Below are 56,610 nucleotides of genomic sequence, written 5' to 3'. Positions count from 1 at the left end.
AGAACAAGCGCCAGCACCGGCCCGAGCATCAGTCCCACCCCGAGCGGGTCGGCAAACATTCTGCGTCGCAATGGATCAGCAGGGATCAGCTGATGTGCGCGAGTCTGTGCTAGCGGTCGCGCCCACAACAGGACGGACAGACCGACGGCAGCCAGCACGGCGGTCATCGACCCAGCCTCGCGTCCAGTAGCGAGGCCAGAGCTGCTGCGGCGGGGGTGAAGCCGCCCGCTCGAGTCCAGACAGCTTCTACGCACACCAGTCCGTCGATGCCGCGGCGGAGCATCCCGATCTCCGAGACACCCCTGCTGCCGGACGAATCCCGAAACACCCCGATCACCACCGAGATGGCTGCTGCGAGCTGGCTGTGCAGCGCAGGCCGGTCCATGCCGCCGAGGGCAGCGAGGGCCTCCATGCGCGCAGGCACCTCCGCCGTCGAATTGGCGTGCAGGGTGCCGGCGCCGCCGTCGTGTCCGGTGTTCATCGCGGTCAGCAGGTCGACGACCTCGCCGCCTCGGACCTCCCCGACGACGATCCGGTCCGGTCGCATCCGGAGCGCCTGCCGGACCAGGGCCCGTACCGGGACCTCCCCCGCGCCTTCGACATTCGGCGTCCGGGCGACCAGCCGCACCACGTGGGGGTGCTGCGGCGCCAACTCCACGGCATCTTCGACGCAGAGTATTCTCTCCGCCGGATCGACCCGCCCGAGGAGCGCCGACAACAAGGTCGTCTTGCCGGCCCCGGTGCCGCCCACCACCAGGAAGGCCAGCCGCGCGTCGACGACGGCCTCCAGTAGCGCGAGGGCCTCCGGGTCGATCGCGCCCGACCGCGCCAGGGCGTCGAGGTTCTGCGTCGCAGGACGCAACACCCGCAATGACAGGCACGTCCCGTCCACGGCGATCGGCGGGATGACGGCATGCAGACGCACGTTGTAACCGCGTCGACCGAGCCCGGTCAGCTGGCCATCGACCCAGGGTTGCGCGTCGTCGAGCCGCTTGCCTGCGGCCAGGGCCAGCCGCATCGCCAACCGGCGCACCGCGTCGTCGTCCTCGAACTCCACGTCCGACCGTTCGAGGCCGCGTCCCTGATCGGTCCAGACCTGTTTCGGTCCCACCACCAGGATGTCGTTGACCGCCGGGCCGGCCAGCAGGACCTCCAACCGTCCGGCACCCACCAGTTCGGTCTGCAGAAAGCGAAGGGCGTCAAGCAGATCGGTGTCGCCCAGCACGCCACCTGCCTCCGCGCGGACGACGGCCGCCATCACCTCGGGGGTGGGATCCTGCGCGGTGGCCGCGAGCTTCTCACGGACCCGGGTCAGCAATTGCGCGCGGCCGGGATGCGCGCCTTCGCCGCCGGCACTCACCGCAGTACCCGACGTACCGAGACCGCGCGGTCGAGCACCGTGGTCGCGGCCCTGCGCAGCGGCGAACGCCGGGTGAGAGCAATCCCCCCGGATTCGAGTTGGTGCGCGAGCCGCACATCGGGCCGAGTCGCGGTCAGCAGAGGCACACCGATGACGTCGGCCACCTCGACCGCCCGCAACCCACCCGGAGCCGGGCCGCGTACGACGACCTCGACCCGTCCGGTGCGAGCCCGCACGCGCGCAGCCATCTCGCGTCCGGCGGCGCAGGCCCGGATCGTCGCTGCGGTCACGAGCACCACCAGGTCCGCGGTTTCCACGACGGCATCCAGCAGCTCGCCCTCACACCTGGGCAAGTCGGCCACCACGACGTCGCCGCTGCCCCGTGCGGCGGCGATCGCGGCGAGCGCGGCCTCTGGCCGGACGGGGGTGCCGCTGCCGCGACGCCCGGTGAGGATCGCCAGCCCTCCCCGGGCATGCGGCAGAGCGTTGTGCAGGGAGGCGGCCACGACCTGGCCGCTCTCCAGCGTGAGTTCTTGCCAGCGCAGCCCGGGCTGATCCTCGACCCCGAGGAGGAGATCCTGCCCACCACCGAGGTCATCGAGATCGATGACGAGTCCGCTCAGTCCCCTCTCGCAGGCCACCAACCCCACAGCCGCGGCGAACGTCGAGGCCCCCGCGCCTCCGTGGCCCGGAATCAGGGCGATGGCCACACCGGAGGGCCCGATCGGTTCAGCGATCCGGGAGAGCGCTTGTACCACCGCGTGCTCGTCGTCCGGGAGCACAAAGCCGTCGCCGGCTCCCAGGGTGAGCGCGGTGCGCCACATCTGTGGTCCGTCGCCTGCGAGTCCGACGACGAGCAGCCCGCCCCGCCGGGGCAGTCCGGAAGCCAGTGTCGCCTCTACGGTGCTGGCATCGACGAGCACCGCGGTGCACTCTGCCCACTCCCTGCGACACCGTTCGGGAAGCGCACGAACGATTTGATATCCGGCGGCGGCGGCGACACGCGCGACGTCATCCGCGAGGTCCGGGGAGACCATCACGAGCACGGTCGAGGATTCGGTCATGGAGGCCATCGTGGCGTGTCGTCTCGGCCTCGACAGCGGCTGACAGCCCGTCGGACGCGAACCTGTGGAGACTCTGCCGATCTGTGGACTACTACCGGGAAAAGCAGCACAACGCGTGTCCGCGCGTAGCCTGGGTTCCGGAGAACACGCAGGTGACGAGGGATACCGGCGGGTGCAGTGACCGTATGGATCAGACGACCGAAAAGGTCTGGAAATGGGGACGACCCTGGCCAGGGGGGGAGGAGGCCAGGGTCGTCGCGTTCAGCCCCGGGGGGTCGGGCTGAAAGCCCCGGATCAAGTCCGGGTAACTATGACTATACACAAGTTTCTGGGATTGATTGCAACTTCAACCATTTGATTCCCTTCACCGAAACGAAGTGATCCTAAGTGAAGTTATCCGGTCCGCACCGGTCCGAAGCAGTGCCTCATCCGGTGGCCCGACGTACCCTCGACGGGTGACCGCTTTCAAGCCGGCAGACGGTGGACCGAGGTCCCCCGGTACGACGCGGATCGCCGCGTTCTTCGACCTCGACAAGACGATCATCGCCAAATCGAGCTCCCTCGCCTTCTCCCGCCCGTTCTTCGATCAGGGGCTGATCAATCGACGATCGGTACTCAAATCGTCGTACGCGCAGTTCATGTTCTTGCTGTCGGCGGCCGACCACGACCAGGTCGAGCGCATGCGCAAGCACGTGACCGCGATGTGCACGGGCTGGGACGTCGAGCAGGTGTCGTCGATCGTCCACGAGACCCTCCACGACATCGTCGATCCCCTGGTCTTCGCAGAAGCGGCTGACCTGATCGCCGGTCACAAGGCACGCGGGCACGACGTGGTGATCGTCTCGGCGTCAGGCACGGAGATCGTCGAACCGATCGGCGAGATGCTCGGCGCCGACTACTCGATGGCCAGCCGGATGAAGGTTGTCGACGGCAAGTACGCGGGCGAGGTGGAGTTCTATTGCTACGGCGACGAGAAGGTCGTCGCGATGAACGAGATCGCGACATCGATCGGTTACGACCTCACGAAGTGCTTTGCCTACTCCGACTCGATCACCGACCTGCCCATGCTGCGCGCAGTCGGCCATCCGACCGTCATCAACCCCGATCGCGCCTTGCGCAAGGAGGCCTCCGCACAGGGGTGGCCGATGCTCTCGTTCACGAAGCCGATATCCCTGCGCAGCCGACTGCCGGCGGCCACGCCGGTTACCGTGACCGCCTCTGCCGCTGTGGGTCTGGGCGCAATGATCGCGGGCGCCCTCACTTATACGGCGCTGCACCGCCGCCGGCGCTGACCACCGAGGTTTCGCCACGCGGGCGTGACGCGCGAAAAGCGTTTTAGCCCAACGGAAAAGGTGTGTTGCAAATTTGAGACGACTCACCCCTTGATGTGACCGTGGTCACGGTGTAGAAAGTAGTTACGGAAAGCGCGGGAAGCCAAGTTCGGACCGGAAGAGAAGGTACGGACTCCTGACCACGCACTCCCAGCACGGATATCGAGCACCCACGCGCAGCACGCCGCGGGAGGCACCAGGTTGTGGGCCTGCGAGATTCGGCGTCGTATTCAGATGAGTTCCTTTGGGTGGGAACGCTTCTGAGGCGGCGGCGGACAACTCTGCCTAGGTCACCCCACACAACCACCACAGCACGCTTGGTAACTCGGATCCGTGCTAGCGGGCGGCCGACGGGAATCGCATGAGCGACCCGGAGGCCGCCCGCAGTGCGTTGTCCACCCCCGATTGCACTCTCCCCCAACGAGTATCGACCGAGCGCTACTGAGCGCGCGCGGCGTCGGCGATGGATCTCGCCTCGGCCGCCCCGGTCTCCAAAGCCTCACTACTCAGCACCAGCCATCCGCGGATACCCTCCGGATCGCCGGCTCCGAAAGCCGCCGACAGCGCGCGGTACTCCTGTACCCGTTTGAACCAGGTCACCTCCGGCACCCCGAGGTTGTGCGGATCGAGCCCGGTGCTCGCACACACCAGCCGCGAGGCGGCCCGGGCCACCACGCCGTTCGCGTAGACGAAGGGTTCGAGCGCGAGCAGTTCCGCATGAACCACCGCGGCGAGCACCGGCGCCGGTGCCTTGGTGGCGCCGGTGACCAGTTGCGCGAGCAAGGCCAGCCGCTGGTCCAGCTCACGATCGGCGCGGGGTCGTCCCAGCAGCTCTGGATCATCTGTCAGTTCGTTGGCGGCGAGAACATGCAACCTGGCCAGCGCCTGCAGGGGCGCCCTGGTCCACACGGCCAGCATCTGCGGTAACGAGTCACCGTCGAGCGCCTGCGCCACTCGCATCGCCCCGGACAGCACGGGCTCGTCGAAGTCTCCGTCGCGAACCAGCTCGATGCTGCCACCGTCGATGGCGGCCGACGACCGACCCGCTCGCCAGGATGCTTCTGTCGCAGTCTTGTCCCAGCCCCGGAGATTCGCGGGGTGCCGGTGGGCTGCCGCGAGCGCGTCGCGCGCCCGGTCTGCCGCCTCGAGCACGCCGGGCATCTCGATCAGCGGAGCCAAAGGATCAGTCATGAGAAGTCACAGTACTTCGCGCAGGCCTACCCACCGGAGTCAGAGCAGATCGAGAACGTGTCCCGCGGCACGGGCCTTGACCACGGCCTCATGCCGGTTGTGGGCCCCGAGCCGAACCATTGCGGCACGGAGGTAGGTCTTCACGGTGTCGACGGTCAAACCGAGCCGATCCGCCACCACCCGGTTACCGAAACCCATCGCGACCAGCGACAACACCTCGAGTTGGCGGGGCGTGAGAGGGACCGAGGGTTCACCCGACGAACGCGCGCCACCGATCTGATCGACGAGGTCGAGCAGCCGGCGCCGGGTCTCGTCGTCTCCGGAGACCGCCGCGATGTCGCGGATCTCGTCCAGCCACTCGACGGTCTGGACCTGAGATTGCTGCACCGCAGCGATGGCTCCGAGGCGCCGGTCAACCTCATCTCGGGTCCGCAGTTCGGTGGCGACCCGGCCGGCTTCCACGGACAGCGCCGCGACCGCCTCCTCCCCGAGGTGCCCGCCTCCGCGCCAGCCCGCGTAGATCAGTCCGCGCACCGAGCCATCGACGACGATCGGCGCCGCCGCGAGGTCTGTGATGCCTTCTCCGAGGATCTGGTCGTCGAAGTCGTGGGTGATCTCGCTGGCCGAACCGTAATCCCGGATGAGCGTGGTGCGCTTGTTCAGCCAGATCAAACCACCGAGGCCGCGCTGCGGGGTCACCGTGATCGTGCGCAGGGCCGCTGTCTGGTGCCCCACCGATTCGGTCACCGCGATCGCGCCCTGATCCCGCAGACCTCCGAAGACGACCGGTATGCCGGTGGCACGTCTCAAGCGCGCACTCGTGGCCCGCACCAGCTCGCGATCGCTGGGGCGGAGCACGATGTTGTCGACACTCATCAGCACTATCCACTTTCGGGGCTATTGCAGTAGATGATGCCGCAGACATCATGTGGTGCACAACACAGTGACCCCTGACATGGGCCACAGGCCGGCTCGATCGACACCGATTCCGGGCGGCCGAGAAGCTGAAAGGGAACCGATGAGTGATGGCACCGCACCCGTGACGTACGCCCCGCCGACCGCATTCGTGGAGCAGGCGAACGCCGGACCCGAACTGGAGCAGGCCGCCGAGGCCGACCGGTTGGCGTTCTGGGCCGAGCAGGCCCGCCGCCTACACTGGGACACCGACTTCGGCGACGTCCTCGACTGGTCGAACGCCCCGTTCGCCAAGTGGTTCGTCGGCGGCAAGCTCAACGTCGCCTACAACTGCGTCGACCGCCACGTCGAAGAAGGCAACGGCGACCGCGTCGCGATCCACTGGGTCGGCGAACCCGGCGACAGCCGCGACGTCACCTACAGCGACCTGCTCGCAGAGGTCTCACAGGCGGCGAACTACTTCACCGAGATCGGCCTGGTCTCCGGTGATCGTGTCGCCATCTACATGCCGATGGTCCCCGAGGCGATCGTCACGATGCTCGCCTGCGCGCGCCTAGGCCTCACCCACTCCGTGGTGTTCGCGGGCTTCTCGGCCGCTGCGCTGCGGTCGCGGGTCGACGACGCCGAAGCGAAACTCGTGGTCACCACCGACGGCCAGTACCGGCGCGGCAAGCCCGCACCACTCAAGGCCGGTGTGGACGAGGCCCTCGGCACCGGAGACGACGCCGCCAAGTCGATCGAACACGTCCTGGTCGTCAACCGCACCGACTCCGACATCGACTGGGTCGAGGGTCGCGACCTCTGGTGGCACGAGACGGTCGCCAAGGCCGACACCAAGCACGAGCCGGAGGCCTTCGACGCCGAGCACCCGCTGTTCCTGCTCTACACCTCGGGGACAACGGGCAAGCCCAAGGGCATCGTCCACAGCTCCGGCGGCTACCTGACCCAGGTCAGTTACACCTTCCACAACGTCTTCGACCACAAGCCGGGCAAGGACGTCTTCTGGTGCGGCGCCGACATCGGCTGGGTCACCGGGCACAGCTACCTCGTGTACGGACCCTTGTCGAACGGCGCCACCGAGGTGGTCTACGAGGGAACACCCAACTCCCCCAACGAACATCGCCACTTCGAGGTCATCGAGAAGTACAAGGTCAGCATCTATTACATCGCGCCGACCCTGATCCGGACCTTCATGAAGTGGGGGCGCGAGATCCCCGATGCCCACGACCTGACCTCGCTGCGCCTGCTCGGCAGCGTCGGAGAGCCGATCAACCCGGAGGCCTGGCGCTGGTACCACGAGGTCATCGGCGGCGAGAACTGCCCGATCGTCGACACCTGGTGGCAGACCGAGACCGGCGCGATCATGATCTCGCCGCTGCCCGGCATCACCGCCACCAAGCCGGGTTCCGCGATGGCGACCCTGCCGGGCATCAGCGCCAACATCGTCAACGAGAAGGGCGAGTCCGTCGGCGCCGGCGAGCAGGGGTTCCTCGTGCTGGACAAGCCGTGGCCGTCGATGTTGCGCGGGATCTGGGGCGACGAGGAGCGGTTCAAGGACACGTACTGGTCGCGCTTCGCCGAACAGGGCTGGTATTTCGCCGGTGACGGCGCCCGCTACGACGACGACCACGCGCTGTGGGTCCTCGGTCGCATCGACGACGTCATGAACGTCTCGGGTCACCGGATCTCCACCTCGGAGGTCGAGTCGGCGCTCGTGGGGCATCCCAGCGTTGCCGAGTCGGCGGTGATCGGTGCCACCGACGCCACCACGGGCCAGGGCATCGTGGCCTTCGTGATCCTGCGTCAGGGTCGCGAGGACACCGGCGATCAGCTCATCAAGGAGCTGAAAGATCATGTGTCGAAGGACATCTCCCCGATCGCGAAGCCCCGGGAGATCTACATCGTCCCCGAGCTGCCGAAGACGCGGTCCGGCAAGATCATGCGTCGACTGCTCAAGGACGTCGCCGAAGGTCGCGAACTCGGTGACACCTCGACCCTGGTCGACCCTTCGGTCTTCGACGCGATCCGCCAGCAGCGCAAGGGCTGATCGACCCACCACCGGATCTGCTCCGGTTCCGTGAATCCGCTCCGCTTCCAGCACTCTGGAAGCGGAGCGGATCACTGTAGGTGGAGCAAACTCTGCCGCCTGCGGGCCCAGCGGATTCGGCGCAGCTGGGCATTGTCTTGAGCGTCCCGCCGCGCCATCGACGCCCTGATCTCCCGCGCCCGGTAGTCGAGTCCACTCCCGCTGTTCGAAAGCCACACCATCGCCGCCACCGCGCTCACACCTATCAGCATCCAGAACATCGCCGCTCTCCTTGCTCTCCGGCAGCTCCGTCTGGGGCGCCGATCGGGTGAGAACAACGCTATTGCGATGGAAGACGCTGGTCAGCCACCCCGGGGACGGTTTTGTTGCCCGCCCTGAGGCGGGCCGAGGTTCCTCCCCAGGGCGGAGGTTTTTCCGGCCACCTGCCGATACGATCGACCGATGCGGTGGTTGACTGCACGCTATGCGCGCGCCTTTGCGCTGTTGGGGTACCAGTACCCGTGGTACTACATGGCAATCGCCGACGTGGCGATTGTCGCCACCGTACTGGTCGCGACCACGCAGCGAATCCTCGGCGGTCTCCACGGAGTGCAGTGGCTGTACCTCACACTCGCGGTCGTCGTCGCGATCGCGCCCCATCCGGCGTGCCTGTTTCTGAAGAAGCGCATCGTGCTGACCCCGCTGCTCGTCGTGGCGACGGTCATCTCGGTGGCGTTGTTCTGGCTCATACCCATAGACACGGACTCCGCCACGTTGTTACTAGTCCTGGCCGTCACCACCGGTGCCGCGATCAGCACGTGGAAGCAGACCGTTTTCAACATGACACTGAGTTACGGCACCCTGCTCGTCGGTGGGGCAACCGGGGTTGTCCAGCAGGGCTGGATGATCGCCGCGATGCTGTGTTTCGGTGCGGCACTGGGACATTTGCTGCAGGCGCAATTGGCGTTGCTGCTCAGGGAGCGGCAGGCGCGCGCCGTCCGGTTACGTCTGGATCGCGCCGCGATCGCGAGTGAAGTCCACGATGTGGTTGCCCACTCGTTGAGCATCGTGCTGCTCAACGTCACCGGAGCGCGCCGGGCGCTCGAAGAGGACGGCGACATCGACGACGCCGTCGAGGCCCTCCGCGACGCGGAGACGCAGGGCCGTGCGGCCATGGCGGACATCCGGCAGACCATCGAACTACTACGCACCGACGCCGAACCGACCGGGCCACCGCCGGGTCTGGACGATCTCGACGAGCTGGTGTCGTCGTTTCGGCGGGCCGGACAGACCATCCACCACCGCAACTCCACAGCCGGCGTGCCTCGAACGAGCGCAACCGATCTCGCGGCGTTCCGCATCGTGCAGGAGTCGCTGACCAACGCCTCCAAACATGCACCGGGCGCGCCGGTCGACCTGACCGTCCGGGCCGATGCTGACGGGACGCTGCACATACACGTTCGCAATGAGATCGACCCTGAGGCCCAACTCAGGCCTGGTGGATCCGGTATCGACGGAATGCGTTCTCGGGCAGCAGTACTCGGCGGCAGTTTCCGGTCCGAGCCGGTAGCTGACGCGTGGGAGGTCACTGCGGTCTTGCCCGCCTCCAGCGAGAACCAATTGCCCGCGGAGTTGACGGCAACGGTGGTACCCGATGTCGGATGACGACCCGAAGATCCGCGTGCTGCTGGTCGATTACCAAGAGCTGGTCCGCTCAGGATTGCGCCGGATCCTGCGGCGCAAAGACGGTTTCGAAGTCGTCGCCGAGTGTTCCGACGGCGACGAGGTCGTCGGAGCCGTGGCTGAGGCCAGGCCTGACGTGGTGGTCATGGACCTCCGTATGAAACGGGTCAGCGGCATGGTCGCCACCCGACATCTCGCGGCGACCGACGATCCCCCGCCAGTACTGGTGCTGACCACATTTCGGGACGAGCAACTGCTGTCTGAGGCGCTACGCGCCGGGGCCGCCGGATTCGTCCTGAAAGATTCGCCCGCCGAAGAACTGATTCGCGCGGTCCGCATCGTCGCCGCGGGTGAGGCGGTACTCGACCCGGCGATCACTGCGCGCGTGCTGGACACCTATCGAACGGCTCCGGGGCCGACGAAAGACGGCACCTCACTCGATCGACTGACCTCGCGCGAGCGGGTGGTGCTCGGGCTGGTCGGTCGAGGTCTGTCCAACGACGAGATCGCGGTGGAACTGGTGATCTCGGTGGTGACGGTCAAGAGCCACATCGGGAACATCTTCCACAAACTCGGTGTTCGCGACCGTGCCGCTGCGGTTGTCTACGCCTTCGACCACGGCGTGGTCAGCCCCCGAACGCGCTGAACGGCTGCGGAACGCCCCTGGGATCGTCCATCTGAGTGGTCCCCGAGGGAACTATTCCCTCGGACACCGCTCAGGTGGACGATCCCAGGGCAAAATACCGCCGGACTACTGCAGTTTCAGCGAAGGTTCGCGAAGTACTTCACGGTGTCCGTCTCGAGCGTCCCGAACGCCTTGGCCGAGACGGGCAGCGCAAACTTCGACGTCCGAGCCAACGGCCCACCGAGCTCGATGGCAAAAGACCAGGTGAACCTGCAACCGCGTTCTGCGGGTTCGATCTCGCTCAGCTCGCCGAACCTGCGCAGACCGGGAACGTTGGCCTGCTCGACGTAGAAGGCATTGCGGTACCGCTGGGCCTGGGGATCCTCGTCCCAGCAGAAGAATCGTTCCGACAGCCGCGCATAACCGGGCGCGAGCTGCGCCGAACGGGTGGTCCCGACACCGTAGGGTGCCGGTGAGGTGAAGTTGATCGCCTTGATCAGGCGGCACCAATCCAGGGTGTTCTGCCTGGTCAGTTCCGCCCATGCGCGTTCCGGTGACACCGGGAGGTTCACCGAGAACTTGTGCGTGACGGGTGCCGTGTCGAAAAAGTCCAGATCGAAGGATTCGAGCGCGTACGTGGGCATTGTCGCCTTTCGTGTGACATGTGCTCTCACGCCGGCGACCACCTGCTTTTCAGTCCGCCTACCCGCGTAAAAGGTCCGATGAGCCTGCAATCAATCCTGGCATGGCAACATAAGGCCTACAAACCCCGGCGCTGCGAAAGACGAACGTCCGGGTGGTCTCGGATGTCGTGTCCGAGGATGGAGGAGTAGTAGTGACGCTGGACGACCGCCCATCGGGAGATGTTCCGCCGAACGTCTCGTCGATCCCGTTGTCCGACCCGAACGTGCGCCCCGGCGGCGATCCGAGTGTCGGGGCCCTGGTCAAAGAAGCAACCACCCATCTGTCGACCCTGTTCCGCGCCGAATTGGCGCTTGCCAAGGCGGAGCTGACAGGCGAGGCGAAGAAGGCTGCGATCGGCTCCGGGCTGATCATCGTCGCGCTCACGGTCGCGCTCTACGCCAGCCTGTTCTTCTTCTGGTTCCTGGGCGAGTTGCTGTCCGAGTGGTTGCCTCGCTGGGCGGCCTTCGGCATCGTCTTCCTGATCCTTCTCGTCGCGGCCATCATCACCGGCCTTGTCGGGTACATAGTCTTCAAGAAGATGACCGGACCGAAGAAGACCATCGCCTCCGTGCAACACCTCTCCGAGGTACTGCCGTCCGGGCATGACGATTCGGTTCGTCCTGCGGCCGACCTGAGCAAGTCGAGCGCCGCCAAGGCGTTCAAGGGCTGAGGGATTGGTATCCCCGGACCCGTCGACCGTTCGCTTCGCGGGGCCGTGGCGGCATCATGACGTGCGAGCGAACGGGGTTCGACTGCACGCGGTCGAATGTGCCGATCAGCCTCGTACCGATCGTCCCCTGGTCCTGTTCATGCACGGTTTCGGTGAGTTCTGGTGGAGTTGGCGTCATCAGCTCCCGGCGCTGACCGCCGCCGGGTACCGGGCGGTCGCAGTAGACCTGCGGGGCTACGGAGACAGCGACAAACCGCCGCGCGGTTACGACGGCTGGACGCTCGCCGGCGACACCGACGGACTGATCCGCGCGCTGGGCCACTCCGACGCCATGATCGTCGGTCACGCCGACGGCGGGCTCGTCTGCTGGGCGACTGCAACCCTGCACCCGCGTTCGGTGCGGTCCATGGTCGTCGTCGCCTCGCCCCATCCCCAGGCACTCAAGGACGCCAGCCTGCGCGACCCCGGTCAGCGCAAGGCGTTTCTGGCCGGGTTTCTACGGGCCCAGATCCCGCGGACGGCCGAACGCGACCTGATCCGCGACGACGGCGCCATGATCGAAGAGATGATGCGCAGCAATTCCGGACTGCGCTGGCCGATGACCGACGACTTCGCCGACACGGCACGTCGTAACCGGTCGGCGATCCAGATCGCCGGCGTCGCGCACAGCAGCCTCGAATATCGGCGCTGGGCGTTCCGATCGCAGTTCCGCCCGGACGGCAGCCGCTTCCTGGAACTGATGGACAAACGCCTGCAGATCCCGGTGCTGGCGATCCAGGGCGAACTCGACACCTACATCCGGCGCCCGACCCTCGCGGCGAGCGCCAAATGGGCCGCCCACCTCGACCTCACGGAGATCGCCGGGAGTGGCCACTACGCCCACCAAGAGGCGCCCGAAGAGGTCAACCGCCAGTTGATCGAGTTCGCAGGCCGCTGACCAACCCCGATCTTGGCGCCTTTTGGTGAGGCCGACCTGGGCAAACACTTGCCAGAACCCACCAAGTTCGGTTCAGGAGTGGACGCAGGACTGCGTGTCGACGGCGGTGCTGAGCCGTTCGGACTCGGCCAACCCAGGCTTGACCTGATCTGCAGTGAGCACGAATCCGGTCTCGCTGGCCGGGTCCTCGGCGGCACCGAACACGACACCGAGCACTTCGCCGCGGGAATTGATCAGTGGTCCGCCCGAGTTGCCCTGCCGGATCGATCCGCGCACGGTGTAGACCTCGCGGGTGACGGACGTGTTCGGATAGATGCCCGGCCCCCTGAGCTGGATCACCTCACGAATCCGCTCGGCGCTGGCGTTGAACGGTCCCGCCTCGGGATAGCCGAGAGCGACCGCGTCCTCGCCGGTCTTGGCCAACTTGTCGGCGAATCGCATCGCGGGTGCCTGCAACCCGGGGACGTCGAGCACGGCGATGTCGGTCGCCGGGTCGAAATAGACCACGGTGGCGTCGAGTTGGTCGTCGGAGGCGACCACGTGCAGGGTGGTCGTCCCGGCCACCACGTGGGCGTTGGTCATGACCCGTTCGGGGGAGACGACGAAACCGCTGCCTTCGAGAGCCTGATTGCAACTGGGTGCGATGCCCTCGATCTTGACGACGCTGGGACGCACCTGATCGACGATCGGCTGATCGAGCAGGTCCTGGTTCGGAGGCTCGACGCTGGTGATCGGTGTTCGCCCGAACGGTCCGATGGCCTCTTTGAGCCCGGAGGAGTCGAACATGTCCCAGAACTCGCGCGGAAGCCGCTGCATCCATTGCGGGGCTATCGAGTTGATCTCCTCGATGACCCGCGACTCCCGGACTGCGCTGGCGATCTCGGGCTGTGCCGACGTACTGATCGGGGTGGCGAGTACCCACGCCGCCAGCAACACCGCCACGGCCTGCAGCAGCGAACCGACCACGGAGTCGACGCGGCGCACCGACAGGGTCCGGATTCCGCTGCGAGCTGCCCGGCCGAGGACCATGCCGGAGATCTCTCCGACGATCACCAGTGCGACCAGCAGCAGCACTCCGGCGACCAGCCGCCAGCGCTGGTCCTCGATGTTGCGGATCAGGTGCGGTGCCAGCAACACCCCGGCAGCGGCGCCGAGCAGGACACCGATGAAGGCCATCGCGGACGACACCGCGCCCTGCCGGTATCCGGATGCGGCCGCGAGCAGCGCGATACCGATCACCAGGATGTCGACCCAGGCGGCGCCGCTCACTCCTGGCCCACCTTCTCGAGTTCACCGGCGAGGTCGCGGCTGTCGGATTTGTCCCAGGGGATCTCCCAGCCGGCGGCTTCGATGATCGCCGCGAGCATTCCGCCCGTGAAACCCCAGACCAGCATGTTGTCCACCGCGAACGCGGGCCCCTGATAGACCCGGCCGCCACCGATGGTGCGTTGGACCTGGAACCTGTTGTGAGGGTTGACCAGATCCCGCACCGACACGCGCGTCACCCGCGCGGTCTCCCCGACATCGACGACGCCGACCTCCGACGGCTGCGGCCAGTACGCGAGCACAGGTGACACCTCGAAGCCCGACGGCGGGACGGGGAACATGTCGAGAACGGCCAGTTCGCTGACGCCTGCCGGATCTAGTCCGGTCTCCTCGACCGCCTCCCGTAGCGCGGTGCCCACCGGAAAGTCGTCTTCCGGGTCCCTGGCACCTCCGGGGAACGCGACCTGTCCGCTGTGATTGCGCAGGGTCGCGGCACGCTGGGTCAGCAACACCTCGGCGTCTGCCGGGAGCCCGCCGTGGTGGGTGGCGTCCCCGTTCCAGTCGCCGCTGAACAGCACGAGCACCGCGGCAGGCCGGGGAGTGCGCATCATCGCCCGCATCAGTCGCTCGGTCACGCCTCCGCGGTCCTCGACCGAACGGGTCACCCCGTCGAGATTGGCGATCAGCCCGCGCATCCACGGCGGCACCGACGTGGCCGGCACCAGGACCTGGGTCATGCGGCGACGCCCAGGTACTTGTCGACGACCTCGGCCACCTCGTCGGTGGAGTCGAACACGGTGGGCAATACAGCTGCGACCGTGCCGTCGGCGCGGACGAGCACCGTCGCCGGGTAGACGCGCGGCACCCCGAGCGCTGCCGCGATCTTCGAGTCGGTGTCGACGACGGTGGGCAAACGGACGCCGATCTCGGAGAGCAGGTTCAGCGACAGGAACGGATTCTCCGACCCCTCCTTGCCCTGAACCGTCAGCACCCGCACCCGATCGCCGACCTGCTCGGCGTACTCATCGATCACCGGCAGTTCTGCACGGCATGGCCCACACCAGTGCGCCCAGATGTTCACCAGCATCGGCGTCCCCGCGGTCGCCGCACCGAGATCCACGGGCGAGCCATCGGCCAGACACGGCACCGTGACCCCGGCCAGCTTCGATCCTTCCGGCGCAGGCCCGACCGGCACCGGACACGGCTCCAGGGCTGCCCGCAGTCGGGCATTGGCCATGTCCTCGTCCGAGACGTTCGCCTGCAGGCCCGGCACAGCAGTACTGCCGCTCTGCGAGATGCCGTTCGGCGCCGGTGCGGGGGTGTCCGCCTGCCGCGGCCAGATGGCGACGATCAGGGCGATCACGACGACGAGCACGGCGATGGTCCACCGCGCCGACACCGACAGGTGAAACCGTGAGCGTCCGGGTGGGTCCGCCCGGGGTCTGTTCATCTCTTCCAGATCAGGCACGGCCTACAAACCCGCCAATGCCAGCAGATGGTCGGTCTCGGGGCCCTTCACCAGCTTCGCCGCCTCCGACTTCTCCACCGGACCCAACCCGTACGACGGGCAGTCGGCGGCCAGCACGCAGACGCCGCAGGCGGGCTTTCGCGAATGACACACCCGGCGTCCGTGGAAGATCACCCGGTGCGAGAGGTCGGTCCAGTTCTTGCGTTCGATCAGCTCGCCGACGGCGTGCTCGATCTTCACCGGGTCGGTTTCGTCCGTCCACTTCCATCGCTGCACCAGCCGACCGAAATGGGTGTCGACAGTGATTCCGGGCACACCGAAGGCGTTACCGAGTACGACGTTGGCGGTCTTGCGGCCGAAGCCCGGTAACGAGACGAGGTCGCGCAGGTTGTTCGGGACCTCGCCGTCGAATCGTTCGACCAACGCCTGCCCCAGACCCATGATCGAGTTGGCCTTGTTCCGGTAGAAGCCGGTCGACCGGATCATCTCCTCCAGTTCCGTGCGATCGGCGCCCGCGTAGTCCTCGGCGGTGCGATAGCGACGGAACAGGGCTGGGGTCGTCAGGTTCACCCGCACGTCCGTGCACTGGGCCGACAGGATCGTGGCCACCGACAACTCCAGCGGATTGGTGAAGTCGAGTTCGCAGTAGACATGCGGAAATGCGGTCTGCAACGTGCGGTCCATCCGCCGCGCCCGACGGACAAGGCCGGTGCGGGTCTCGACACCGCGCTGCGCCGCAGTCCTGGCGCGCCTGGCACCTGCCTTCGAACTCACCAATTCAGAGTACGGCGAGCCGCACCCGGAAGCCGTATCGGCTGTCATCCACAGGACTGTCGGCAGGCAGCCGCCTTCGATCGCGGCACGGCGTGACGCAGTCGGCCAGGCGATCGTGTCTCTTCTGAGACCTGGGTTGTGTTTACTACTCCCCATGCACGGACTCGCCGTACTTCTGTTCCCCGCGGTTCTCATGCTCTTCGCTCTGGCGATGGAGCGTGTGGAGAACCAGCTCGAACGTCTCAACGTGCGGGTCGACCACGTCGAAGAGTTCCTCGAGTCCGCCGAGCCGGAGCAGATGGACACCCTGGCCAGGCAGGGCTTCCCCGCCGCGCTCGACGAGTTCCGCGACCGCCGGATGCCGACGAACATCGAACCCGGCGAATCCATCCGCGCGAGCTAGGCCCGCCCCCTGTCGAACTCCGCTCCCGCGCCGATGGGGGTAAACACAATCTTTCGGAATGAATACCCGTAGACTTGGCCGCGGGTGACAAACACAACACTTTGATCGTTCGTACACCCGCGAGTGAACGCGGTCTGGCTGGACCCTTAGAAAGGGGCGTAAGTGGAAGAAGTACTGGCGCGGGCGGGCATATTTCAGGGAGTTGAGCCCACCGCCGTCGCGGCACTGACCAATCAGCTTCAGCCGGTTGATTTTCCACGCGGACACGTCATCTTCAACGAGGGCGAGCCCGGAGATCGGCTCTACATCATCCTGTCGGGCAAGGTGAAAGTCGGCCGCAAGTCAGTTGACGGTCGTGAGAACCTGCTGACCATCATGGGTCCGTCCGACATGTTCGGTGAGCTGTCCATCTTCGATCCCGGTCCCCGCACCTCGTCGGCGACAACGGTCACCGAAGTTCGCGCGGTGTCGATGGACCGTGAAGCTCTCCGGTCCTGGATTGCCGACCGCCCCGAGATCGCCGAGCAGCTGCTGCGCGTGCTGGCCCGTCGCCTGCGCCGCACCAACAACAACCTCGCCGACCTGATCTTCACCGATGTTCCCGGACGTGTGGCCAAGCAGCTCCTGCAGCTGGCGCAGCGGTTCGGAACGCAGGAGGCCGGTGCGCTCCGCGTGACGCACGACCTCACGCAGGAAGAAATCGCCCAGCTCGTCGGTGCTTCACGTGAAACCGTCAACAAAGCCCTGGCCGATTTCGCCCAGCGTGGCTGGTTGCGGCTCGAAGGCAAGAGCGTGCTGATCGCGGACTCCGAGCGTCTGGCTCGCCGAGCTCGCTAGGTTTTTCACACAACCACCCGTTTCGGTCAAACCCAGGGGTTCGCGCCCCGTGGTTATGACCAGAACGGGTGGTTTTGTGTGGAGAGCTATTCGCCCGACAGGTACGCCAGCTGCGTCTTCACCGACATCTTGGCCGCGGGCCACAGCTTCTTGTCGACATCTGCGTAGACCTTCTTGACCACTTTTCGCGGTTTGACCGTCTCCGGTGACTCCCCGAGTTCCTCGAGTGCCGCGCGCACCTGGTCGATGCGATCTTCTCGGTGCTTCTTGTAGAACCTGGCCACCGGGATCAGATCCGGGTGATCGGGACCATGGCCCGGCAGCAACGCCGCACCGTCGCCTTCCACGATGAGCCGGTTGAGCGAGTTCATGTAGTCACGGAGTGTGCCGTCCTGTGGATCGAGCACGGTGGTCCCGCCGCCGAGGATCGTATCTCCGGTCAGCATCACCTTCCGCCCCTCGTGTTCGACGAGAAAGCTCACCGAATCGCCCGTATGGCCAGGCGTGTGCAGCACGGTGATCCGCAGTCCGGCGGCTTCGATGACCTCGCGGTCCTTCAGCGTCGCCGCACCCTTGGTGTACTTCTCGGCCCGCGCCCGGATCGGGGCTCCGGTCTGCTCTCGGAAGTACTTGATCGCGCCCGTGTGGTCGTAGTGGCGATGGGTGATGAGCCCCAAGACCACGTTTCCTTGCGCTGCAGTTGCTTTGACGTGCTTTTTCTTGCCCTTGGGACCGGGGTCGACGACCACGCAATCGTCCTGTCCCGGAGCCCGCAGAATCCAGGTGTTGGTGCCGTCGAGCGTCATCATCCCCGGGTTGTGACAGAGCAACACAGATGCAAAATCGGTGACAGGTCGAACCACGCCATAGGCAGGATGCTGCGGTGCACTCATGCCCCTCAGGCTAGCGTGAGCAGCATGTCAGGCTCCCCGGCGACACCGATGTTCGTCGATCTCACGGACCCCGCGCTCGAAGCGATTCCTCAGGATCTGCTCCCCGGGGTGGTCGTCGCTCTCTGCCCCGGCGCACCACCGGAATCGGCGGCGGCGTGGCTCGACCATGCGACCTTCACGCTGAGCGAAGAGCCCACCGCGGACCGGCGGGTGGTCCAGGTCGATTCGATCGATTCGGCCGTCGCCGCCATCACCGAGAACGTCCGCATCCGTCCGGTCGCAGCGGCGGTCTGCGACGACGTCTTACGTGCCGACTCCGCCCGCGCCGGGACCCTGAGCGGGCTGATCACCGAATCGCTGGCGTACTCGACGTTGCAGGCCGGACCGGAGTTCACCGAATGGCTCGCGGGCCAGGGCCCCCGTGAGATGCACATCCAAGATGATCCGGTGCTGCTCGATCGAGACGGCTCGTCGCTCGCGATCAGCTTCAACCGGCCTGCCAGGCACAATGCGTTCAGCAACGCGTTGCGAGCAGGGTTGATCGACGCGCTGACCGTGGCACTCGCCGACCCCACTCTCGACACGGTGACGCTCAGCGGAGAGGGTAAATCGTTCTGCAGCGGCGGGGATCTCACGGAATTCGGCACGTTCACCGATCCCGCGAACTCTCATCTCGCCCGGACTCGTCACAGCCCGGGCTTACTCCTCGACGCCGTGGCAGCGCGGCTCGGACCGAACTTCCAGGCCCGAGTGCACGGCGCAGTGCTCGGGAGTGGGCTGGAGATGGCGTCCTTCTGCCCCCGCGTGAGTGCGCACCCCGACACCGTGTTCGGACTACCCGAACTCCGGTTGGGTTTGCTCCCCGGTGCGGGCGGCACCGTCAGCATCCCTCGCCGAATCGGGCGCTGGCGCACCGCTTTCCTGGTGCTGAGCGGGCGGCGGGTCGACACCGGCACCGCGCTCGAGTGGGGTCTGATCGATTCGATCGAGGACTGAGCGGTGGTCAGTCGTTCGGGTACAGCACGCCACCGATCACGGTGCCGGCGACCGCTTCTGCGGTCAGTTCGCCGAGAACGACGGCAGGCGGCTCGGACAGCAGGGTGAGGTCCGCGCGCGCACCCGGCGCGAGCACCCGAGGTCGGGCGGGCGCGAGGGGCTCACCGAGGAACAGACCGAGCGCCGCCTGCGCCGAAACACGTTCCGACGAAGACAGTTCGGCCCCGGAGGCGCAGAGACGGTCGCGGGCCGCCCGCATGCAGGCCCAGGGATCGAGGCCACCGAAGGGGGCGTCGGTACCTCCGGCCACCGCGACCCCGGCACGCTGAAGACTCGCCAGCCGCCACAGTTGTGGAAGGTCGGTGGCCGGAATGTCCTGCAGGTATTGCTCACCGCGTTCGGCGACGAAGTTGGGTTGGGTCACCACCGTGACCCCGAGGTCCACCAGATCGTCGATCATCTCCTCGGGAACCATTGCCGCGTGCTCGACCCGGTCGCCGACGACGGATCCCGCCGTGCGCAGTGCTGCCACCGCGACGACCAGTTGGACCACCGTCACGCAGTGCATCGCCACCGCGACGCCATCACCGTGGCAGTGTGCGATCCACGCGGTGAGGGCATCGAGGTCGAGGGTGTCGTCGTCCAGAATGCGTTTGATGGGGCCGAAATCCAACGACCCGTGACCCGCGTCCTGCGACAGCACGAGCACCCGCTGTCGCAACCGGCCGCTGCGCACAGCTACGTCGAACGAATCGAGCTCGGTTGCTGTGAGATCAGGCGTTGCCTCGGTCACCCCGGCCACCCCGTACGCCGTCAGCCGGGCACTGACGGACGCGAAATCGATCGGTTCGGATACCGTCGACGCAGCAATCTCCGCATCTTCCCGATAGAGGCGCCCCGTCGGATGGTCCGGTCGGCCGAGCGCGACCAATCCGGCCGAGTTCACTATCCACATCGCCCCGCTACGGTGCTGAACACGTAGTGGCACAGTCGAGATCACGTCGTCGAGGTACTGCCTGTCGAGGTCACCCGCAACACTGTCGTGGTAGCCGACTGCCCTGATCCAGCCGTCCGGCCGGGGCTCGGCGGCACGCAGCACGCGTCGCAACGCGTCGGCGTCGGCGACTGCGGGCGGCCCGACCGACACCGACGCGGCCGCGGCGGCGGCCGCTCTCAGATGCACATGATGATCATGTAATCCGGGGATCACGGTGCCGCCCGCAAGGTCGACGACGTCTTCGCCGCTGCGGGCTTCCAGATAGGCGCCGACGTCCCGGATGGCATCGCGCTCGGTACGAACAGATACGGTCTCGCCGGTGATCGCCTTCGCCCCGATGATCAGCACAAGCCGGACCGTTCATCGACCAGTTTCCGAACCCAGTGCGCATCAACAGTTTTCACCGGATGCCGAACAATCGACGGAACGGGCGGCGCACTGACCGCGGCGTCCGATCCCACCGGCGCGAGTGGGATCGCTGCATAGCGCGCGGCCACGCCTGCCATCGCGACGTCGAGCACCTCACCGCCGCCCCGACCCAGCGACTCGAGGACGGCGTGAGCGGCCTCGAGTCCGGTCAACGGATCGGCGATGGCATCGCCGCAGAAGATCGGGCCCTGCGTGCCGGTCCCGACCAGACCGCCTGCCGCCGCGGCGTCGTCACCGAAAGCGACGCGGTCGCGCTCGTCCTGCCCGGCGCCATAACCCGTGATCCGCACCCAGACCCGGCCGGGCCGCGGCGCCCGGGTGGCAGCGGCCAGCCCCGCCTGCTCGAGCGCGCGGGGTCGCGATGCCTCGATCACCACGTCCGCAGCATCGAGCAACGCCGCGAGCACCGGGGACTCGCGCGACACCGGCGCCGAGAACTGCAGCTTGCCGCCGTTCATCCATTCGAAGAAGTCTGCGTTGCCGAACCGGGCGCCATCAGCGCGATCGGGGCTCTCCACCTTGATGACGGTGGCGCCGAGCGCGCGCAGCAAATGCCCACACAGAGGCCCCGCCCACATCGCGGACAGGTCGACCACCAGGAGCCCGGGATCAACCGGACGTGGGGCACGGGCGGACCACAGCTGCTGCGAGACAACAGGTTCTCCGCCGTGTGAGTTCAGGACCGCGCACGGCATCCCCAGCAGGCGTCCACGCTCGACGAGTTCGGCTGCTTCGCGGTCCGCGGCCGCGTCGGCGAGCAGTTGCCACGGGTCGTCGATCGCTTCTCCGGTCTCCAGCAACGCGCCGATGACGGCGAGATCGCTCGGCCGCGCGAGCGTGAACACGCACCAGGTGTCGCGGCAGCGCATCAGCCGGGTGCTGCCGCCGACCGATGTCCGGCCCGCGCGCGAGGTGCCGGTCAATCCCGCCCGACCTGCGAGGAGCAATGCCGCGTCGACCCCGAACGGCGCAGCGGCCTGGTCGGCACGCTCCAGGATCCGCGAACGCGAGAAGTCGGGCGGGCCGTCAGGTTCCCCCGTCAGGTGGGCCAATCCGCTCTCAGCCCATCGCCGCGTCGGCGCGGTCATCGCGCAGCCCGCAGGGCCGATGGGCTCACGGCTCCTCCTCGAATGTTCATCCCGGTCCACCCTATGCAACCAGTGCTTACCATCAGGTATGGGCCGATTTCACCGTCACGACGAACCGCACACCCACGCCGACGGGACGACGCACGCTCATTCCCATGATCACGGCGACCACAGCGGTTACGAGACCGGCGCCGAGCGGGTCGATGTGCTCGAAGCCATCTTCACCGAGAACGATGTCCGCGCCAACCTCAACCGCACCGCATTCGCCGATGCGGGGGTGCAGGCGGTGAATCTGATGAGTTCGCCCGGGTCAGGCAAGACGGCAGTTCTCTCGAAGACTCTCGATGCCTTACGGGAGTCGGTGCGCGTCGGAGTCATCGAAGGCGACATCGCCACCGATCTGGACGCAGTCCGGTTGGCGGACAAGGGCGCTCAGGTCTCGCTGATCAACACCGATCAGGGTTTCGGTGGCGAGTGCCATCTCGATGCGCCGATGGTGAATCGGGCCCTGCAGGATCTCGACCTGCCCGAGCTGGACCTGGTGATCATCGAGAACGTCGGGAACCTGGTGTGTCCCGCGGAGTTCGATGTGGGAGAGCACGCCCGGGTGATGGTCTACTCGGTGACCGAGGGCGAGGACAAACCGCTGAAGTACCCGCTGATGTTCGGCCGGGTACATGTGGTGCTGCTCAACAAGATCGATCTGCTCCCCCACCTCGACGTCGAGATGCAGGTTTTTCTCGACAACATTGCGCAGACCAACCCGGCGGCGCGGGTGATCCCGGTCAGCGCCAAGACCGGCGAGGGACTCGACCAGTGGTACCGATGGCTCAGCGGGCTTCTCAGCCGCTGACCCCCCACCCGTTTTTGCGTCCTCCACCGATAAGTTCCGATGGAGGGCCCGAAAACGGGTGGAGGAAGGGGCGTCGGATCAGACCTCGACGATCAGTTCGACCTCGACCGGCGCACCCAACGGCAATTCGGCGACGCCGACGGCGGCACGGGCGTGGTTGCCCGCTTCGCCGAAGATCTCACCCAGCAGGTTCGACGCGCCATTGATGACCTGCGGCTGACCGGTGAAACCCGGAGCCGACGCCACGTAGCCGACGACCTTGACGATGCGCTTGACCGAGTCGATCCCGACCAGACCGTCGATCGCGGCCAACGCGTTGAGCGCAGCGATCCGGGCAGCCTCGGTGGCCTCGTCAGGACGCACCACACCTTCGGCGCCCTCCGACACCTTGCCGTGCACCGTCAGCTCGCCGCCGAGGATCGGCAGCTGTCCCGAGGTGTAGACCAGATTGCCGGTCTGCACGGCAGGCACATACGACGCCAGCGGTGCCACCACCTTGGGGAGCACGATGTTCAGTTCGGTCAGTCGCTCCGACCACGTCATGGTTCGATCAGCCCTTTGCGCGTTTGAGGTAGGCGACGTGCTGTTCGCCGGTGGGGCCCGGCAGTACGCTCACCAGCTCCCAGCCGTCGGCACCCCACTGATCGAGGATCTGTTTGGTGGCGTGCGTAAGCAGCGGAACGGTGACGTACTCCCAAGCGGTTGTCTCACTCATGTCAGTAGCCTAACCGCTACGTATCCGCACGCCAGAGGTGACCGAAGCAACAATGCCGTCTGAGGTCTACAGGTCGAATCCGGTGGATATGGTGAGCGGTGTGACCCACGACGAGCCTCCGGGCTATACCTGGCCCGACGCAGCCAAAAAAGCACGTTTGCATTTCGTTTCCGGCAAGGGCGGCACCGGGAAAACCACGGTCGCTGCCGCGCTGGCGCTCGCGCTCGCCGCCGACGGAAAAAAGGTCCTCCTCATCGAGTGCGAGGGTCGCCAGGGCATCGCGCAGATCTTCGACGTCCCCCCGCTGGCCCCGACAGAGACCAAGGTGGCCACGGCCGAGGGTGGCGGGCAGGTGTCGGCGCTCGCGATCGACATCGAGCATGCCCTGCTGGAGTACCTCGACATGTTCTACAACCTCGGGTTCGCCGGTCGCGCCATGCGCCGTATCGGCGCGATCGACTTCGTCACGACCGTCGCGCCGGGGCTTCGCGATGTTCTGGTGACGGGAAAGATCAAGGAGACCGTGGTCCGAGTCGACAAGAAGGGCAAGCGTGTCTACGACGCGGTCGTCGTCGACGCACCGCCGACCGGGAGGATCGGCAACTTCCTCGATGTCACCAAGGCGATGGCGGATCTGACGAAGACCGGTCCGCTGCGCAATCAGAGTGATGGCGTCGTCAAACTGCTGCACTCGCCCGACACCGTCGTCCATCTGGTGACCCTGCTCGAGGCGATGCCGATCCAGGAGACCATCGAGGCGGTGACCGAGCTGGAGAGCAAAGACCTCACCATCGGCTCGCTCATCATCAACCGCGTCTCGCCGCAGCACCTGCCTGCCGATTCGATCGCCGACATCGCCGACGGGGTCATCGACGCCGCAGAGCTCCGACGCCACCTGGACACCTCGGGGCTCACGATCACCGAGGCCGACTTCGAGGGACTGCTCACCGAGACCATCGAGCATGCGAGCCGGGTGCAGGCGCAGGTCGAGGCCGGAGCCGATCTGGACTCGATGCACAAGGACAAGCTGGTGCTGCCGAACTTCGACGACGGCGTGGACCTCGGCGGCCTCTATGAACTCTCGGAGACCCTCCAGAAGGCAGGTGCCTGATGCCCATCGATCTGAAAATGGGCAAGATCCTTGCCGACAAGGGCACCAAGGTCGTGATCTGCTGCGGCGCGGGCGGAGTCGGCAAGACCACCACGGCTGCCGCGATGGCCGTCTATGCCGCGGAGCGGGGCCGCAAGGTGGTGGTGCTGACCATCGACCCGGCCAAACGGCTCGCACAGTCACTCGGGATGAGCGAACTGACGAACAGTCCGCAGCCGGTGAAGATCGACGGCGACGGCACCCTCGACGCCATGATGCTCGACATGCGACGCACCTTCGACGAGATGGTCACGCAGTACTCGCCGCCCGATCGGGCCGAGGCCATCATGAACAACTCCTTCTATCAGACGGTCGCCAGCTCGTTCTCCGGGACGCAGGAGTACATGGCGATGGAGAAGCTGGGCCAGCTGCTCGCACAGGACGATTGGGATTTGGTGGTGGTGGACACTCCGCCGTCGCGCAATGCACTCGACTTCCTCGACGCACCCCAGCGACTCGGGTCGTTCCTCGAGGGCCGGCTCATGAAGATGCTGGTCGGCGGCGGCCGCGGCGTGGGCCGGGTCGTCACGGGTGTCGTCGGGCTGGCGATGAAGGGCATCTCGACGATCATCGGCGGCGAGACGCTGCGGGACGTGTCCGTCTTCGTGCAGTCGCTGGATTCGATGTTCGGCAGCTTCCGCGAACGAGCGAACAAGACCTATTTGCTCCTGAAGCAGCCTGGCACCCAGTTCGCCGTCGTCTCGGCGGCCGAACCCGATGCACTGCGCGAGGCGGCGTTCTTCGTCGACCGACTCTCCGAGGAGAAGATGCCGCTCGCGGGTCTGATCTTGAACCGCACCCATCCGAATCTGACGTCCATCAGTGGAAGCGCTGCCGAAGCGGCCGCCAATGCGGTCGACGATCCGCTGACGAAGGCCGTGCTCACGATCCATTCCGAGCGCGCAACCACCGGAAAGCGTGAGCTGCACCTGTTGCAGAGCTTCACCTCGTCGCATCCGACGGTCCCGATCGTCGGCGTCCCGTCCCTGCCGTTCGAGGTGGCCGACATGACAGCTCTGCGCGCCGTGGCCGAGCAGATCACCAGCAAGGGCTGAACAGCCCCGGAACGCAAAGAACCGCCCCCCGAGAAAATCGGGGGGCGGTTCTTCGTGTGCTGTCTCAGCCGACGCTGATGGTCTGCCGCCGACGCTGCGTCTCGAAGAAGTCACTCCATGAGGTGACCTCGGGATGCTGACGCAACAGCGCCCGACGCTGACGTTCGGTCATCCCTCCCCAGACTCCGAACTCGACACGATTGTCGAGGGCATCCGCGCCGCATTCGAGCTGAACGGGGCAATGCCGGCAGATTGTCGCCGCCTTGCGCTGCGCTGCCCCCCGCACGAACAGCTGGTCCGGATCCACTTCCCGGCATCGTGCCCTGGCCACCCATGCCAGTCTTGCTTCGTTTTCTACGGTCGCAGCTGCCGCTTTTGCCATTACGATCCCCTGTCTGAAGCACAATACTGACGTCTGCCGCCACATTTGAGGCCGAATGTTACGTGAGTCACATTCGAGTAGAACCCAATCTATGGACCCCGGTTAGCCATCGTCAAGACCTGAAACGAAAAAAGTGGCACTTACGTGCAAACCCCCACATCAAACTGATCACGCGAGCAACTCGATACGCAGCGGAGTTGCATCAGGCACGTATCCTTGCGGGCGTGCCAAAGTCGAAATCGCTGTCCATGCTCGCCGGCTGCTGCATTCTCGCCGGTGTGCTGGTCGCAGGATTGCTGTTCCCGGTCGCCGGCGGGTTGGGGCTGGTCTCCAACCGCGCCGCCGACACCGTGCAGAACGTCTCCTCCGAGCTGCTCGAGGGCACCGTTCCCGAGGTGACGACCATGACGGACGTCAACGGGAAGCCCATCGCGTTCCTCTACGACCAGAGGCGCACGCAGGTCGGCTACAACGACATCTCTCCCGAGATGATCCGGGCCATCATCTCCATCGAGGACAAACGTTTCCTCGACCACGACGGCGTCGACTGGAAAGGCACGATTCGTGCCTTCCTGAAGAACTCGTCGTCCGGTGAAGTCCAGCAGGGCGCCTCGACCATCGACCAGCAGTATGTGAAGAATTACCAGCTGCTCGTCCTGGCCCGCACCGACGCCGATCGTCGCGCGGCCACCGAGACCACTCCCGCGCGAAAGCTCAAAGAAGTCCGGATGGCGCTCACGCTCGAGGAGACGCTGACCGAACAGGCCAAGCGAGAGAAGAACCTCACCGACGAACAGGCCAAGCAGGAAGCGAAGAAGGAGATCGTCACCCGCTACCTCAACGTGGTGCCGTTCGGAAACGGCGCGTACGGCATCGAGGCGGCGGCGCGGACCTACTTCAACAAGTCCGCCAAAGATCTGACCATCCCGGAATCGGCGATGCTCGCCGGCATGGTGCAGTCGAGCTCGGCGCTCGACCCGTACACCAATCCAGAGGGTGTGACCGAGCGTCGCAACCTGGTGCTCGAGACCATGATCGCGAACTTCCCCAACCGCGCCGCGGAGTATCGGGCCGCGGTGGACACCCCGCTCGGCGTGCTGCCGGCCCCGGGTTCGCTGTCCAACGGCTGCATCTCCGCCAACGACGCCGGGTTCTTCTGTGACTACGCGCTGCAGTTCCTGGCCGAGAACGGGCTCAGCCGCGACACCATCGCCCGCGGCGGGTACACCATCCGCACCACCCTCGACCCCACCGTGCAGCGCTCGACGCTCACCGGCGTCCAGGACATCACCGATCCCAATCTCGAGGGTGTCGCGACGGTGATGAGCGTCATCAAACCGGGCACCGAGTCACACGACATCATGTCGATGGCGTCCAGCCGCATCTACGGGCTCGACCAGAACGCGAACCAGACCGTTCAGCCGCAGCCGTTCTCGATGGTCGGTGACGGCGCGGGGTCGGTCTTCAAGATCTTCACCGTGGCCGCGGCCATGGAGAAAGGCCTGGGTGCCGGATCGTCGCTGCAGGTCCCGGCGACCTTCCAGGCGCAGGGTATGGGTAGCAGCGGCGGCGCCAACGGATGTCCCGCCAACACCTACTGCGTGAAGAACGACGGTAAGTACCCGGCGCAGATGTCGGTCACCGCGGCACTGGCGCAGTCCCCCAACACCGCGTTCGTGAAGTTGCTGCAGGACGTCGGCGTCTCGGCTGCCGTGGACATCGCGGTCCGGCTCGGACTGCGCTCGTACACCAACCCCGGCACCTCGGGTGAGGGCGATCTGAGCCTGGCGGACTACTTCAAGCAGAACAATCTGGGGTCGTTCACACTCGGACCCACCGCGGTCAATGCGCTCGAACTCTCCAACGTCTCGGCCACGCTCGCCTCCCACGGTGTGTGGTGCCCGCCCAACCCGATCGCGTCGATCACCCAGCCCAAGCGCGACAGCTACGGCAACCAGGTGCTCACCCCGGACGGCAAGCCTGCCGTACAGGAGGTCGCCTTCGAGCGGCCCAAGTGCGAGAAGGCCGTGGAGCCAGGGCTCGCCGATACGCTCGCAAACGCCCTGAGCCAGGACGATCGCGGATCGGGCACCGCAGCCAACGCCGCGAGTTCGTCCGGGTGGAGCCTGCCCCTCGCCAGCAAGACGGGCACCACCGAGGCGCACCGTTCGTCGGCGTTCCTGGGGTTCACCAACAACCTGGCCGCGTCGACCTACGTCTACAATGACTCACCGACGCCGTCGGAGCTCTGCTCGAGCCCGCTGACCCAGTGCGGCTACGGAAACCTCTACGGCGGTAACGAACCTGCGCGGACGTGGTTCAACGCGATTCTGCCCATCGCCAACAACTTCGGGCCGACAGCACTACCGCCGAACGATCCGACCTACGTCAGTGGCGTCGGCGGCAAGGCCGTCCCGAGCGTCGCAGGCATGAGCGCCGACGAGGCGACGAAGCGGCTCGAAGCCGAAGGATTCAAGGTCGCAAGGCTTGACACCGACAGCGGGCAGTCCGCGGGCACGGTGGTCTTCACCGCGCCTGAGGAGACCGCGATCCCCGGCAGCACGGTCACCATCTACGTCAGCACCGGTCAGACCCAGCTACCGACCCGGACCAGGGCACCGTCACCCCCGACGACGATCACCGTGCCCGGGGTCGGGCCGATCGTGATCCCCGTCCCCTGATATCCGATCTTGGTGGGTTCTGGCGAGCATTTCCCCAGGTGGGGCTCGCCATAACCCACCACTACCGGGCTACGACTGGAGCTTGGCGCGTACGGCTGACGAGAGTCGCTTGCCGTCGGCACCGCCGGCCGCCAGCGCGGTGGCCTGATTCATGATCTGACCCATCTGTTTCATGGTCGGCGCCTCACCGGTGTGCTCCGCGACCGCCTTGTAGGCCTTGTCGACGAGCGCAACGAGCTCGTCATCGCTCAGCTGGCTGGGCAGATACCGCGAGATGATCTCGCCTTCGGCGCGCTCTTTGACCGCCAGTTCCTCGCGATCGTTCTCGGCGAAGACCGTCGCCGCCTCGGCGCGCTTCTTGCTCTCGCGGGCAAGTACTTTCAGCACGTCGTCGTCGGTCAGCTCCTTCGCTTCTTTGCCGGAGACCTCTTCGGCCTGGATGGCGGCCAGGATCATCCGCAGGGTCCCGGTGACGGCGGTGTCCCGGGCTTTCATGGACGTCGTCAGATCAGCGCGGATCTGCTCCTTGATTGTTGGCATGTAGCTCAAGTTACGCCGGTGCACCGCCTACTCCGCACCGGTTTATTTGCCGCGAGCGTATTCTGTTGCAATGGCTCAGGCACGGAAAAGCGCTCCTCGGGCCGCGACGCAGATCGCGGCGCCGACCCCATCGCAGGCAATCGCCGGTGTCGCGGCAGCTGGTGTGGCCGGCATCGCGTACGCAACGTTGGTGGAACGCAATGCCTTTGCGTTGCGGCATCAGACACTGTCGATTCTCGAACCCGGCGCAACCCCACTGCGTGTCCTGCACATCAGCGATCTGCACATGATGCCCGGTCAGCGGCTCAAGCAGGCCTGGGTGCAGGAGCTTGCCGGCCTGCAACCCGACCTGGTGATCAACACCGGCGACAACCTCGCTCACCCGCAGGCCGTACCCGCGGTGGTCCAGGCGCTCGGCGGGCTGTTGGCAGTGCCCGGACTGTTCGTGTTCGGCTCCAACGACTACTTCGGGCCGAAACCGAAGAACCCGTTCAAGTACTTCAAGAAGAATCACCAGCGCACCCACGGTGAGCCACTGCCCTGGCAGGATCTGCGGGCTGCCTTCACCGAACGTGGGTGGCTCGACGCGACGCACTCGGTGCGTGAACTCGAGGTCGCCGGGGTCCGGGTGGCCGCTGCGGGCGTCGACGATCCGCACATCGGCAGAGATCGCTACGAGACCATCGAGGGTCGTCCCAATCCGCTCGCGCATCTGCGCCTGGGACTGACGCACTCCCCCGAGCCCCGTGTTCTCGACAAGTTCGCCGACGACGGATACGACCTCGTGATGGCCGGTCATACCCATGGGGGCCAGCTGTGCCTGCCGTTCTTCGGGGCCCTGGTGACGAACTGCCAGCTCGACCGCTCGCGGGTCAAGGGGCCCTCCGCGTGGGGTGCGTCCATGAAACTTCACGTGAGCGCCGGACTCGGCACCTCCCCGTACGCGCCTGCTCGCTTCTGCTGCCGACCCGAGGCGACTCTGCTGACCTTGACACCGGTGAAGAACGGCGACGCCGAGTACGACCACGAAGACTCGCTGCCGCCAGTCAATGCCGAGGCCAATTGAGGTCTGTGACCAGGCGATTTAATCCCTTTCGCCGACTGCGGTAAGCTTCTCCAGGCTGATAGATCACGGGGTGTGGCGCAGCTTGGTAGCGTGCTTCGTTCGGGACGAAGAGGTCGTGGGTTCGAATCCCGCCACCCCGACTGGGAAGAGAAGGCCGAAGGCCGGATCTGACCGTCAAGTGTGTTGGTTGAGACACAAGCAGTGAGACCCCGATCCGGGCAACCGGGTCGGGGTCTCCTCGTCTGTGTCGCGAGGGCTGAACCGTTCGTCAAGCACCGATGCCGAGGGCCTCGCGGTCGCGGTGCGCAACCCGTCGCGCCGTGCCGGTGATCGCGACGAATCCCAGCAGGGTCGCGCCGCTGACGAGCACGGCGTACGTCCAGACCGAGATGGTCGGGAAAGGCTCACCCGACACGGCGATCGCGATTCCGGCCAAGGGCGGATAGGCGACCAGGGTGCCGATCGTCGCCGCCAAGGCCACCGCTGCCAACGACTCTCTGCGCATCATCGCGCGCACCTGGCGGGTGCTCGCTCCGACCAGCTGCAACAAGGCAAACTCGCGACGACGGTCGGTGGTCATCAGCACCATGGTGTTGACCACCGCGATACCGAGGAACCCGAGCAACACCGCCAGTACGACGGGGGTGACCGAATCCTGCTCTCGCTGTTCTTGATCGATGGCAGAGGCAAACTCGTTGCTGCTCAAGGCTGTTACGCCACCTGTCGCTTCGATGGCGCGCCGGACGTCATCCATACGTCCCGGTGCCGCCGACACCAGTACGTGGTCCACGAGTCCGCTGGTGGTGTGTTCGCGTACCTGGGTGCCGGGCAGCGTGATGTCGCCGAACCCGAATCCGCGGTTGTAGGTGGCGATCACGGTCGCCGTCACCACCGCACCGTCGCCCAGCCGCACAGTGATGGTGTCGCCAAGGTCGGCGCTCATCGCTGCCGCAGCGTCGCGGCTCAATGCCACCGACCCGGCCGCGAGCTTGCCGAGATCGCCCTCGCGCACATCGAGGTCCAGGGTGGATCCCGCGGCCCCAGGGTCGATGCCCTGTACCGAATAGACCTCTGTGATGGGCGCGTCAGCCGTGTCCTTGGTGTACAGGGCCTGGCTGCGGGTGATCGGGTTCGCTGCGCTCACCGAATCCATCGCCGCGATGGTTGCGGCGAGTTGCGGGTCGACACCGGCAGGACCGGTCACCACGAGATCAGCGAGAGTTCCGCGCTCCGTTTGATCTTCGGCCGCGGCGAGCAGAGTGCTCTGACTGAACAACTGCACCGACCCGAAGGCGATCGCCAACGCCAGCGGCATGATCGCCGACGCGAGGCGGCGCCGGTGGGCGCTGAGGTTGGCTGCCGCGAGCACCGCACTCGCGGAACCACTGCTGGCCATGCGCCCGGAGAACACGCGCATCGCACCGGACACCAGGATCGGTCCGAGCAGCGCTGCCGCGATGATCAACAGGATGGCCGAACTGCCGGCCCCTGCGATGGCGGCCGGTCCGGGCACGAAAGCCGGCAGCAGGGAGGCCATCAACCCACCGATCCCGGTGAGCACGCCCACCACGATGCGTGTTCGGCCCAGTGCCGCCGCCTCGACTGCGGCTTCACGCAATGCGTCGACCGGATCGAGGCGCGCCGGTCGGCGGGCGGAGATGGCAGCGGCAATCCTGGCCGTCACGACTGCCGCGACGACAGCGACGAGGGCGGGCACAGGCCCCATTGCGAGAGAGAAGTCCGGGGGCAATATCCCGGCATCGGCGAATTGGTGACGCAGGACGGCCGCCAGCGTATAGCCGGGCGCGACCCCCAGCAGAGCGGCCACGCCCGAGACCACCCACACTTCGGCGCCGATCAGCCGGTGCACCTGCCTCGGTGTCGCGCCCATGGATCGCAGCAGCGCAAAATCACGGCGTCGCTGCTGGATGGACGACGACAGCGTGCTCGACACCACGAACACAGCGATCATCAGGGCAACGCCTGCGACCGCAGCAGACAGCGCGGCCAGTTCGCCGCGTGCCGACCCGATGTCCACGTACTCGGCGTCGGCGCGCGCGGCGCCCGTGTAGGTGTCGACGTCGAGGCCGCGCAACTGAGTCCCGACCTGCGAGGCCAGCGCCGCAGGGTCCACGCCCTCGCGGGCGATGAGGCCGATGGCTGCCACGGTGTCCGAATGCGGCCAGAGTTCCTGCGCGCGTCCGTCGGTCATGAAGATGGTGGTCGGACGCCCGCTGGGCTCTGCCGTCGAGGTGGAGGCCAGACCGACCACGGTGTACGGCCTCCCTACGCCTCCGTGCCGAAGCATCACCTGCTCACCGAGCATCCGAGGGTCGGTCGTCACCACCTCATCCGCCCGTGTGGGCGCGTTGCCCTCGATGATGCGGTAGGGCGCAAGTGAGGCCGACGACCAGCCGTGAGCATCGAACACGCGTCCGCTGTCGTTGCTGAGCGGGACGTTGATGTCGCCGACGGCCGACTCCACATCCGGGAGTGCAGCCAATTCCCCGACCGTGGACGCGGGCAGACGCACTCGTTCCCCGTACGGCTGGTCCAGATCTTCGGGTACTGCGAGCGACTGCGGCCCACCGACCACGACATCGGCGCCGGCGAGGCGATGGGGTGTGGCACCGCCGCGGATGCCTGATTCGAAGAGCACTCCGAGCGCGCAGACGAGCAGAGCGGCGGAGAACACCGTGATGAACACTGCCGCGAAGCCGTTGCGGTGGCTGCGGAGGTTTGCGACAGCGATGCCGCCCAGTGCAGATTTCATTGTGGTCACCACTGCCCGAGGTCGGTCAGCGACTTCTCGATGGCCCCGGCGGTGGGTGCGTCCAGGTGACCGGCAAAACGTCCGCCCGCGAGGAACAAGACGCGGTCGGCCCGGGCGGCAGCAATCGGATCGTGCGTCACCATCACCACGGTCTGTCCGAGCTCCCTCGAGGCGCCGCCCAGGAGAGTGAGGATCTGCTGGCCGGTCCGGCTGTCGAGCGCACCGGTCGGTTCGTCGGCGAAGATGACACCGGGTCGGGTAACCAGTGCTCGAGCGATGGCAACGCGTTGCTGTTGTCCGCCAGAGAGTTCCGCGGGCCGGCGCCGGTTCATGCGTGAGAGGCCCACCGACTCGAGGATCTGCCCGACATGACCGCGATCGGCTGTGCGCCCGGCCAGCAGCAGGGGCAGCGTCACGTTCTGCTCGACCGTCAGTGACGACATCAGGTTGTAGGCCTGGAAGACGAACCCCACGTGGTCGCGCCGAAACATCGTCCGCGCCTTCGGCTTGAGTGCGCTGATCTCCGTGTCGCCCATCCACACCGAACCGCTCGTGGGTTGGTCGAGCCCGGCAGCACAGTGCAGGAAGGTGCTCTTTCCTGAGCCGGAGGGACCCATGATCGCGGTGAAGCCCTGCGCCGGAAGGGCGAGACTGACGGCGTCGAGCGCGGTGACCCGAGCACTCCCCGACCCATAGGACTTCGTGACGTTGTCGAGACGGAGCGCCGGTCGCGACACCGGGGCTTGTGGAGGATGCACTGGAGCGAAGGAAGTCATGACAGCAACGCTATGAAGTGCCGGACGTGCGGACCATCCCGCTGACCACCGGACCAAAGGTGTAGCCAGCTATACCGTCATTGCGTCGACGTTGCGGCATCCTGGTGTCATGAAACGCAACGCGCGGGTCGCGACATGGTGGCGGGCGTGCCGTTTCTTGATGGTCGAAGGTGCAGCCGCCGTCGTGTCGTTGGCTTTCGTCTTCGCCGGGCTGATCATTGCTGCACTGCTCATCCTGGTAGTCGGGTGGTTGCTGGTCCCGCCCTATGTGCGCATGCTGCGGTTCTGGGCCGGCGAGGCGCGCCGACGCACCGGGACCTATACGGGTGCGGTGATCGCTGACCGCTATCCGCCGATGGCCGACCAGCCGGGATTCGCCGACGTGCGGACGTTGCTGGCGTCTCGGTCTGTCCGCCGCGACTTCGCCTGGGTAACTGTTCACGGTTTCGCGGCCCTCGTTGCGGGATTCGTGGCAGTGGTCCTTCCGCTGGCCGCGGTCAATTCGCTGGTGATCCCGGCATATTGGTGGGCCATGCCGGAGGACGAGCCGGTCGGCAACATCTACCTCGTCACGTCGTGGCCACTGGCCGCGACGATGCCGCTGATCGCTGCGGCGTACGCGGGCATCGCGTGGTGGTTGATCCCCGCGATGGCCCGCGCCATCGCGGCCCTGGCGACCACACTGTTGGCTCCGACACGCGAAACGGAGTTGTCACAGCGGGTTTCGGCGCTGACCGCGAGCCGGGCAGCCGCGCTCGACGCCCACTCGGCGGAGTTACGGCGAATCGAGCGGGACCTGCATGACGGTGCCCAGAACCGATTGGTGGCCGTGGTGATGATGTTGGGACTGGCTGAGAGATCATTGCGCGTGGATCCGGATCAGGCACTGCCCCAGCTTGTTCGGGCCCAGGATGCCGCATCCGATGCCTTGTCGGAGCTGCGCACCCTGGTGCACGACATCTACCCGCCGATCCTCGATGAACTCGGTCTCGAAGGCGCGGTCGCTGCCCTGGCCGGACGCTCCACCGTGACGTGCATCCTCGACGTGCGCAACCTGCATCGTGCGCCCGCCGCAGTCGAGGCCGCCGCGTATTTCGTGGTGGCCGAGGCGTTGACGAATGTGGTCAAACACAGTGGTGCAGACACCGTGCACCTGACCATAAGCACGCGCAGCGGGCAGACGGGCAGCACGATGATCATCGACGTCGTCGACGATGGACGCGGAGGAGCCGACGAATTGGCGGGCAGCGGCCTGAGGGGTATCCGCCGGCGGGTGGCAGCATTCGAGGGAACGATGACCCTGGACAGCCCACGTGGCGGACCGACGACACTCGAAGTGGAGCTACCATGCGGATTCTGATCGCCGAGGACGACGCCCTGCTGCGCGAGGGCCTGGCGCTGTTGCTGCGCAGTGTCGGCATCGAGGTGACTGGCGCGGTCGCCGACGCCGAGCAATTCCTGACGTCGTTCGATGCCGACCCGCCCGACGGTGCGGTACTCGACGTGCGCATGCCGCCGACCTTCACCAACGAAGGACTCAAAGCGGCCATCGAGGCGCGCCGGCGCATCCCGAACTTCCCGGTACTGGTCCTGTCGGCCTATGTGGAAGACCGATACGCCGGAGAACTCCTGGCGGGCAGTGCGGCTGGGGTCGGGTATCTCCTCAAGGAGAGGGTGGGCAAGGTCGAAGAGTTCGTCGATGCCCTCGAACGAGTGGTGGCCGGCGGCACCGTGATGGATCCGGAAGTGGTGTCGCAGTTGATGAGTCGACGCCGCGCTGACGATCCCATCCGGTCGTTGACTCCTCGCGAATCGGAGGTGCTACGGCTGATGGCCGAAGGACTCGGCAACGCCGATATCGCTCGCAAACTGGTGGTCAGCGACACAGCCGTGAGCAAGCACATCGGCAACATCTTCGCCAAGCTCGGACTGGCCACGTCAGACACCGGTCATCGGCGGGTCCTTGCCGTGCTCGCCCACCTCAGATCCTGAGCGAGACCATGCACCGCACACGCGTTGAAGCGACATAATTACCGATTATCGGTTGCACGCCAAACGACTTTCGTTGGATCTAGCTCGCGGCGGCTCGGATCATCTCGACGGCGTCGACCATGCCGTATCGCCGCTCTAGTACTTCGAGTACATGCTCGAGTGTTTCAGGAGGATTGGTGCGTCGGCCAATCATCGTCCGCAGCGCGCGGACCGCAGCGTCGGGCGACACCGCTACCGTGTCAGCAACGAACACAGGTGGTTTGATCACCTGAATCTGAGCGGGCACTCTCCCTTGGGGGAGGTCTGAGATGTTGTTGGAAACGATCGCCTCTGCACCACCGATGACAGCTGCTGCCACGAGGTGCTCATCGTCTGGATCCGGGAGGCTAAATGACCCGTCGAGCACCTCCCAGCCAACGACGCACGCATCGTCGAACGCAGCTGCCATCTGCTCTACGAGGTGCGCTGCTCGTGCCGCGGCGCGTTCCGGATCGGCGCCTCGGTCAACGAGTTTGCGCGCCTCGTGGAACTCGAGTTCTTCAAGGATGGCGTCCGACCATAGGGGGCGATATAGGTTCTCGGCTGCGAGTGAGAGCAGGACGTCTCGTTGCAGGCTCGGCCACAGTACGCAGGTGTCGAGAACGGCTACGAACATGGGTTATTGTGTCAGCCAGCTTTTTTCGCTGTCTTGCGACGTGCTGCGACTGCTTTACGGGCCTCGCGCAGCTGCCGTCGGATCACCTCTGGGTCATCCTCGACGTCGATAGGCACCGACGTCACCGCAATTGCGTCGTATTGCCGTGTCCGACGGGCATCTCGGTAGGCAAGCACGTCGTCAAGCAGCAGCCGATGCCGATTGCCAACCCGCTCGGCGGCGATCTGGTCGTCGTTGATCAACCGGACGATCGTAGGCCGACTCACGCCGAGCAGGTCGGCGGCCTGCTGCGTCGTGAGGGTCATGCTCTGCGGCGCCACGGTGACAGCTCGGCCTTGAGACATTGCCTCAACTACCCGCTTGAGGACCTGATGAAGGTTCTCCGGCAGCTCGATTCGATCGTGCTCGTCGACCCCGACCAGGGCGTATGCAGGCTGGGCAGTAGTCCCCGCTGACCGTTCATGGGCTTGCAAGAAACTCAACACCGGCGCCAGCTGGTCAGCATGCTCGGGCAGGAACGTCTCAGATGTGAGCGCCTGGGTTTGTGTTGCCATGCCGAACCACCTCACTATACGAACAGAACGAAAGACCTTTCGATACGTTCGAATATGCCAGATCGTGTCGGAAAAGTCCACCCCGGCCACTGGAGGATGGCCCGCCGCGCACGATGGTCACCGCTCATCGAGGTGCCGGTCGAGTGCTGCTTCCCAAAGGTCGATCTCGTAGGCACTAAATAGATGCAAGGTGTCTTCGGTCAGGATGTAGCCGACGTCTTTGCTGGCGAGGACTTTGGCCTTGACGACCGGGTCGTCCACGCCGTCGGCAAGTCGATCGAGCATCGCGTCGAACGCATCCGCAGATAGCGGGGTAGGCACGGCGGCATCTGGGTCGGCCAGGAGCGGATCGCTCGGTCCGGGTTCGCGGCCGAAGCGGTCCACGAAGTCGCGCCGCAGGGCTTCGAGGGCGCCGGCCATCTCCGCGGCCTGGGGATGCTCCGCAGACATTGCCAGGGTGACATGGCCTGACGATGGGTCGACGTCTCGCTGGACATAGTGCGGATCGCCGTGGCGCTCGAGGACCAGCCGTGCGTGTTCTTCGCGTCGACGTTCGTCGGCGGCGAGCCGTGCTTTGCGGGCGCGGTTCTTGTCGGCTCGGGATCTACTCACGGACATAATGTTATCAATAGTGGTATGCGAATATGCCACTCTTACAGGACTTTCCGGCTTCTACCTTACATAAGGTATCTTATCGGCGTTAAGGCGTTGCAGCACAATTACTTTCGTCACCAGTGACGAAACGTAACCCGCGTTCCCCGAGGCGCATGCACGGACCGACGTTGCGAGTTTGGCGCCTTGAACTTGCGGCATACCGCCACCCTGCTTGTCGCTGTCAACGGCTAATTTAACAAGTCCGGTTTACCGACTGGAAACCTTCGTCGTGACGGCCCGGAGCACCAGTGCGATGACGCTGTCGATACTTTCGTCCAGCACGGTGTCGGGTTCTCGCACCCATCTGAACACTGCGCCCTGCAAAACGTCACTGAGCGCACGAGCTGCGACGGCGACGTCGACTGACGGATCAATCCCCCCGCGTTCCTGTCCTTCGTGCAGGAATGGGGTGACGTCGGTGAGCAGTTGCGACTCATAGAGGGCCGGGCCTAGTGCGGCGGTCCACCCGAGCATCATCTGGCGACTGAGTTCGGGTTCCGATTCGACCGACTCGCCGATCAGGTGAAAGTAGGCGCGGATGCGCTCTGACACGTCGCCGATGGCTGCACTGGTTACTTTCTCAATGGCTACGTCGGCCATCTGTCGTACCCACAACATCGGGATGTCGCCCTTGTTGGGAAAGTGGTTGAACGCCGTCCTGCGGGAGGTGCCGGCTTCCGCAGCGATGTCGGACATGGTTGTGTCCTCGTAGCCTTGGGCAACGAAAAGCTTTGCCGCCGCGTCGAACAACGCCTTCCTCGTCCTCGTTGCGCGCGGATTCGACAAGGGCGGTGGCGGCGCGGTGGGCATGTCGCTGACTCCTTTCGCGGTCCCCTTGACTACAACTGCACTCGGGTGCACACTGTGATTCAGCACACTTCTGCACTCTAGTGCACATTGCGTCGCAACAGGAGGAACGACATGACAAATTTAGCGTCTTCGACCGAACCAATCGACCTTGACCCGTATTCGCCGCACGCCCAGCGCGACCCCTTCCCGTACTACGACCGACTGCGCGACCTCGGTCCGGTCACATACGTTCCGACCCGAGACGTTTGGCTCGTTCCCGGCTACGCCGAGGCAACCCAGGTGCTGCGCAACCACGCGGAGTTCGTGTCGGGGGACGGAGTCACCTTCGATGTCCCGTCCGCCAGGACCGAGCGTTATCCGCTGATCGAGAATGATCCACCGGTCCACGACCGCATTCGACGGTCCGTGCAGCCCTCATTCAGCAAGCGTGCCATCGAGGCGCTGCGGCCAGGTGTCGAGGCGGCTGCGACGACAATCGCGCAGCGCGCGGTCGATCTTGGCCAGTTTGATGCGGTGCAGGTGTTGGCCCAGGAGATGCCTGATCAGGCGATGACCCTGCTGACGGGCGTCACCCCGCCCAGCGCTGAGACCTTGGCGGTTTGGAGCGACGCGGTAAGTCGCAATGAAGAGCCCGCTGGAACCGAAGTGCACGCCGCCCGCGTGACAGAAGCTTTGACATGGCTCGTCGGCGACGGACTGCCCGCCATGCCCGAGCACTGTTTAGGGCGGTTGATCGTCGACTCCGGCGGATCAGACGGCAACCTTCCCGAGGACGGTTCGCAGAGAGTTATGACCCTGGCGTCGATTTGGCTGGCCGGCATCGACTCGACCGGCGCCGTGCTCGGGAACGCCATCAACGCGTTCATCGAACACCCGGACCAGTGGGACCTTTTGCGCAATCAGCCCGACCTCATTCCGAATGCTGCCGAGGAGCTCCTGCGCTTTGGCACCCCATTCAAGGCCTTCTATCGTCGCACCAGGGCTGACGCTCAGATTGGCGGCGTCGATGTTCCTGCGGGCGCCCGAGTCAGCGTGATGCTGGCAGCCGCCAATCGCGACCCTCACCAGTATCCGGATCCCGGTCGACTCGATGTGACGCGCGAAAATGCCCGCACACATGTCGGATTCGGGCACGGGCTGCACGTCTGTCTCGGGTCCCCGTTAGCTCGGCTGGAAATCATCTCTCTGCTGACCGAACTCACCCGCCGCGTGGTGCGATTCGAACGGGCCGGCGAAGCGCTGCGAAGCCCCAGCCAGACCGTGCACAAGTTCGAGACGCTTCCGGTGCGCGCCATTTTGACGGAGGACGCCTCGAAATGACGTACGACAAGGGTCCCTACGATCTCGGTGATCATTGCCACTCGTGGCTTCTGCCTGAGGGGCGGTGGGGTGAGAGCAACACCGGGCTGATACAGGGTTCAGGAGAGTCGTTGCTGGTGGACACGCTCTACGACCTAACCCATACAGCCGAGATGCTGCAGGCGTATGCCCCTCTGACACAGCATCATCCGATCCGCACACTCGTCAACACTCATTCTGACGGCGACCATTGGTTCGGCAATCAACTGGTGGCGGGGCCAGAGGTGCAGATCGTGGCGTCCCAGGCAGCGGCCGAGTTGATGACCGAGGCGTCTGTTCAGGAAATGGCCGCGATGTCTGATCGCGAAGACCGAGTCGGAGAATTCATCCGCTCTGTGGGTGGACATTTCGACCTCTCAGGCATCATCGCTACGCCACCGACCCGAACTTTCACCGGGGAGCTCAATCTCGACGTGGGAGGCCGCGAAGTCCGGCTAATTCAGGTCGGGCCGGCCCACACCCCGGGCGATGTGATCGTTCACGTGCCTGATGCGCGAGTGATCTACACCGGCGACATCCTGTTCATCGGTGGTGCGCCCCTCGTGTGGGCCGGACCCATCGCCCGCTGCATCGCTGCATGCGACCGAATCCTCGACCTCGATCTCAAAGCGATCGTTCCCGGCCACGGTCCCCTCACGGACAAAACCGGTGTCGTGCGTGTCCGCGACTATCTCGAATACGTCGCGGCGGAGGCAAACAAGCGATTCGAGGAAGGCCTCACCGTCGAGGAGGCCGTCGCGTCAATCGATATGAGCAGGTTCGCCGATATGTCCGAACAAGGTCGGATCGCGGCAAACGTCCTGAACGTGTACGAGGACCTCGATTCGTCGCGGCCCCGGGAAGGAAGGCTGCAGCAGTTCGGTCGCATCGCCGACTTCGAGCTCGCGGCAGCGGCGTCAGGAAAGGAAGACTGATGAAAATCGCACGGATAGCCCTCGATGGCATGACCCGGTTGGCCATTGTGGACGATGACTGGGTTCAGCCGCTCACCAAGAACGTCGGACTGCCGGATCTGCTGTCGTCCACTGCGTCTGAGCGCCGTACGATCGTCGACAGCAACAAAGAGGGATCCGCACTCGCACTGTCTGATGTGCGACTGCGGGCGTCGATCGAACCCACCACTCTCCGCGACTTTCTGACCTTCGAGGAGCATCTCGAGGGCAGCCTCAAGATTCTTGACGCCACAGAACCGCATCCCGTGTGGTACCAAATGCCAGTCTTTCTCTTCTACAACAGCAATGCCGCAGTTGGTCATGGCGAGCCGGTGGCAGTGCCACCGGGCTGCGAGCTGTTGGACTTCGAACTTGAGCTGGCGGTGATCATCGGCAAGGCCGGCAAAGACCTGACCCCTGAGCAGGCGAGCGAGCACATCGCCGGATATACCCTCTTCAACGACTGGTCCGCGCGGGACTTGATGGCGCCGGTAATCCCGTTCGGTATGGGACCCATGAAAGGTAAGGACTTCGCCAACTCCTTTGGGCCATGGATCGTCACCGCCGACGAACTGGAGCCCTACCGGCGCGACGGCAGGCTAGCTCTGGAACTGCATGCAGAGCTCAACGGTATCCCGCTGCCAGCAGGCGGCGACAACTCCGTCAACATGGCGTGGTCGTTCGAGGAAATGATCGCCTTCGCCTCTCGCGGAACCGAACTCAGACCAGGAGACGTCCTGGGCTCGGGCACCTGCGGTGGAGGATGCCTGTTGGAGTACTGGGCCCACCTCGACACCGAACAAGTACCTTCACTCAAGCCGGGCGACGTCGTGACCCTGGTCGCCGAAGGCATCGGGAAGATGTCCAACACGATCGTCGCCGGAGTCGACGCCATCCCCCTCCCGCCAGCACGGGTGGGCCAACAACGTCGTCAACGGACGTGGCAACCGGTAGGGCCCACATGACGACAGAGCCAGCTATCACAGCCTTCACTCGTCTTACCAGCTCCTACGGCGGGCCCGGGGCGGGGGCCTCCTATGAACAGATGTGGCAGTGGTCTGTCAAAGACACAGAAGGCTTCTGGACCGCGGTGAACGACTACTGCGCACTGGTCTGGGAGACCGAACCCGACGCGATCACCGACGGCGTCGCAATGCCCCATACGCAGTGGTTTCCCGGTGGCCGAATGAATTACGCGTCACAGGTGTTCGCGCAACAACGACACGGCCCGGCCGTGGTAGGCCACAACGAGAACGGAATAAGCCAGACGCTGTCCTGGGACGAGCTCGAAGAACAGGTGGCAGCTCTGACCGCGACACTCGTCGACCTCGGCGTGCGCACAGGTGACCGCGTGGTCGGCTACCTCCCGGACCGCCCCGAAGCGATCGTCGCCTTTCTCGCCGCGGCGAGCCTGGGAGCGGTGTGGTCCGGCTGCGGCGCTGACCTGGCCGGCGACGCAGTCCTGGCCCGAATGGCCCAGCTCGAGCCGACCTGCTTGATCGCGGCGTCCGGCTACCACCACCGAGGCCGCTGGATCGACCGGACATCCGACGTCGATGCTGTCCGCGAGGCGCTGTCGAGCTTGCGGGTGACCGTGATCGTCGGTGAGGACCGCGCGGCACGTGATAACGCCCTCACATGGGAGGCCGCCGTCACCCCTACTGGCCGCCGTTCACCAGCGGCTGTGCCGTCCGGGCATCCGTTGTGGGTCCTGTTCAGCTCCGGGACGACCGGCCCCCCCAAAGGAATCATCCACAGTCACGCCGGCGTCGTCGCCGAGCACCTCAAGACTCTGCGCCTGCTCTTCGACATGAGGCCGGGCGATCAGTTCTTCTGGTACACCACGCTCACCTGGATGATGTGGAACCTGCGCCTGAGCGGATTGTTGTGCGGCGCCACGGTTCACTGCTTCGACGGAGCACCGACAGCTCGCGCACTGTGGGAGGTCGCTGCACGAGGGAAGATCACCCACCTCGGGGTCAGCCCCGGCTACCTAGCGGCTTCCCGTGACGCCGGACTGCATCCAGCGGCCGACTTCGACCTCACCACCCTCCGGATGCTGGGGTGCACCGGCTCCGTACTGACCGCGGTCGTCCACCAATGGGCAGCAGACGAACTCGGCCCTCATGTGTCCGTCAGCTCATCTACCGGTGGCACCGATGTCGTCAGTGGCTTCGCCGGTGGAGTATCCACAGTTGCAACCCGCCCCGGTGAAATCGACGCGCGATGGCTGGGTGTCGACATGCACGCATGGTCGGCCGAAGGACAGCCACTGATCGACGAAGTTGGCGAACTCGTCGTGACCACACCCATGCCGTCGATGCCGATCGGGTTCTGGAACGACTCTGATGGCAGCCGCTACCGCAGCGCATATTTCGAGGAGTTCCCCGGCGTGTGGCGCCACGGCGACTGGGTCACTATTACCAACCGCGGATCGGTAGTCGTTCACGGTCGCTCGGACGCAACGCTGAACCGGCACGGCATCCGCATGGGCAGCGCGGACATCTGCCAAGTGGTTGAAGACCTGCCCGAGGTGACCGAAGCACTGGTGGTCGGCGTCGAGGAACCCGACGGCGGTTACTGGATGCCAATGTTCATCACCCTCACCGAGGGTGCACGCCTCGACGAGGAGTTGTCCAAGGCAGTCAAAGCCGCTGTACGCGAGAAAGTCTCGCCACGTCACGTCCCCGACGAAGTAATCGAGGCGCCCGGGATCCCGCACACACCAACGGGCAAGAAGCTCGAGGTACCGGTCAAGAATATCCTCCGAGGCCTGATCCGTGCCGACCAAGTACGAGCCATCGACCAGCCCGAACTATTGGGCTTCTACCACCACGTGGGCGACACCCGCCGCGCCACGAGATGAGGTGAAACATGCCAACCCCTGAAACATTCGACTTGACCCTGGTCAAGAGAGAGACCATTGCCGCCGACATTGTTCAGCTCACGCTCGCACGCCCTGACAACGGCGACCTGCCGAGCTGGGAGCCCGGTGCGCACATCGATCTCCACCTCGGCGAGCAACCGACAATGATCCGGCAGTACTCGTTGTGCTCCTCCCCTGCCGACCCCACCCACTACCAGGTCGCTGTCCTGCGCGAACCCCAGAGCCGAGGCGGATCAACCTATGTCATCGACCACCTCCACCCCGGCGACACGGTGCCAATCAGCCCGCCACGCAACCATTTCGCGCTAGTCCCATCCCGGCGATACGTGTTCGTGGCAGGAGGCATCGGCATCACCCCGATCATTCCAATGATCGAGGCCGCCGCGGCCGCTGACTCCGACTGGAACCTCCTCTATGGCGGACGCACCCGCGAGACGATGGCCTTCGCCACCGAGCTCATCCAGGCGTGGGGCCCGCGGGTATCGGTGCGGCCGCAGGATGAGTTTGGGTTGCTCGACCTGCAGAGCCTGCTCGCCTCGCCCGCACCAAACACCGCGATCTACTGCTGCGGACCTAGCCCACTGCTCGACGCCGTCGAGGCAGCGACGGCGTCCTGGCCGGCAGGCACACTGCACACCGAAAGGTTTGCCCCAGCCACCCCTACCACTTCCGCAGGCACCGAGTTCGAGGTCGAGTTCGTCCAGTCGGGCGTCACTCTCCCCATTCCGGCGGACCGGACCATCTTGGAAGTGGCAGAAGAAGCAGGACTCCCCGTCGTCTACTCCTGCGAGGAAGGCACGTGCGGCGTCTGCGAAACGAAGATCATTTGCGGCGAACCCGACCACCGCGACTCGGTACTCACCGGCACCGAACAGCAGGCCGGCAACAGCATGATGATCTGCATCTCGCGCGCCAGGTCTTCCCGTCTCGTCTTAGAACTGTAACAACCGGGTTGAGGCAGGCCCACGACTCGAGCAAGCAGGCGGGACACTACTGACCGATCCCAGCCTCAGCATCGCCGCGATCGCTCAGAAGCAGGGTTTCGCCCAAGCCACTCACTTCTCGCACCGAGTCCGCAGAACATACGATATGAGCCCCCAATGGCGACAACGCCTTCCGCCATCATAGACCGGCAATACCAACGCACACACAAAGGTTGAAGTAACTTGACGTAATATCTATTATCGGCGTAAAAGTAGGACGAGTGCAAATAGATGAAAGTATTGGTCTCACTGCATCTTCGGGCACAAAAGACCGCTCCGCCTTCTGGCAGCCAACGAGGTCACCTCCACAGATCAAACGGTGCTCGCAGGCCGGACCTCTGACCATCTTTTCCGTCCCGTATCACCGCGCGTCCCGCCTTCAGCTCCACTTGTGCAGCAATACTCAGGCCACCAGCGAAGAACTGTAATCAGAGTTATCCGACGGGCCCAGTGAGCGGGCGCGACCGCGACGGTTCCGCACGGAACCCTGGGGCATGGTCCATCCCGCAGAATGTGGCACATATTTGGGGTTGCAAGTTGAGCGAGCTATTGTTTTGCGCTGTTAATGTTCGAATATGGCCATGGGCTCAAAGGGATACGTGCCGGTGCGTCGTTTCTCGGTGCTGCGTGAGGCTCCGAGTCAGAATTGTCGACAATGAGCCGCCCCATTCAATGTTGTGACGGATCTGCTGCTTCACCTCTTTACAGCATTCCGTACGGACCATACAGATGAGCACCTTTGACCAACTGGCGGCGGCACTTGCCGCGGATCCGCAAGGGCCACCCGGCACTGACCGACTGATTCGTTGGCTCTCGCTGCAGGGGTTGAGCATTGCCTTGTGGCTCACCGGCGCACTGTTGGCTGCGCGCTTTGTTCAATGGGCGGTCGCCCGGGTCACCGACCACATCGATGAACAATTCGTCGAGTCCGACTCTCTGGTCCGGTCTGAAAACGTCAAACATCGACATTCGGTTGCGCAGGTCATCGCGTGGACTGCGTATGCGGTGATCTATCTCGTCGCCGCATTCAGCATCCTGCGCAACGTAGGACTCCCGGTGACCAGTTTCGTGGCTCCGGCCACCGTCTTGGGGGCCGCGCTGGGTTTTGGTGCCCAGCGAATAGTGCAGGACCTGTTGTCGGGATTTTTCATCATCACCGAAAAGCAGTACGGGTATGGAGATGTGGTCAGCCTGGCCATCACCGGGTCCACGGTGCCGGCTGATGGCACGGTCGACGATGTGACCTTGCGGGTCACCAAGTTACGGTCGTCGGACGGCGAGATGATCACCATTCCCAATGGACAGATCATAAAAGCCATCAACTTGTCGAAGGATTGGGCACGATCAGTCGTCGACATACCCGTTCCCATCGGGGCCGACATGACGACGGTGAATGACATTCTCGACCGAGTCGGAACGCACGCATCAGAGGACCCACACCTGGGCAAACTGTTACTCGACAAGCCGACCTCCATGGGGGTCACCCAACTGGAAGTCGACACTGTGACAGTGCGGATGGTCGCACAAACGCTGCCCGGTAAACAGTTCGAGGTGAGTCGAGACCTACGCTCGCGAATAGTCGAAGAGTTTGCGCAGGCCGGGATATCGCTCGCACCGGACTCGCTCGCAGTTGCTTCTCACAGTGCTGCACCGGATGGCGATGACTGATCGGACCCCGCGACCGGACGGGCTTTTCTTCAGGGCGTGGTCTCGTATACCCCGACTGCTTTTCGGCGGTCGTGTCCGCACCACCACGTTGCTGCTCATCATCGTGTTGGTCGGCTCGGCCATTCTGTACGGCAATCGCTCGGAGCATTACAGCAACCTCGACCGGGAAGCAAAGCTGAACGACGTTGCCGACATTCGTTCGTCCTTGACGACGACGACACCCGAGATCGAAGTGCAAGAACCCTCGCAGAGCCTTACCAGCGTCGACCACTCGACGTCAGCATCCGACCAACCGGATGCGTCAGAATCAGGTGCGGAAGATCGGCAGGTATCTGAAGGTCTGCGGGTTCCCGAACTCTCGACGACCAGCGACATACCAACGCCACCGGTCACCACAACCGCGCCCGCACGATGATTGCGGACCAACAGAAGGCCCAAGATCGCCGGCCCACCATGCGATGGCTGTGTGGGTTGGTCCTGTGTTTCGTTCCGATGATCGCCCTTTACCTGAGCCCGTGGAGTTCGAACACCGCCCTGGTCTATCTAGGACTCCTTCCCGCGGTGGTCGCCCTCGAGAGTGGCGTCCGCGTTGCGGCTGTCACCGCGATACTCACGCCGGTGTCGGTGCTTGTCGGACTGCTGGTGGGCGGGTCCGCGTGGAGCGCCGCCGTCTACATCGCGGCGCTCTGCCTTGCTGTGGCATGGTCCTACACCCGCGGGTGGGAGGGACCGGCGACATACGTGGCCAGCCAAGCCGCGCTGGCCGCGATCGCCGTTCCCGGCACCACATTGGTCGACGGCGCACCTAACTCGCCGACCTCGGCCCTGGTCGTCGCAGCGTTCGTACTGCTCGGGGGCCTGTGGGTCGCCTTCATAGGGTCTTTCTTTCTCGACGATCTCCCCCATAGAGACCGCGAGACACCCACCCGCCGCGACCTGTACCGTTTCGCGCTGACGCTCACCGCACTGGCTTTCGTCGGCACGCTCGCAGCCAAACTCGTGCTCCCCGGTGGCCATGCGTGGTGGGTGCTGCTGACAATCTTCGTAGTGCTACAACCAGGAATCGCCGGCAGCACCACACGGACCCTGCATCGAGTACTGGGCACCGTCGGTGGAGGTCTCGTCGCTGCCGTACTCGTGAATCTGATTGGCATCAACACCCTCACCACCGCGATCGGGGTGATCATCGCCGTCCTCAGCGGCATCGCCTACCTCAAGGCACCGTACTGGGCCTTCGCGGCGCTTCTGACGGCCGCACTAATGTGCCTATCCTTCACCCCGGAGACAGTGATGTACGGCTACGCCGAGCGCGCCGGATTCACACTCCTGGGAGCGCTAGCTGTCGCAGTTGTCCTGTCAGTTACAGATCTCATACTCAAGCAGACGTCGAAGGCACACCCGCAACCGACCAAATCCAGCGAGCAGAATGATTAATCTGCTCGCCAAGTGATCGTGGCCGGGCGGTAAACGAGATTCCGTACTTGCACGCCGCTCCCTGACGTTAACCGCCCATTCCCAAGTCCTCCAATCCATTTCGAACCAAACACCGCTATGTAGCCCAGCGAGTTCAAAACCGTTGCCGGTCAGATAACCTGGACCGATCCCACAATGCACTAAGGTCGCTTTCTCGATGTGCAACGTGGACCGCCGTCAGGGCGGGTCCGCCGCGTAGAACATGAGCCAGGAAACGGTATATTGCTCTCGCTCGATTTCGATCCGACAGAGTATGACCGGACAGGATTGCGACGGCGAAAACCGTTAGCAACGTCCAGTAATCGCACTTACGCCGACTCGGTTGACTCTTCCTTGGTATGGACGACGTCGGTCAAATTAAAAATTAGCCGGGCTCTCAGTGACCCCTAAACTTTTAGGGGGTGCAAATTTATGCCATTTCTTTCTCGCTCGGTCGCCCGAAGCGGGCGTTTCCGGTCCCGCCATGAGGGTGATCCATCAGGGGCTGCCGACCAGATGTCGCAGGTTGCGCACACTCGGCCCGTGGCCCCGCAGTCCAGCGCCGATAGGGTATTGCACACGTAGCTAATCCGCGGATTTTTAAGCGACAATTTTGTGCCATTTTTACAACGTGTGCAATTTTTAGATTCATGGACTTGGCGATTGCAGTGGGTTAACTTAACCGCATGTCCAGTTCAGGGCCGGCGAAACCTCGGCTAATCATCAGAAATGTCAACGCTTTCGACGGTGTCTCCGGGCAATTGATCGCCGGCGCCGATGTACTCATCGAAGGCCCCCACATCACCGCGGTCTCGACCTCACCCATCGGCGACGACCCATCTCGCGCGACCACGGTCATCGATGGCGGGGGCCGCTTTCTGATGCCGGGCATGAGTGACGCCCACGTCCACCTGATGGGCAATGCCAACGGCTACCTGGACTTCATCTCGGGCCCGACCGGACTGCTGTTCGCGAACACTCTGTCCGAATCGAAACGGATGCTGCTTCGGGGTTTCACCACCGTCCGCGACATGGGCGGCGACACCGCTCCGGTCAAAACCGTGATCGATCGCGGCGACTTTGCCGGCCCCCGCATCTTCCCCAGCCAGGCAATGATCTCGCAGACCTCCGGACACGCCGATTTCGCATTCGTCTACGAAACCCCGCAGGCCTTCGGAGGTAGTGAAAGTCGCACGGATTCCATCGGTTTCACCCGGGTCGCCGACGGAGTCGACCGGGTTCTCGCCGCGGTCCGCGAGCAACTCCGCAAAGGTGCATCGCAGATCAAACTCACCATTGGCGGCGGCGCCGCATCAATGTATGACCCGCTCTACACACTGCAGTTCACCCCCGACGAAATCCGCGCCGCAGTCTCGGCGGCCGCGGACTACGGAACCTACGTCGCGACACACGTCTACACCGTCCCCGGGATCCAGCGCGCCATCGAGGCGGGCGTGCGATCGATCGAACACGGGCACCTCGCAGACGAGGAGACCGTGGCACTCATCGGCGAAAAGGGTCTCTGGCTCTCGATGCAGCCGTTCGCCGAAGACGACCACCACTACCCGGACCCCGATCGCGCGGACAAGAATCGCCAGATCTGCCACGGCACCGACGACGTCTACGCCTGGGCAAAGAAGCACGGGGTCAAGGTGGCGTTCGGCACCGATCTACTCCTCGAACCAGAATCCGCCCCTCGCCAGAGCGTGATGGCGACGCGACTCGGCGACCACTACAGCAATCTCGAATCGCTGAAAATGCTGACCTCAGGCAACGCGGAGCTCTTCGAGATGTCGGGACAACGCAATCCCTACGGCTCCGCCAAACTCGGCGTCATCGCCGAGGGATCTTGGGCGGACGTCTTGCTGGTCGACGGCAACCCTCTCGAGGACCTGTCCGTCCTCGCCGATCCCGAGAACAACCTCAAGGTCATCATCAAAAACGGCCACGTGTTCAAGAACACCGTGTAGGTCGGAGACCTGACAGAACTGCCGCTTGTAGACACCCCTGCATCGCATCACCCAGACAAGAGGCACCTCGATGTCACAGCTGCACCCAAAGGACAAAGCGCAGTGAACACTGTTGAACCAGGGCACTATCCGCCACACACCTATTCGGACGACCCAGTGCTGCTCGATGCCGAGAGCATCGGGGTCAAAGCATCCGGAGCCCACATCTACGGACCGGTCAACATCCGGGTGTTCGAAGGCGGGGTCACCGTGCTCGCCGGCCCAGGGGGCCGCGGACGCACGGCGTTGCTACTCACCCTTGCCGGGCGGATGAAGCCCACCTCAGGTCACCTCACCGCATTCGGCATCACCGACGCCGCCGGGCACCTGTTCGACAACGCGGCCATCGCCTTCATCGACGAGGTCGACGGAATCGAACAAACCATCAGAGTCCGAGATGTGGTCACCGAGCAGATCCGCTGGGCCGCAGCCTGGTACAAGTGGGTGAGACAGTCCGGACCGGCAGATCTCGAGCGAATCTGCCGCCCCGTCTTCGGCGACCTCCCGACACCACCGATGGACGCCTACGTCGAAGAACTTCCCGAACTCACCGCAGCACTGTTCCGGATCGCCGTCGCCAACATCCATCGGCCGCCTCTGCTCGTGGTCGGCGGAGTCGACCGATTGACCCGGATCAACAACTCACACCTCCTTTTACAGCGTCTCGTCGCACTGGGCGCCTCCCAGACGATCGTCACCGCCGACATCAACGAGGTCAGCCCACAGCATGGCGTGCGCAACGTGATCGCCGTCCACAACCTCACAGACGACGAGTTCGTGGGACTCGAACCAGAAGATCGGACCTGACATGCTTGCCGCGTTCTCGCCAGGAAGCGACTTCAAACGCTACTACCGTGGCACGGTGCCGCGGTTGGCGCTGCTCGTCATCATTCTCATGCCACTGCTGTACGGCGCGATGTACCTCTGGGCATTCTGGAACCCGTTCGCCGCCGCAGACAAAATGCCGGTAGCACTGGTGAACGCAGACAAGGGTGCCACCGTGCAGGGCAAACCGCTGAACGCGGGCGACCAGGTCGTCACCGGACTCATCGATTCCAAACAGCTTGACCTGCATGAGGTCTCGGAGACCGAAGCCGCCGATGGAGTCGCCGACGGCAAATACTACTTCTCGATCACACTGCCCGAGGACTTCAGTGAATCCGTCGCATCGCCCACCGGAGCCACGCCCACATCGGCCGACCTCATCTTCACCTACAACGACGCCAACAACTACCTGGCCACGGTCATCGGACAGGACGCCGCCCTCGAAGTCGTCAACCAGGTCAGCGCCCAAGTCGGCGAACAAACCTTCGACATCGTGCTCAACGGGGTGGGCTCAATCGGCGCGCAACTGCAGCAGGCCTCCGACGGCGCCGACCAACTCAGCGCCGGACTCGTCACCGCGAACACCGGCGCCAAAGAACTCGCAACCAATCTGGTGACAGCGAAAGACGGATCGGCACAGCTCGCCGGCGGCCTGGACCAGCTCGACACCGCCGTCATCACAGCAACTGATCCGATACTCGCCGCCCTGAACAACTCCGGCGGCGGACTCAGCGCGGCCGAGGTCACATCCATCGCCGACCGTCTCGGCACCAACAGCACCGTGGTCGCGGGCGACCTCGTCTCCGCGGCCAACACTCAATCGCAGGCCAGCCAGGCCATCGACACGGTCCTCGCCCAGATGCGATCCAGCTCAGATCCTGCCATCCAGGCCCTGGCCACCACCCTGGCGCCTGCCCAGACCTACCTCTCCACCCAGGGACTCGGACCCGATGCGAACAATCAGCTGACCGCGGTCCGCACCGACGCCCAGGTACTGTCCGCCGAGCTGAACAACCCAGCGAGCCCTCTGCGTAGCGCGATGACGCTGTTCGAGAGCGGCGGCCTACAAAGCGACATCGTCACCGCACGTGCCGCGGCAAACGAGTTGAGTTCCGGCGCCGACCAACTGAGCAGCGGCCTCGTCCAGCTCAGCGACGGTGCCAACCAGCTCTCCGCCGGCACCGTCCAGTTGTCCGCCGGCGCCGACGAACTGGCCTCCGGCCTCACCGAGGGAGTCAAAGCCTTACCAAGCTGGAACGACCAGCAGAAGCAAGAGCTGGCAAAGACGCTGGGCCAACCGGTGACCCTCAAAGAGGACTACACCAACGAAGCACCCACGTTCGGTACCGGCTTCTCACCGTTCTTCATGTCCCTGGCGCTGTTCGTCGGCGGCATCATCACCTGGATGCTCCTGACACCGCTGCAGGCTCGGCCGATAGCCCAGGGACTGTCGAGCTTGCGGGTCGTATTCGCCTCCTATGCCCCGGCTTTCACGATCGGGTTCCTTCAGGCCGCGATCCTGTACACGGTGGTTACCTTCGGGGTCGGCCTCGACGCCAAATATCCGGTGGCAACCTTCGGCTTCCTGTTACTCGTGGTGGCGATGTTCCTGGCGATCATCCAGATGTTCAATGCGGTCTTCGGCACCGCAGTCGGCCGCGTCGTGACGCTGGCCTTCCTGATGCTCCAGCTCGTCTCGGCGGGCGGCATCTATCCCGTGCAGACCACAGCGAAACCCTTCCAGTACATCCACTACGTCGACCCGATGACGTACACGGTGAACGGACTCAGACAGCTCACCGTCGGCGGTGTCGATTCTCGCCTGTGGGTGGCCATCGTTGTCCTGGCATCGATCACGGTCGTCTGCCTGCTGCTCTCGGCCTGGTCGGCACGGCGAAATCGGCAGTACACCATGGACCGCCTCTACCCACCTGTCGAGGTGTAGGAGGCCCACCTACCGGCGCGCACACGCATCCTGGCGACACCGATCCGAACACCCAGCCGCGAGCAATCGAGGAGAATCATGGCACCCCAGAAGCACACCAATGCCCGTCAGACGACCAACATCGGTGAATCACTCTCGCTGAACAACATTTTCGCCCGTCCGGGTGAGGCCACCGAGCTACCGAAGTTCGAGATCCCTGAAGGCATGAGCCTGCCGGAAACGGCCTACCAGATCGTCCACGACGAGGCCATGCTCGACGGTAACGCCCGGCTGAACCTGGCCACCTTCGTCAGCACCTGGATGGACGACGAGGCAAAGCAGCTCTACGCCGAGACCGTCGACAAGAACATGATCGACAAGGACGAGTACCCGCAGACCGCAGCCATCGAGGAGCGGTGCTGGAAGATTCTCGGAAACCTCTGGCATGTCCCCGATGTCGATCAGTCGATCGGGACCTCGACCATTGGTTCGTCCGAAGCGTGCATGCTGGGTGGCCTCGCACTGAAGCGGCACTGGCAGACACGCCGCAAGGCGGCGGGACAGTCGACGGAGAGCCCGAACATCGTCCTCTCCACTGCCGTTCAGGTCTGCTGGGAGAAGTTCTGCAACTATTTCGAGGTCGAGCCACGCTGGGTACCTGTGAGTGAAGATCACCTCGTTCTCGACGGATACGAGCTCGACAAATACGTCGATGAGAACACCATCGGTGTGGTCGCCATCATGGGGCAGACCTACACCGGAATGTACGAGCCGGTCGCCGAGATCGCCAAAGCGCTCGACGCCATTCAGTCCGCCACGGGATTCGATGTGAAGATCCACGTCGACGGTGCATCGGGAGCGATGATCGCGCCGTTCTGTCAGCCCGACCTGGACTGGGATTTCCGAGTTGAGCGAGTGGTGTCGATCAACACGTCGGGACACAAGTTCGGATTGGTGTACCCGGGCGTCGGCTGGATCGTTTGGCGCGACACCGAAGCACTGCCGGAGAGCATGATCTTCCACTGCAGCTACCTCGGCGGAAACATGCCGACCCTGGCCCTGAACTTCTCCCGCCCGGGCGCCCAGGTTCTGCTGCAGTACTACATGTTCTTGCGCTTGGGATTCGAGGGCTTCAAGCAAGTTCAGCAGGGATCGCTCGATGTGGCACAGCACCTCTCGTCGAAGATCGTCGAGATCGGCCCCTTCGAACTGGTCAGCAAGGGCGACACCATCCCGGTCTTTGCCTGGCGACTCAAGAGCGGGCACACCGACAAGTGGAACCTGTACGACCTATCGGATCGCTTGCGGATGAAGGGCTGGCTTGTTCCGGCGTATCCCATGGCCGATGACCTCGCCGACATGACTGTCCAGCGCATCGTCGTGCGAGCAGGCCTCAGCCACGACCTCGCCAACGCACTACTGCGAGATCTCGAAGGCGAGGTGGAGTTCCTCGACCGGCTCTCCGCCCCGATGCCGCGTGAAGAAGCAGGGTCGCACTTCCACCACTGATCCCCGGCCGGGCGGTGCGGGCTGTCCGAGGGGCGCAGCCCGTACCCCCTGTTAGTGCCGGCGAAAGGAACAGCAGGAATGACCACCGCCACAGCGACACCGCACTGGCGCCAGGCAGTACTGACCCCGACGCTGCTCAAGCAGTGCTGGGGATTCATGATCGGCTCGGCGCTCTTTGCGCTGGGCTCTGCGCCCGGATTCGGCACGTGGGCAGGCGCTTCCGCGTCAAACGTGTGCTATTTCGTCGGAGCCTGGTTCTTCACCACCGCGGCGCTCATCCAGTTGTTGCGCAGCGGTGCGGCCACCACCAAGGTCGACTACGGGTCCGGCGTCATGGTGCGGGCCGAATGGCTCGCAGCGGCGACCCAGTTCGTCGGCACCCTACTGTTCAACGTCAGCACCACCGCGGCACTCGACGCACATTCGATACCGGCAGAGAAGCACCTGGTGTGGAGCCCCGATGCCGGTGGTTCCATCGCCTTTCTCATCAGCGGCGTCTTTGTGATCGTCGCCTACACACACACCAGCAGGTTCTGGAAGCCGACCGACCGAGACTGGTGGTCGGCGCAGATCAACCTGATCGGTTGCATCGCTTTCGGGGTCTCCGCAGTCGGCGCCTACATCACCACCGCCGGAGTCGGTGTCGACGCGACCCTGGCGAACACCGGCACCTTCATCGGTGCGTTGTGTTTCCTCGTCGCGTCGCTGATCGTCTTACCCTCGCGGAATCAGACTCCTGCTTGAAGAAAAATCGCCCACCTCGTCTAACCATCTCTAATAGTGTTAACAACCAAAGAATGACGCCCTCACAGTTCAAGGAGTGGACTATGGCGCAGACAGACAGCGAACATGTCGGGACAGGTGGACTAGCACCTCAGGTTATCGAGAGCTGGGAACGCCGCATCGGGGTCGAGTCCGGTAACAGCAGGGCCCAGGAACGCGTTCGACTCAGTGGCCCTGACGGAATGCAGCAATACTGGCAGCATGTGAGGGTCAGCGTGGACGATCCAGACGGGTTCGATTCGATCGTGTACGTTCGTCAGCTGTCGCTGATCGACACGTTTTGTGCGATCCGCACACCATTGCGCGTGGAACGCGACGATCCGCTTATCACCAAGGAGCCCTCCGACGATCTGATCGTCACCGTCAGCACACTTCCGGGCCGCGCTGTCGTCAAGCAGGGCACGCGCGACTACGTCTACCGTCCCGGTCAGCTCGTCATCGTCAGCAATACGGCACCGTATGTAGAGACGACACATTCGGTGTCCGATCCATCCGGGCTAGTCATTCCCCGCAAGCTTCTGGGCGGCGAAAGTGGCGCGGGCGAAGGGGTCCGTCGCCCGGTCGCGGGCCTGACCTCGCTCGCTCGTGCCACTGCCGCTTTCATCAGACAGTTCACGTCGGACACGGCCGTAGGACATGCCAGCGAACCCAAACAGGAGACCGAACTGGCGGCCATCGAACTGGTCCGTGCAGCCCTCGGGCAGCTCAACGACGACAATCGCCCCCTGGTGAACAACGAATTGTTCATCAGGCAGGCCGCCGCGGACCTCATCGAACGCCACCATCGCGACCCCCAGTTCAGCCCAGAGTCCATCTGCCGCGCACTTCATATCAGCCGCCGCCAGCTCTACCGGCACTTCGAGAGCACCGGCGAATCACTGGCAGCCCTGATTGCGGAATCACGCCTACGCACAGCGCACGCCCTGCTTCTCACCAGGGCTGACATGCCGGTCGTCAGTGTCGCCATGGCATCGGGATTCCCCTCCGTTGCCACGATGCGCAACAGATTTCACGCCCGCTACAACAAGAGCCCCAACGAACTGCGGATGTCGTCCCCGTTCAGGGATCGATCGGTGGAAGAAGCCTGTGACTGACAACGAACCCGGCACCCCCTACCCGGTGACCGGCGTACCGAACCTCCGCGACCTCGGCGGCTGGCAGGTCCCCGATCACCGAGAGGTACTCCGAGGCAAAGTGTTCCGATCGACCGAACTCCACAGGCTCGATGCGGACGCACACATGGAGTTCGATCGACTGGGCATCAGAACCGTCTACGATCTCCGGACCCTCGCCGAGCGCACCGCATCCCCCGACCCACATCTCACAGGGATCACCGAGGTCGTACTCGACGTGCTGGCTGACGCGGCAACGGCTATTCCGGCGAACCTCGCGATGCTCGCAGATCCATCTGCGATTCCAGCGGTCTCCGCCGCGCTGGGCGGCGGTCGCGCGTCAGCGCTGATGACCGAGACCTACCGTCAGATCGTCTCGTCGCCGAGCGCACTGGCAGCCTATCGGTCACTGTTCGAGGGACTAGCCGGAGACCACAAGGGCCCCTCCCTGTTTCACTGCACCACAGGAAAAGACCGAACCGGGTGGGCCGCCGCCGCGCTACTGAGCATTCTCGGCGTCGACCGCTCCGACATCTACCACGACTACCTCCTGACGAACGATCAACTGGTTCCCGCGCTGCGCCCAATATTCGACCAATTCGCCGCAGCAGGTGGTGACCCCGACCTCCTCCTGCCAGTCCTCGGGGTCGAACGGAGCTACCTCGAGACCGCCTTCAGCGAGATGGAAGAAGCCTTCGGCGACATCGAGGGCTACTTCAGACAAGGACTAGGAGTCGACGATTCCGTGCCCACGGCGCTGCGAGCCCGACTCGTCCGAACAACCTGACACAACTGCAACGATCAAGAACCCCTGAGAAGGAGTAAATATGTGCACACGAGTGATCTGGCCCGATGCCAACAGATCGGTTCTGGT

At 64.7% G+C, this 56,610-nt stretch carries 56 protein-coding genes and 1 tRNA gene (2 of these 57 running past the window's edge); 33 read left to right on the top strand and 24 right to left on the bottom strand.

Annotation, left to right across the window (positions count from 1 at the left end):
* The 3 genes in view from BH683_RS25765 to ssd are tightly spaced (each overlapping or abutting the next) and all read right to left on the bottom strand, a layout consistent with a single transcriptional unit that may run on beyond the window.
* Positions 1 to 167, bottom strand: the beginning of a protein-coding gene (locus BH683_RS25765; RefSeq protein ID WP_084839140.1) for a hypothetical protein. 670 nt of this gene lie to the left of the window's left edge; the window shows 167 of its 837 coding nt (coding positions 1–167); it begins with the start codon at positions 165 to 167; the stop codon falls past the left edge of the window.
* Positions 164 to 1,360, bottom strand: coding sequence for a TadA family conjugal transfer-associated ATPase (locus tag BH683_RS25760; protein WP_084839139.1), 1,197 nt, complete (start codon positions 1,358 to 1,360; stop codon positions 164 to 166). The genes BH683_RS25765 and BH683_RS25760 overlap by 4 nt, the downstream gene beginning before the upstream one ends.
* The gene (gene ssd / locus BH683_RS25755; protein ID WP_168187131.1) at positions 1,357 to 2,424 is read right to left on the bottom strand and encodes a septum site-determining protein Ssd; all 1,068 of its coding nucleotides are present in this window, start codon (positions 2,422 to 2,424) and stop codon (positions 1,357 to 1,359) included. The genes BH683_RS25760 and ssd overlap by 4 nt, the downstream gene beginning before the upstream one ends.
* A gap of 455 nt (positions 2,425 to 2,879) precedes the next feature.
* Here ssd and BH683_RS25750 point away from each other — a divergent pair, with 455 nt between their 5' ends.
* Positions 2,880 to 3,716: an HAD-IB family hydrolase gene (locus BH683_RS25750; protein WP_084839137.1), complete on the top strand. Its 837-nt coding sequence runs from the start codon at positions 2,880 to 2,882 to the stop codon at positions 3,714 to 3,716.
* A gap of 477 nt (positions 3,717 to 4,193) precedes the next feature.
* Here the strand turns inward: BH683_RS25750 and BH683_RS25745 are convergent, their stop codons facing one another.
* A complete protein-coding gene (locus BH683_RS25745) occupies positions 4,194 to 4,946 on the bottom strand; it encodes an oxidoreductase (RefSeq protein ID WP_084839136.1) in 753 nt (250 codons plus the stop codon).
* A gap of 39 nt (positions 4,947 to 4,985) precedes the next feature.
* Positions 4,986 to 5,822, bottom strand: coding sequence for a LuxR C-terminal-related transcriptional regulator (locus BH683_RS25740; protein ID WP_084839135.1), 837 nt, complete (start codon positions 5,820 to 5,822; stop codon positions 4,986 to 4,988).
* 142 nt (positions 5,823 to 5,964) lie between these two features.
* On the opposite strand from BH683_RS25740, the gene acs reads away from it, so the two are divergent.
* Complete coding sequence (gene acs / locus BH683_RS25735; protein ID WP_084839134.1) at positions 5,965 to 7,908, top strand: acetate--CoA ligase; 1,944 nt, start codon at positions 5,965 to 5,967, stop codon at positions 7,906 to 7,908.
* A 71-nt stretch (positions 7,909 to 7,979) separates the two neighbouring features.
* Here the strand turns inward: acs and BH683_RS25730 are convergent, their stop codons facing one another.
* Complete coding sequence (locus tag BH683_RS25730) at positions 7,980 to 8,168, bottom strand: hypothetical protein (protein WP_084839133.1); 189 nt, start codon at positions 8,166 to 8,168, stop codon at positions 7,980 to 7,982.
* A 181-nt stretch (positions 8,169 to 8,349) separates the two neighbouring features.
* On the opposite strand from BH683_RS25730, the gene BH683_RS25725 reads away from it, so the two are divergent.
* Positions 8,350 to 9,552, top strand: a complete 1,203-nt coding sequence (locus BH683_RS25725; protein WP_084839132.1) for a histidine kinase — start codon at positions 8,350 to 8,352, stop codon at positions 9,550 to 9,552.
* Complete coding sequence (locus BH683_RS25720; RefSeq protein ID WP_084839131.1) at positions 9,542 to 10,216, top strand: response regulator transcription factor; 675 nt, start codon at positions 9,542 to 9,544, stop codon at positions 10,214 to 10,216. The genes BH683_RS25725 and BH683_RS25720 overlap by 11 nt, the downstream gene beginning before the upstream one ends.
* A gap of 116 nt (positions 10,217 to 10,332) precedes the next feature.
* On the opposite strand, the gene BH683_RS25715 is transcribed toward BH683_RS25720, so the two are convergent.
* On the bottom strand, positions 10,333 to 10,839 hold the full coding sequence (locus BH683_RS25715; protein ID WP_084839130.1) for an SRPBCC family protein: 507 nt from the start codon (positions 10,837 to 10,839) through the stop codon (positions 10,333 to 10,335).
* Positions 10,840 to 11,030: 191 nt separating this feature from the next.
* Between BH683_RS25715 and BH683_RS25710 the strand changes: the two genes are divergently transcribed.
* Together BH683_RS25710 and BH683_RS25705 are read left to right on the top strand one after the other, a co-directional pair.
* A complete protein-coding gene (locus BH683_RS25710; RefSeq protein WP_084839129.1) occupies positions 11,031 to 11,549 on the top strand; it encodes a phage holin family protein in 519 nt (172 codons plus the stop codon).
* Positions 11,550 to 11,553: 4 nt separating this feature from the next.
* On the top strand, positions 11,554 to 12,486 hold the full coding sequence (locus BH683_RS25705; RefSeq protein ID WP_084839128.1) for an alpha/beta hydrolase: 933 nt from the start codon (positions 11,554 to 11,556) through the stop codon (positions 12,484 to 12,486).
* A 72-nt stretch (positions 12,487 to 12,558) separates the two neighbouring features.
* Here the strand turns inward: BH683_RS25705 and BH683_RS25700 are convergent, their stop codons facing one another.
* From BH683_RS25700 to nth, 4 genes are read right to left on the bottom strand one after another with little or no spacing between them, the layout of a single operon-like run.
* Positions 12,559 to 13,755, bottom strand: a complete 1,197-nt coding sequence (locus tag BH683_RS25700; protein ID WP_084839127.1) for a MarP family serine protease — start codon at positions 13,753 to 13,755, stop codon at positions 12,559 to 12,561.
* The gene (locus BH683_RS25695) at positions 13,752 to 14,489 is read right to left on the bottom strand and encodes a CoA pyrophosphatase (protein WP_084839126.1); all 738 of its coding nucleotides are present in this window, start codon (positions 14,487 to 14,489) and stop codon (positions 13,752 to 13,754) included. Before BH683_RS25695 ends, BH683_RS25700 begins: the two co-directional genes overlap by 4 nt.
* A complete protein-coding gene (locus tag BH683_RS25690) occupies positions 14,486 to 15,220 on the bottom strand; it encodes a TlpA disulfide reductase family protein (RefSeq protein WP_246833596.1) in 735 nt (244 codons plus the stop codon). The genes BH683_RS25695 and BH683_RS25690 overlap by 4 nt, the downstream gene beginning before the upstream one ends.
* A gap of 3 nt (positions 15,221 to 15,223) precedes the next feature.
* On the bottom strand, positions 15,224 to 15,904 hold the full coding sequence (gene nth, locus BH683_RS25685) for an endonuclease III (protein WP_246833605.1): 681 nt from the start codon (positions 15,902 to 15,904) through the stop codon (positions 15,224 to 15,226).
* Positions 15,905 to 16,148: 244 nt separating this feature from the next.
* On the opposite strand from nth, the gene BH683_RS25680 reads away from it, so the two are divergent.
* Together BH683_RS25680 and BH683_RS25675 are read left to right on the top strand one after the other, a co-directional pair.
* A complete protein-coding gene (locus BH683_RS25680; RefSeq protein ID WP_084839125.1) occupies positions 16,149 to 16,397 on the top strand; it encodes a hypothetical protein in 249 nt (82 codons plus the stop codon).
* Positions 16,398 to 16,559: 162 nt separating this feature from the next.
* Positions 16,560 to 17,234, top strand: a complete 675-nt coding sequence (locus tag BH683_RS25675) for a Crp/Fnr family transcriptional regulator (RefSeq protein WP_084839124.1) — start codon at positions 16,560 to 16,562, stop codon at positions 17,232 to 17,234.
* Positions 17,235 to 17,320: 86 nt separating this feature from the next.
* On the opposite strand, the gene BH683_RS25670 is transcribed toward BH683_RS25675, so the two are convergent.
* Positions 17,321 to 18,127 carry an MBL fold metallo-hydrolase gene (locus BH683_RS25670; protein WP_084839123.1) on the bottom strand — a complete coding sequence of 269 codons (807 nt, stop codon included), beginning with the start codon at positions 18,125 to 18,127 and terminating at the stop codon, positions 17,321 to 17,323.
* Positions 18,128 to 18,151: 24 nt separating this feature from the next.
* On the opposite strand from BH683_RS25670, the gene BH683_RS25665 reads away from it, so the two are divergent.
* On the top strand, positions 18,152 to 19,123 hold the full coding sequence (locus BH683_RS25665) for an enoyl-CoA hydratase/isomerase family protein (RefSeq protein WP_246833595.1): 972 nt from the start codon (positions 18,152 to 18,154) through the stop codon (positions 19,121 to 19,123).
* A 7-nt stretch (positions 19,124 to 19,130) separates the two neighbouring features.
* On the opposite strand, the gene BH683_RS25660 is transcribed toward BH683_RS25665, so the two are convergent.
* Positions 19,131 to 20,468, bottom strand: coding sequence for an amidohydrolase family protein (locus BH683_RS25660; protein ID WP_084839121.1), 1,338 nt, complete (start codon positions 20,466 to 20,468; stop codon positions 19,131 to 19,133).
* Positions 20,462 to 21,637 carry a CoA transferase gene (locus BH683_RS25655; protein WP_084839120.1) on the bottom strand — a complete coding sequence of 392 codons (1,176 nt, stop codon included), beginning with the start codon at positions 21,635 to 21,637 and terminating at the stop codon, positions 20,462 to 20,464. The genes BH683_RS25660 and BH683_RS25655 overlap by 7 nt, the downstream gene beginning before the upstream one ends.
* 88 nt (positions 21,638 to 21,725) lie before the next feature.
* On the opposite strand from BH683_RS25655, the gene hypB reads away from it, so the two are divergent.
* Positions 21,726 to 22,490: a hydrogenase nickel incorporation protein HypB gene (hypB, locus tag BH683_RS25650; RefSeq protein WP_084839119.1), complete on the top strand. Its 765-nt coding sequence runs from the start codon at positions 21,726 to 21,728 to the stop codon at positions 22,488 to 22,490.
* A gap of 78 nt (positions 22,491 to 22,568) precedes the next feature.
* Here the strand turns inward: hypB and BH683_RS25645 are convergent, their stop codons facing one another.
* Complete coding sequence (locus tag BH683_RS25645) at positions 22,569 to 23,033, bottom strand: RidA family protein (RefSeq protein WP_084839118.1); 465 nt, start codon at positions 23,031 to 23,033, stop codon at positions 22,569 to 22,571.
* 7 nt (positions 23,034 to 23,040) lie between these two features.
* Positions 23,041 to 23,205, bottom strand: coding sequence for a DUF4177 domain-containing protein (locus BH683_RS25640; protein WP_094647762.1), 165 nt, complete (start codon positions 23,203 to 23,205; stop codon positions 23,041 to 23,043).
* Positions 23,206 to 23,305: 100 nt separating this feature from the next.
* On the opposite strand from BH683_RS25640, the gene BH683_RS25635 reads away from it, so the two are divergent.
* Together BH683_RS25635 and BH683_RS25630 are read left to right on the top strand one after the other, a co-directional pair.
* On the top strand, positions 23,306 to 24,316 hold the full coding sequence (locus tag BH683_RS25635) for an ArsA-related P-loop ATPase (protein WP_246833594.1): 1,011 nt from the start codon (positions 23,306 to 23,308) through the stop codon (positions 24,314 to 24,316).
* Positions 24,316 to 25,410 carry an ArsA family ATPase gene (locus BH683_RS25630; RefSeq protein ID WP_084839116.1) on the top strand — a complete coding sequence of 365 codons (1,095 nt, stop codon included), beginning with the start codon at positions 24,316 to 24,318 and terminating at the stop codon, positions 25,408 to 25,410. Before BH683_RS25635 ends, BH683_RS25630 begins: the two co-directional genes overlap by 1 nt.
* Before the next feature lie 64 nt (positions 25,411 to 25,474).
* Here the strand turns inward: BH683_RS25630 and BH683_RS25625 are convergent, their stop codons facing one another.
* Positions 25,475 to 25,792, bottom strand: a complete 318-nt coding sequence (locus tag BH683_RS25625; protein WP_084839115.1) for a WhiB family transcriptional regulator — start codon at positions 25,790 to 25,792, stop codon at positions 25,475 to 25,477.
* Positions 25,793 to 26,040: 248 nt separating this feature from the next.
* Here BH683_RS25625 and BH683_RS25620 point away from each other — a divergent pair, with 248 nt between their 5' ends.
* Positions 26,041 to 28,473, top strand: coding sequence for a penicillin-binding protein (locus tag BH683_RS25620; protein ID WP_084839114.1), 2,433 nt, complete (start codon positions 26,041 to 26,043; stop codon positions 28,471 to 28,473).
* A 69-nt stretch (positions 28,474 to 28,542) separates the two neighbouring features.
* Here BH683_RS25620 and BH683_RS25615 read toward each other — a convergent pair whose 3' ends face one another.
* Positions 28,543 to 29,013: a GatB/YqeY domain-containing protein gene (locus BH683_RS25615; RefSeq protein WP_084839113.1), complete on the bottom strand. Its 471-nt coding sequence runs from the start codon at positions 29,011 to 29,013 to the stop codon at positions 28,543 to 28,545.
* A gap of 70 nt (positions 29,014 to 29,083) precedes the next feature.
* Here BH683_RS25615 and BH683_RS25610 point away from each other — a divergent pair, with 70 nt between their 5' ends.
* Entirely contained in the window at positions 29,084 to 30,079 is a 996-nt protein-coding gene (locus BH683_RS25610; RefSeq protein ID WP_084839112.1) for a metallophosphoesterase, read from the top strand.
* A gap of 66 nt (positions 30,080 to 30,145) precedes the next feature.
* Positions 30,146 to 30,219: transfer RNA gene (locus tag BH683_RS25605), tRNA-Pro, on the top strand.
* Between the two features lie 128 nt (positions 30,220 to 30,347).
* Here the strand turns inward: BH683_RS25605 and BH683_RS25600 are convergent.
* Together BH683_RS25600 and BH683_RS25595 are read right to left on the bottom strand one after the other, a co-directional pair.
* Positions 30,348 to 32,852 carry an ABC transporter permease gene (locus BH683_RS25600; RefSeq protein WP_084839254.1) on the bottom strand — a complete coding sequence of 835 codons (2,505 nt, stop codon included), beginning with the start codon at positions 32,850 to 32,852 and terminating at the stop codon, positions 30,348 to 30,350.
* Positions 32,853 to 32,857: 5 nt separating this feature from the next.
* Positions 32,858 to 33,628 carry an ABC transporter ATP-binding protein gene (locus BH683_RS25595; RefSeq protein WP_084839111.1) on the bottom strand — a complete coding sequence of 257 codons (771 nt, stop codon included), beginning with the start codon at positions 33,626 to 33,628 and terminating at the stop codon, positions 32,858 to 32,860.
* Positions 33,629 to 33,737: 109 nt separating this feature from the next.
* Between BH683_RS25595 and BH683_RS25590 the strand changes: the two genes are divergently transcribed.
* Together BH683_RS25590 and BH683_RS25585 are read left to right on the top strand one after the other, a co-directional pair.
* Positions 33,738 to 34,988 carry a sensor histidine kinase gene (locus BH683_RS25590; protein ID WP_084839110.1) on the top strand — a complete coding sequence of 417 codons (1,251 nt, stop codon included), beginning with the start codon at positions 33,738 to 33,740 and terminating at the stop codon, positions 34,986 to 34,988.
* Complete coding sequence (locus BH683_RS25585) at positions 34,976 to 35,620, top strand: response regulator transcription factor (protein WP_084839109.1); 645 nt, start codon at positions 34,976 to 34,978, stop codon at positions 35,618 to 35,620. The genes BH683_RS25590 and BH683_RS25585 overlap by 13 nt, the downstream gene beginning before the upstream one ends.
* Positions 35,621 to 35,699: 79 nt before the next feature.
* Here the strand turns inward: BH683_RS25585 and BH683_RS25580 are convergent, their stop codons facing one another.
* The 4 genes from BH683_RS25580 to BH683_RS25565 form a co-directional block, all read right to left on the bottom strand.
* On the bottom strand, positions 35,700 to 36,275 hold the full coding sequence (locus tag BH683_RS25580) for a PIN domain-containing protein (protein ID WP_030174649.1): 576 nt from the start codon (positions 36,273 to 36,275) through the stop codon (positions 35,700 to 35,702).
* 11 nt (positions 36,276 to 36,286) lie between these two features.
* Positions 36,287 to 36,829 (bottom strand): excisionase family DNA-binding protein, encoded by a 543-nt coding sequence (locus tag BH683_RS25575; RefSeq protein ID WP_030174646.1) that lies wholly within the window; start codon positions 36,827 to 36,829, stop codon positions 36,287 to 36,289.
* A 117-nt stretch (positions 36,830 to 36,946) separates the two neighbouring features.
* Positions 36,947 to 37,441 carry a hypothetical protein gene (locus BH683_RS25570; RefSeq protein ID WP_143696134.1) on the bottom strand — a complete coding sequence of 165 codons (495 nt, stop codon included), beginning with the start codon at positions 37,439 to 37,441 and terminating at the stop codon, positions 36,947 to 36,949.
* A 249-nt stretch (positions 37,442 to 37,690) separates the two neighbouring features.
* Positions 37,691 to 38,293: a TetR/AcrR family transcriptional regulator gene (locus BH683_RS25565; RefSeq protein ID WP_084839107.1), complete on the bottom strand. Its 603-nt coding sequence runs from the start codon at positions 38,291 to 38,293 to the stop codon at positions 37,691 to 37,693.
* Between the two features lie 111 nt (positions 38,294 to 38,404).
* Between BH683_RS25565 and BH683_RS25560 the strand changes: the two genes are divergently transcribed.
* From BH683_RS25560 to BH683_RS25485, 16 genes are all read left to right on the top strand, one after another.
* A complete protein-coding gene (locus tag BH683_RS25560) occupies positions 38,405 to 39,613 on the top strand; it encodes a cytochrome P450 (RefSeq protein ID WP_084839106.1) in 1,209 nt (402 codons plus the stop codon).
* Positions 39,610 to 40,566 carry an MBL fold metallo-hydrolase gene (locus tag BH683_RS25555; RefSeq protein WP_084839105.1) on the top strand — a complete coding sequence of 319 codons (957 nt, stop codon included), beginning with the start codon at positions 39,610 to 39,612 and terminating at the stop codon, positions 40,564 to 40,566. Before BH683_RS25560 ends, BH683_RS25555 begins: the two co-directional genes overlap by 4 nt.
* Positions 40,566 to 41,549 carry a fumarylacetoacetate hydrolase family protein gene (locus BH683_RS25550; RefSeq protein ID WP_084839104.1) on the top strand — a complete coding sequence of 328 codons (984 nt, stop codon included), beginning with the start codon at positions 40,566 to 40,568 and terminating at the stop codon, positions 41,547 to 41,549. The genes BH683_RS25555 and BH683_RS25550 overlap by 1 nt, the downstream gene beginning before the upstream one ends.
* Positions 41,546 to 43,450, top strand: a complete 1,905-nt coding sequence (locus BH683_RS25545) for an acetoacetate--CoA ligase (protein ID WP_143696133.1) — start codon at positions 41,546 to 41,548, stop codon at positions 43,448 to 43,450. Before BH683_RS25550 ends, BH683_RS25545 begins: the two co-directional genes overlap by 4 nt.
* Positions 43,451 to 43,458: 8 nt before the next feature.
* The gene (locus tag BH683_RS25540) at positions 43,459 to 44,415 is read left to right on the top strand and encodes a PDR/VanB family oxidoreductase (protein ID WP_084839102.1); all 957 of its coding nucleotides are present in this window, start codon (positions 43,459 to 43,461) and stop codon (positions 44,413 to 44,415) included.
* A gap of 768 nt (positions 44,416 to 45,183) precedes the next feature.
* The gene (locus BH683_RS25535; protein WP_084839101.1) at positions 45,184 to 46,122 is read left to right on the top strand and encodes a mechanosensitive ion channel family protein; all 939 of its coding nucleotides are present in this window, start codon (positions 45,184 to 45,186) and stop codon (positions 46,120 to 46,122) included.
* Positions 46,115 to 46,537: a hypothetical protein gene (locus BH683_RS25530; protein ID WP_143696132.1), complete on the top strand. Its 423-nt coding sequence runs from the start codon at positions 46,115 to 46,117 to the stop codon at positions 46,535 to 46,537. The genes BH683_RS25535 and BH683_RS25530 overlap by 8 nt, the downstream gene beginning before the upstream one ends.
* Positions 46,538 to 46,614: 77 nt before the next feature.
* Positions 46,615 to 47,556, top strand: a complete 942-nt coding sequence (locus BH683_RS25525) for an FUSC family protein (protein ID WP_168187130.1) — start codon at positions 46,615 to 46,617, stop codon at positions 47,554 to 47,556.
* Between the two features lie 704 nt (positions 47,557 to 48,260).
* Positions 48,261 to 49,544, top strand: coding sequence for an amidohydrolase family protein (locus tag BH683_RS25520; RefSeq protein ID WP_084839098.1), 1,284 nt, complete (start codon positions 48,261 to 48,263; stop codon positions 49,542 to 49,544).
* 102 nt (positions 49,545 to 49,646) lie between these two features.
* Complete coding sequence (locus tag BH683_RS25515; RefSeq protein ID WP_246833593.1) at positions 49,647 to 50,390, top strand: ATP-binding cassette domain-containing protein; 744 nt, start codon at positions 49,647 to 49,649, stop codon at positions 50,388 to 50,390.
* 1 nt (position 50,391) lies between these two features.
* Complete coding sequence (locus tag BH683_RS25510) at positions 50,392 to 52,353, top strand: YhgE/Pip domain-containing protein (protein ID WP_084839097.1); 1,962 nt, start codon at positions 50,392 to 50,394, stop codon at positions 52,351 to 52,353.
* 78 nt (positions 52,354 to 52,431) lie between these two features.
* Complete coding sequence (locus tag BH683_RS25505) at positions 52,432 to 53,841, top strand: glutamate decarboxylase (protein WP_084839096.1); 1,410 nt, start codon at positions 52,432 to 52,434, stop codon at positions 53,839 to 53,841.
* 78 nt (positions 53,842 to 53,919) lie between these two features.
* Positions 53,920 to 54,585, top strand: coding sequence for a hypothetical protein (locus BH683_RS25500; RefSeq protein WP_084839095.1), 666 nt, complete (start codon positions 53,920 to 53,922; stop codon positions 54,583 to 54,585).
* 83 nt (positions 54,586 to 54,668) lie between these two features.
* Entirely contained in the window at positions 54,669 to 55,718 is a 1,050-nt protein-coding gene (locus tag BH683_RS25495) for an AraC family transcriptional regulator (protein WP_084839094.1), read from the top strand.
* On the top strand, positions 55,711 to 56,523 hold the full coding sequence (locus BH683_RS25490; RefSeq protein WP_084839093.1) for a tyrosine-protein phosphatase: 813 nt from the start codon (positions 55,711 to 55,713) through the stop codon (positions 56,521 to 56,523). The genes BH683_RS25495 and BH683_RS25490 overlap by 8 nt, the downstream gene beginning before the upstream one ends.
* A 40-nt stretch (positions 56,524 to 56,563) precedes the next feature.
* Positions 56,564 to 56,610 carry the beginning of a linear amide C-N hydrolase gene (locus BH683_RS25485; RefSeq protein ID WP_084839092.1) on the top strand. The gene runs 973 nt beyond the window's last position, so 47 of the gene's 1,020 nt are visible here — the first part of the coding sequence; the start codon lies at positions 56,564 to 56,566; its stop codon lies off the right edge, out of view.

Source organism: Williamsia sp. 1138 (assembly GCF_002095435.2).
Classification (GTDB): Bacteria; Actinomycetota; Actinomycetes; order Mycobacteriales; family Mycobacteriaceae; genus Williamsia.
Note: the sequence above shows the minus strand (reverse complement) of the source record. Positions and strands in the feature narration are given on the sequence as shown.

Excerpts from the sequence above, each read along its gene's own strand:
- BH683_RS25615 (WP_084839113.1), bottom strand. The coding sequence starts at position 29,013 with ATGCCAACAATCAAGGAGCAGATCCGCGCTGATCTGACGACGTCCATG.
- BH683_RS25565 (WP_084839107.1), bottom strand. The coding sequence starts at position 38,293 with ATGCCCACCGCGCCGCCACCGCCCTTGTCGAATCCGCGCGCAACGAGG.
- ssd (WP_168187131.1), bottom strand. The coding sequence starts at position 2,424 with ATGACCGAATCCTCGACCGTGCTCGTGATGGTCTCCCCGGACCTCGCG.
- BH683_RS25555 (WP_084839105.1), top strand. The coding sequence starts at position 39,610 with ATGACGTACGACAAGGGTCCCTACGATCTCGGTGATCATTGCCACTCG.
- hypB (WP_084839119.1), top strand. The coding sequence starts at position 21,726 with ATGGGCCGATTTCACCGTCACGACGAACCGCACACCCACGCCGACGGG.
- BH683_RS25670 (WP_084839123.1), bottom strand. The coding sequence starts at position 18,127 with ATGAGTGCACCGCAGCATCCTGCCTATGGCGTGGTTCGACCTGTCACC.
- nth (WP_246833605.1), bottom strand. The coding sequence starts at position 15,904 with ATGGACCGCACGTTGCAGACCGCATTTCCGCATGTCTACTGCGAACTC.
- BH683_RS25545 (WP_143696133.1), top strand. The coding sequence starts at position 41,546 with ATGACGACAGAGCCAGCTATCACAGCCTTCACTCGTCTTACCAGCTCC.
- BH683_RS25575 (WP_030174646.1), bottom strand. The coding sequence starts at position 36,829 with ATGGCAACACAAACCCAGGCGCTCACATCTGAGACGTTCCTGCCCGAG.
- BH683_RS25715 (WP_084839130.1), bottom strand. The coding sequence starts at position 10,839 with ATGCCCACGTACGCGCTCGAATCCTTCGATCTGGACTTTTTCGACACG.
- BH683_RS25505 (WP_084839096.1), top strand. The coding sequence starts at position 52,432 with ATGGCACCCCAGAAGCACACCAATGCCCGTCAGACGACCAACATCGGT.
- BH683_RS25595 (WP_084839111.1), bottom strand. The coding sequence starts at position 33,628 with ATGACTTCCTTCGCTCCAGTGCATCCTCCACAAGCCCCGGTGTCGCGA.
- BH683_RS25495 (WP_084839094.1), top strand. The coding sequence starts at position 54,669 with ATGGCGCAGACAGACAGCGAACATGTCGGGACAGGTGGACTAGCACCT.
- BH683_RS25590 (WP_084839110.1), top strand. The coding sequence starts at position 33,738 with ATGAAACGCAACGCGCGGGTCGCGACATGGTGGCGGGCGTGCCGTTTC.
- BH683_RS25525 (WP_168187130.1), top strand. The coding sequence starts at position 46,615 with ATGATCGCCCTTTACCTGAGCCCGTGGAGTTCGAACACCGCCCTGGTC.
- BH683_RS25645 (WP_084839118.1), bottom strand. The coding sequence starts at position 23,033 with ATGACGTGGTCGGAGCGACTGACCGAACTGAACATCGTGCTCCCCAAG.
- BH683_RS25620 (WP_084839114.1), top strand. The coding sequence starts at position 26,041 with ATGCTCGCCGGCTGCTGCATTCTCGCCGGTGTGCTGGTCGCAGGATTG.
- BH683_RS25535 (WP_084839101.1), top strand. The coding sequence starts at position 45,184 with ATGAGCACCTTTGACCAACTGGCGGCGGCACTTGCCGCGGATCCGCAA.
- BH683_RS25640 (WP_094647762.1), bottom strand. The coding sequence starts at position 23,205 with ATGAGTGAGACAACCGCTTGGGAGTACGTCACCGTTCCGCTGCTTACG.
- BH683_RS25695 (WP_084839126.1), bottom strand. The coding sequence starts at position 14,489 with ATGACCCAGGTCCTGGTGCCGGCCACGTCGGTGCCGCCGTGGATGCGC.
- BH683_RS25520 (WP_084839098.1), top strand. The coding sequence starts at position 48,261 with ATGTCCAGTTCAGGGCCGGCGAAACCTCGGCTAATCATCAGAAATGTC.
- BH683_RS25680 (WP_084839125.1), top strand. The coding sequence starts at position 16,149 with ATGCACGGACTCGCCGTACTTCTGTTCCCCGCGGTTCTCATGCTCTTC.
- BH683_RS25630 (WP_084839116.1), top strand. The coding sequence starts at position 24,316 with ATGCCCATCGATCTGAAAATGGGCAAGATCCTTGCCGACAAGGGCACC.
- acs (WP_084839134.1), top strand. The coding sequence starts at position 5,965 with ATGAGTGATGGCACCGCACCCGTGACGTACGCCCCGCCGACCGCATTC.
- BH683_RS25740 (WP_084839135.1), bottom strand. The coding sequence starts at position 5,822 with ATGAGTGTCGACAACATCGTGCTCCGCCCCAGCGATCGCGAGCTGGTG.
- BH683_RS25730 (WP_084839133.1), bottom strand. The coding sequence starts at position 8,168 with ATGTTCTGGATGCTGATAGGTGTGAGCGCGGTGGCGGCGATGGTGTGG.
- BH683_RS25510 (WP_084839097.1), top strand. The coding sequence starts at position 50,392 with ATGCTTGCCGCGTTCTCGCCAGGAAGCGACTTCAAACGCTACTACCGT.
- BH683_RS25580 (WP_030174649.1), bottom strand. The coding sequence starts at position 36,275 with ATGTTCGTAGCCGTTCTCGACACCTGCGTACTGTGGCCGAGCCTGCAA.
- BH683_RS25665 (WP_246833595.1), top strand. The coding sequence starts at position 18,152 with ATGTCAGGCTCCCCGGCGACACCGATGTTCGTCGATCTCACGGACCCC.
- BH683_RS25610 (WP_084839112.1), top strand. The coding sequence starts at position 29,084 with ATGGCTCAGGCACGGAAAAGCGCTCCTCGGGCCGCGACGCAGATCGCG.
- BH683_RS25625 (WP_084839115.1), bottom strand. The coding sequence starts at position 25,792 with ATGGCAAAAGCGGCAGCTGCGACCGTAGAAAACGAAGCAAGACTGGCA.
- BH683_RS25530 (WP_143696132.1), top strand. The coding sequence starts at position 46,115 with ATGACTGATCGGACCCCGCGACCGGACGGGCTTTTCTTCAGGGCGTGG.
- BH683_RS25585 (WP_084839109.1), top strand. The coding sequence starts at position 34,976 with ATGCGGATTCTGATCGCCGAGGACGACGCCCTGCTGCGCGAGGGCCTG.
- BH683_RS25745 (WP_084839136.1), bottom strand. The coding sequence starts at position 4,946 with ATGACTGATCCTTTGGCTCCGCTGATCGAGATGCCCGGCGTGCTCGAG.
- BH683_RS25725 (WP_084839132.1), top strand. The coding sequence starts at position 8,350 with ATGCGGTGGTTGACTGCACGCTATGCGCGCGCCTTTGCGCTGTTGGGG.
- BH683_RS25600 (WP_084839254.1), bottom strand. The coding sequence starts at position 32,852 with ATGAAATCTGCACTGGGCGGCATCGCTGTCGCAAACCTCCGCAGCCAC.
- BH683_RS25550 (WP_084839104.1), top strand. The coding sequence starts at position 40,566 with ATGAAAATCGCACGGATAGCCCTCGATGGCATGACCCGGTTGGCCATT.
- BH683_RS25655 (WP_084839120.1), bottom strand. The coding sequence starts at position 21,637 with ATGACCGCGCCGACGCGGCGATGGGCTGAGAGCGGATTGGCCCACCTG.
- BH683_RS25540 (WP_084839102.1), top strand. The coding sequence starts at position 43,459 with ATGCCAACCCCTGAAACATTCGACTTGACCCTGGTCAAGAGAGAGACC.
- BH683_RS25560 (WP_084839106.1), top strand. The coding sequence starts at position 38,405 with ATGACAAATTTAGCGTCTTCGACCGAACCAATCGACCTTGACCCGTAT.
- BH683_RS25720 (WP_084839131.1), top strand. The coding sequence starts at position 9,542 with ATGTCGGATGACGACCCGAAGATCCGCGTGCTGCTGGTCGATTACCAA.
- BH683_RS25500 (WP_084839095.1), top strand. The coding sequence starts at position 53,920 with ATGACCACCGCCACAGCGACACCGCACTGGCGCCAGGCAGTACTGACC.